This window comes from Blastomonas sp. 34TW (genome assembly GCF_059803595.1).
The window spans coordinates 230150-284425 of sequence record NZ_JAPFGW010000003.1 but is presented as its reverse complement, the minus strand read 5'-3'; the positions used below and the strand labels follow the sequence as shown (position 1 = coordinate 284425).

Annotated in this window: 60 protein-coding genes and 1 tRNA gene (2 of these 61 only partly in view); 30 read left to right on the top strand and 31 right to left on the bottom strand. The window is 65.3% G+C overall.

Going from position 1 to position 54276, the window contains the following annotated elements; translation table 11 throughout:
• The 3 genes in view from bla to aroA are tightly spaced (each overlapping or abutting the next) and all read right to left on the bottom strand, a layout consistent with a single transcriptional unit that may run on beyond the window.
• Positions 1-34 carry the start of a subclass B3 metallo-beta-lactamase gene (gene bla / locus OPU69_RS06530; protein ID WP_498509900.1) on the bottom strand. Its footprint begins 896 nt before the window's first position, so the window shows 34 of its 930 coding nt (coding positions 1-34); it begins with the start codon at positions 32-34; its stop codon lies off the left edge, out of view.
• Positions 31-291: a CBU_0592 family membrane protein gene (locus OPU69_RS06525; protein WP_060979323.1), complete on the bottom strand. Its 261-nt coding sequence runs from the start codon at positions 289-291 to the stop codon at positions 31-33. Before OPU69_RS06525 ends, bla begins: the two co-directional genes overlap by 4 nt.
• On the bottom strand, positions 288-1631 hold the full coding sequence (aroA, locus tag OPU69_RS06520) for a 3-phosphoshikimate 1-carboxyvinyltransferase (RefSeq protein ID WP_498509898.1): 1344 nt from the start codon (positions 1629-1631) through the stop codon (positions 288-290). The genes OPU69_RS06525 and aroA overlap by 4 nt, the downstream gene beginning before the upstream one ends.
• 189 nt (positions 1632-1820) lie before the next feature.
• Between aroA and OPU69_RS06515 the strand changes: the two genes are divergently transcribed.
• From OPU69_RS06515 to OPU69_RS06505, 3 genes are all read left to right on the top strand, one after another.
• On the top strand, positions 1821-2135 hold the full coding sequence (locus OPU69_RS06515; protein ID WP_023839428.1) for a TIGR02300 family protein: 315 nt from the start codon (positions 1821-1823) through the stop codon (positions 2133-2135).
• Positions 2136-2254: 119 nt separating this feature from the next.
• A tRNA-Ala gene (locus OPU69_RS06510) sits at positions 2255-2330 on the top strand.
• A 90-nt stretch (positions 2331-2420) separates the two neighbouring features.
• A complete protein-coding gene (locus tag OPU69_RS06505) occupies positions 2421-3053 on the top strand; it encodes a Rossmann-fold NAD(P)-binding domain-containing protein (protein WP_498509896.1) in 633 nt (210 codons plus the stop codon).
• A gap of 1 nt (position 3054) precedes the next feature.
• Here the strand turns inward: OPU69_RS06505 and OPU69_RS06500 are convergent, their stop codons facing one another.
• Genes OPU69_RS06500 through OPU69_RS06490 form a run of 3 tightly spaced genes read right to left on the bottom strand, consistent with a single transcriptional unit; the run spans position 3055 to position 6348 of the window.
• The gene (locus tag OPU69_RS06500; protein WP_498509894.1) at positions 3055-4719 is read right to left on the bottom strand and encodes a M20/M25/M40 family metallo-hydrolase; all 1665 of its coding nucleotides are present in this window, start codon (positions 4717-4719) and stop codon (positions 3055-3057) included.
• 44 nt (positions 4720-4763) lie between these two features.
• Entirely contained in the window at positions 4764-5144 is a 381-nt protein-coding gene (locus tag OPU69_RS06495; protein ID WP_060979319.1) for an ArsR/SmtB family transcription factor, read from the bottom strand.
• Between the two features lies 1 nt (position 5145).
• A complete protein-coding gene (locus OPU69_RS06490) occupies positions 5146-6348 on the bottom strand; it encodes a hypothetical protein (RefSeq protein ID WP_498509892.1) in 1203 nt (400 codons plus the stop codon).
• Positions 6349-6472: 124 nt separating this feature from the next.
• Here OPU69_RS06490 and OPU69_RS06485 point away from each other — a divergent pair, with 124 nt between their 5' ends.
• From OPU69_RS06485 to OPU69_RS06475, 3 genes are all read left to right on the top strand, one after another.
• On the top strand, positions 6473-7354 hold the full coding sequence (locus OPU69_RS06485) for a LysR family transcriptional regulator (RefSeq protein WP_060979317.1): 882 nt from the start codon (positions 6473-6475) through the stop codon (positions 7352-7354).
• Positions 7355-7469: 115 nt separating this feature from the next.
• Complete coding sequence (locus OPU69_RS06480; RefSeq protein ID WP_498509890.1) at positions 7470-9029, top strand: proton-conducting transporter transmembrane domain-containing protein; 1560 nt, start codon at positions 7470-7472, stop codon at positions 9027-9029.
• A 31-nt stretch (positions 9030-9060) separates the two neighbouring features.
• Positions 9061-11484 carry a YbcC family protein gene (locus OPU69_RS06475; protein ID WP_498509888.1) on the top strand — a complete coding sequence of 808 codons (2424 nt, stop codon included), beginning with the start codon at positions 9061-9063 and terminating at the stop codon, positions 11482-11484.
• 16 nt (positions 11485-11500) lie between these two features.
• Here OPU69_RS06475 and OPU69_RS06470 read toward each other — a convergent pair whose 3' ends face one another.
• The 7 genes from OPU69_RS06470 to hisI all read right to left on the bottom strand — a co-directional run bounded on the left by OPU69_RS06470 (position 11501) and on the right by hisI (position 18530).
• Positions 11501-12721: a GNAT family N-acetyltransferase gene (locus OPU69_RS06470; RefSeq protein ID WP_498509886.1), complete on the bottom strand. Its 1221-nt coding sequence runs from the start codon at positions 12719-12721 to the stop codon at positions 11501-11503.
• A 122-nt stretch (positions 12722-12843) separates the two neighbouring features.
• Positions 12844-14361, bottom strand: a complete 1518-nt coding sequence (locus tag OPU69_RS06465) for a methyl-accepting chemotaxis protein (RefSeq protein WP_498509884.1) — start codon at positions 14359-14361, stop codon at positions 12844-12846.
• 280 nt (positions 14362-14641) lie between these two features.
• Entirely contained in the window at positions 14642-14947 is a 306-nt protein-coding gene (locus OPU69_RS06460) for a hypothetical protein (protein ID WP_498509882.1), read from the bottom strand.
• Between the two features lie 313 nt (positions 14948-15260).
• Complete coding sequence (locus tag OPU69_RS06455) at positions 15261-17063, bottom strand: acyl-CoA dehydrogenase C-terminal domain-containing protein (protein WP_060979312.1); 1803 nt, start codon at positions 17061-17063, stop codon at positions 15261-15263.
• Between the two features lie 102 nt (positions 17064-17165).
• On the bottom strand, positions 17166-17594 hold the full coding sequence (locus OPU69_RS06450) for a MerR family transcriptional regulator (RefSeq protein ID WP_023838307.1): 429 nt from the start codon (positions 17592-17594) through the stop codon (positions 17166-17168).
• 43 nt (positions 17595-17637) lie between these two features.
• Positions 17638-18165 carry a hypothetical protein gene (locus OPU69_RS06445; protein ID WP_498509879.1) on the bottom strand — a complete coding sequence of 176 codons (528 nt, stop codon included), beginning with the start codon at positions 18163-18165 and terminating at the stop codon, positions 17638-17640.
• Positions 18165-18530 carry a phosphoribosyl-AMP cyclohydrolase gene (hisI, locus tag OPU69_RS06440; protein ID WP_060979310.1) on the bottom strand — a complete coding sequence of 122 codons (366 nt, stop codon included), beginning with the start codon at positions 18528-18530 and terminating at the stop codon, positions 18165-18167. The genes OPU69_RS06445 and hisI overlap by 1 nt, the downstream gene beginning before the upstream one ends.
• Positions 18531-18680: 150 nt before the next feature.
• Between hisI and purF the strand changes: the two genes are divergently transcribed.
• The 6 genes from purF to OPU69_RS06410 all read left to right on the top strand — a co-directional run bounded on the left by purF (position 18681) and on the right by OPU69_RS06410 (position 22389).
• Entirely contained in the window at positions 18681-20141 is a 1461-nt protein-coding gene (gene purF, locus OPU69_RS06435) for an amidophosphoribosyltransferase (RefSeq protein WP_498509877.1), read from the top strand.
• Positions 20142-20155: 14 nt separating this feature from the next.
• Entirely contained in the window at positions 20156-20869 is a 714-nt protein-coding gene (locus OPU69_RS06430) for an SDR family NAD(P)-dependent oxidoreductase (protein ID WP_498509875.1), read from the top strand.
• A gap of 66 nt (positions 20870-20935) precedes the next feature.
• Complete coding sequence (locus OPU69_RS06425) at positions 20936-21289, top strand: type II toxin-antitoxin system RelE/ParE family toxin (RefSeq protein ID WP_498509873.1); 354 nt, start codon at positions 20936-20938, stop codon at positions 21287-21289.
• Positions 21290-21293: 4 nt separating this feature from the next.
• Positions 21294-21656, top strand: coding sequence for an XRE family transcriptional regulator (locus OPU69_RS06420; RefSeq protein ID WP_498509871.1), 363 nt, complete (start codon positions 21294-21296; stop codon positions 21654-21656).
• Between the two features lie 35 nt (positions 21657-21691).
• A complete protein-coding gene (locus OPU69_RS06415; RefSeq protein ID WP_498509869.1) occupies positions 21692-21976 on the top strand; it encodes a DNA/RNA non-specific endonuclease in 285 nt (94 codons plus the stop codon).
• The gene (locus tag OPU69_RS06410) at positions 21976-22389 is read left to right on the top strand and encodes a hypothetical protein (protein WP_498509867.1); all 414 of its coding nucleotides are present in this window, start codon (positions 21976-21978) and stop codon (positions 22387-22389) included. The genes OPU69_RS06415 and OPU69_RS06410 overlap by 1 nt, the downstream gene beginning before the upstream one ends.
• A 136-nt stretch (positions 22390-22525) precedes the next feature.
• Here the strand turns inward: OPU69_RS06410 and mmsB are convergent, their stop codons facing one another.
• The 3 genes from mmsB to OPU69_RS06395 are packed head-to-tail and all read right to left on the bottom strand — an operon-like array spanning position 22526 to position 25324.
• The gene (gene mmsB, locus OPU69_RS06405; protein WP_498509865.1) at positions 22526-23401 is read right to left on the bottom strand and encodes a 3-hydroxyisobutyrate dehydrogenase; all 876 of its coding nucleotides are present in this window, start codon (positions 23399-23401) and stop codon (positions 22526-22528) included.
• A 29-nt stretch (positions 23402-23430) separates the two neighbouring features.
• Positions 23431-23808, bottom strand: coding sequence for a VOC family protein (locus OPU69_RS06400; RefSeq protein WP_060979750.1), 378 nt, complete (start codon positions 23806-23808; stop codon positions 23431-23433).
• Positions 23809-23824: 16 nt separating this feature from the next.
• Positions 23825-25324, bottom strand: a complete 1500-nt coding sequence (locus tag OPU69_RS06395; protein WP_498509863.1) for a CoA-acylating methylmalonate-semialdehyde dehydrogenase — start codon at positions 25322-25324, stop codon at positions 23825-23827.
• A 119-nt stretch (positions 25325-25443) separates the two neighbouring features.
• Between OPU69_RS06395 and OPU69_RS06390 the strand changes: the two genes are divergently transcribed.
• Positions 25444-26337: a LysR family transcriptional regulator gene (locus tag OPU69_RS06390; protein WP_498509861.1), complete on the top strand. Its 894-nt coding sequence runs from the start codon at positions 25444-25446 to the stop codon at positions 26335-26337.
• Between the two features lie 22 nt (positions 26338-26359).
• Here the strand turns inward: OPU69_RS06390 and OPU69_RS06385 are convergent, their stop codons facing one another.
• From OPU69_RS06385 to OPU69_RS06370, 4 genes are all read right to left on the bottom strand, one after another.
• Positions 26360-27001, bottom strand: a complete 642-nt coding sequence (locus OPU69_RS06385; RefSeq protein WP_498509859.1) for a hypothetical protein — start codon at positions 26999-27001, stop codon at positions 26360-26362.
• The gene (locus tag OPU69_RS06380; protein ID WP_498509857.1) at positions 26998-27222 is read right to left on the bottom strand and encodes a DUF2188 domain-containing protein; all 225 of its coding nucleotides are present in this window, start codon (positions 27220-27222) and stop codon (positions 26998-27000) included. Before OPU69_RS06380 ends, OPU69_RS06385 begins: the two co-directional genes overlap by 4 nt.
• Positions 27223-27313: 91 nt before the next feature.
• Positions 27314-28435 carry a zinc-binding dehydrogenase gene (locus OPU69_RS06375; RefSeq protein ID WP_498509855.1) on the bottom strand — a complete coding sequence of 374 codons (1122 nt, stop codon included), beginning with the start codon at positions 28433-28435 and terminating at the stop codon, positions 27314-27316.
• Between the two features lie 59 nt (positions 28436-28494).
• Positions 28495-30036, bottom strand: a complete 1542-nt coding sequence (locus tag OPU69_RS06370) for a M20/M25/M40 family metallo-hydrolase (protein ID WP_498509853.1) — start codon at positions 30034-30036, stop codon at positions 28495-28497.
• A gap of 149 nt (positions 30037-30185) precedes the next feature.
• Here OPU69_RS06370 and OPU69_RS06365 point away from each other — a divergent pair, with 149 nt between their 5' ends.
• Complete coding sequence (locus OPU69_RS06365) at positions 30186-30608, top strand: hypothetical protein (protein WP_067512717.1); 423 nt, start codon at positions 30186-30188, stop codon at positions 30606-30608.
• Here OPU69_RS06365 and OPU69_RS06360 read toward each other — a convergent pair whose 3' ends face one another.
• Positions 30609-30887, bottom strand: coding sequence for a hypothetical protein (locus OPU69_RS06360; protein WP_066043802.1), 279 nt, complete (start codon positions 30885-30887; stop codon positions 30609-30611). It abuts the gene before it with no gap.
• A 216-nt stretch (positions 30888-31103) separates the two neighbouring features.
• Here OPU69_RS06360 and OPU69_RS06355 point away from each other — a divergent pair, with 216 nt between their 5' ends.
• The 3 genes from OPU69_RS06355 (at position 31104) to OPU69_RS06345 (ending at position 32653) form a co-directional block, all read left to right on the top strand.
• Positions 31104-32018, top strand: a complete 915-nt coding sequence (locus OPU69_RS06355) for an SPFH domain-containing protein (RefSeq protein ID WP_060977551.1) — start codon at positions 31104-31106, stop codon at positions 32016-32018.
• 8 nt (positions 32019-32026) lie between these two features.
• A complete protein-coding gene (locus OPU69_RS06350; protein ID WP_060977552.1) occupies positions 32027-32227 on the top strand; it encodes a type II toxin-antitoxin system antitoxin in 201 nt (66 codons plus the stop codon).
• Positions 32228-32386: 159 nt separating this feature from the next.
• A complete protein-coding gene (locus tag OPU69_RS06345; protein WP_498509850.1) occupies positions 32387-32653 on the top strand; it encodes a hypothetical protein in 267 nt (88 codons plus the stop codon).
• Between the two features lie 27 nt (positions 32654-32680).
• Here OPU69_RS06345 and OPU69_RS06340 read toward each other — a convergent pair whose 3' ends face one another.
• The gene (locus OPU69_RS06340; protein ID WP_498509848.1) at positions 32681-33274 is read right to left on the bottom strand and encodes a nitroreductase family protein; all 594 of its coding nucleotides are present in this window, start codon (positions 33272-33274) and stop codon (positions 32681-32683) included.
• 155 nt (positions 33275-33429) lie between these two features.
• Between OPU69_RS06340 and OPU69_RS06335 the strand changes: the two genes are divergently transcribed.
• The 6 genes from OPU69_RS06335 to OPU69_RS06310 all read left to right on the top strand — a co-directional run bounded on the left by OPU69_RS06335 (position 33430) and on the right by OPU69_RS06310 (position 42052).
• Positions 33430-35013, top strand: a complete 1584-nt coding sequence (locus tag OPU69_RS06335) for a peptide MFS transporter (RefSeq protein WP_498509846.1) — start codon at positions 33430-33432, stop codon at positions 35011-35013.
• Positions 35014-35056: 43 nt separating this feature from the next.
• Entirely contained in the window at positions 35057-36475 is a 1419-nt protein-coding gene (locus OPU69_RS06330; protein WP_498509844.1) for an amidohydrolase, read from the top strand.
• Positions 36472-37782 carry an amidohydrolase family protein gene (locus OPU69_RS06325; RefSeq protein WP_498509842.1) on the top strand — a complete coding sequence of 437 codons (1311 nt, stop codon included), beginning with the start codon at positions 36472-36474 and terminating at the stop codon, positions 37780-37782. Before OPU69_RS06330 ends, OPU69_RS06325 begins: the two co-directional genes overlap by 4 nt.
• 60 nt (positions 37783-37842) lie before the next feature.
• Positions 37843-38523: an NnrU family protein gene (locus OPU69_RS06320; RefSeq protein ID WP_060977558.1), complete on the top strand. Its 681-nt coding sequence runs from the start codon at positions 37843-37845 to the stop codon at positions 38521-38523.
• A 47-nt stretch (positions 38524-38570) separates the two neighbouring features.
• Positions 38571-40979 (top strand): ligase-associated DNA damage response DEXH box helicase, encoded by a 2409-nt coding sequence (locus tag OPU69_RS06315; protein WP_498509840.1) that lies wholly within the window; start codon positions 38571-38573, stop codon positions 40977-40979.
• A gap of 80 nt (positions 40980-41059) precedes the next feature.
• Positions 41060-42052, top strand: a complete 993-nt coding sequence (locus tag OPU69_RS06310) for an aspartyl protease family protein (protein WP_498509838.1) — start codon at positions 41060-41062, stop codon at positions 42050-42052.
• A gap of 3 nt (positions 42053-42055) precedes the next feature.
• Here OPU69_RS06310 and OPU69_RS06305 read toward each other — a convergent pair whose 3' ends face one another.
• Positions 42056-42712: a thermonuclease family protein gene (locus OPU69_RS06305; protein WP_498509836.1), complete on the bottom strand. Its 657-nt coding sequence runs from the start codon at positions 42710-42712 to the stop codon at positions 42056-42058.
• 55 nt (positions 42713-42767) lie between these two features.
• Complete coding sequence (locus OPU69_RS06300; protein ID WP_066274915.1) at positions 42768-43130, bottom strand: DMT family protein; 363 nt, start codon at positions 43128-43130, stop codon at positions 42768-42770.
• Between the two features lie 157 nt (positions 43131-43287).
• Between OPU69_RS06300 and OPU69_RS06295 the strand changes: the two genes are divergently transcribed.
• The gene (locus OPU69_RS06295; RefSeq protein WP_066117062.1) at positions 43288-43545 is read left to right on the top strand and encodes a hypothetical protein; all 258 of its coding nucleotides are present in this window, start codon (positions 43288-43290) and stop codon (positions 43543-43545) included.
• 6 nt (positions 43546-43551) lie between these two features.
• Here the strand turns inward: OPU69_RS06295 and OPU69_RS06290 are convergent, their stop codons facing one another.
• From OPU69_RS06290 to OPU69_RS06265, 6 genes are all read right to left on the bottom strand, one after another.
• A complete protein-coding gene (locus OPU69_RS06290; protein ID WP_498509833.1) occupies positions 43552-44058 on the bottom strand; it encodes a PAS domain-containing protein in 507 nt (168 codons plus the stop codon).
• A gap of 9 nt (positions 44059-44067) precedes the next feature.
• Positions 44068-44619 carry a gamma carbonic anhydrase family protein gene (locus OPU69_RS06285; protein WP_498509831.1) on the bottom strand — a complete coding sequence of 184 codons (552 nt, stop codon included), beginning with the start codon at positions 44617-44619 and terminating at the stop codon, positions 44068-44070.
• Positions 44620-44623: 4 nt separating this feature from the next.
• Positions 44624-45637, bottom strand: coding sequence for a porphobilinogen synthase (gene hemB, locus OPU69_RS06280; RefSeq protein WP_498509829.1), 1014 nt, complete (start codon positions 45635-45637; stop codon positions 44624-44626).
• Between the two features lie 218 nt (positions 45638-45855).
• Positions 45856-47262, bottom strand: coding sequence for a sensor histidine kinase (locus tag OPU69_RS06275; protein ID WP_498509827.1), 1407 nt, complete (start codon positions 47260-47262; stop codon positions 45856-45858).
• Positions 47259-47993 carry a response regulator gene (locus OPU69_RS06270; protein WP_060978713.1) on the bottom strand — a complete coding sequence of 245 codons (735 nt, stop codon included), beginning with the start codon at positions 47991-47993 and terminating at the stop codon, positions 47259-47261. The genes OPU69_RS06275 and OPU69_RS06270 overlap by 4 nt, the downstream gene beginning before the upstream one ends.
• Positions 47994-48092: 99 nt before the next feature.
• The gene (locus OPU69_RS06265; protein WP_498509825.1) at positions 48093-48707 is read right to left on the bottom strand and encodes an EF-hand domain-containing protein; all 615 of its coding nucleotides are present in this window, start codon (positions 48705-48707) and stop codon (positions 48093-48095) included.
• A gap of 259 nt (positions 48708-48966) precedes the next feature.
• Between OPU69_RS06265 and OPU69_RS06260 the strand changes: the two genes are divergently transcribed.
• Both OPU69_RS06260 and OPU69_RS06255 read left to right on the top strand, forming a co-directional pair.
• Complete coding sequence (locus tag OPU69_RS06260) at positions 48967-50829, top strand: ABC-F family ATP-binding cassette domain-containing protein (protein ID WP_498509823.1); 1863 nt, start codon at positions 48967-48969, stop codon at positions 50827-50829.
• A 63-nt stretch (positions 50830-50892) separates the two neighbouring features.
• Positions 50893-52140: an acetyl-CoA C-acetyltransferase gene (locus OPU69_RS06255; RefSeq protein ID WP_498509821.1), complete on the top strand. Its 1248-nt coding sequence runs from the start codon at positions 50893-50895 to the stop codon at positions 52138-52140.
• Between the two features lie 25 nt (positions 52141-52165).
• Here the strand turns inward: OPU69_RS06255 and OPU69_RS06250 are convergent, their stop codons facing one another.
• On the bottom strand, positions 52166-52528 hold the full coding sequence (locus OPU69_RS06250) for a response regulator (RefSeq protein WP_060978716.1): 363 nt from the start codon (positions 52526-52528) through the stop codon (positions 52166-52168).
• Between the two features lie 74 nt (positions 52529-52602).
• On the opposite strand from OPU69_RS06250, the gene OPU69_RS06245 reads away from it, so the two are divergent.
• The 4 genes in view from OPU69_RS06245 to OPU69_RS06230 are tightly spaced (at most 25 nt apart) and all read left to right on the top strand, a layout consistent with a single transcriptional unit that may run on beyond the window.
• Entirely contained in the window at positions 52603-52893 is a 291-nt protein-coding gene (locus OPU69_RS06245) for a DUF3572 family protein (RefSeq protein ID WP_060978717.1), read from the top strand.
• A 16-nt stretch (positions 52894-52909) separates the two neighbouring features.
• Positions 52910-53581, top strand: coding sequence for a hypothetical protein (locus OPU69_RS06240; RefSeq protein WP_060978718.1), 672 nt, complete (start codon positions 52910-52912; stop codon positions 53579-53581).
• Positions 53582-53606: 25 nt separating this feature from the next.
• The gene (locus tag OPU69_RS06235) at positions 53607-54074 is read left to right on the top strand and encodes a RidA family protein (protein WP_498509819.1); all 468 of its coding nucleotides are present in this window, start codon (positions 53607-53609) and stop codon (positions 54072-54074) included.
• A protein-coding gene (locus OPU69_RS06230; protein ID WP_498509817.1) for a glycerophosphodiester phosphodiesterase family protein crosses the window boundary here: on the top strand, positions 54046-54276 show its start. It continues 567 nt past the right edge of the window; only the first 231 of its 798 coding nucleotides appear in the window; it begins with the start codon at positions 54046-54048; its stop codon lies off the right edge, out of view. Before OPU69_RS06235 ends, OPU69_RS06230 begins: the two co-directional genes overlap by 29 nt.

Genomic DNA, 54276 nt, shown 5'->3' with positions numbered 1-54276 from the left:
TCAGCAGGAGGGTGAAAAGGACGGTTCGTTTCATGATGGTTTCCCCTCGCGCCGCGCACGCAGCGCGCTGATGATCCCCGATAGCGCGATCAGACCCCAGGCAGTCTCGAGAATCACGGCCGCGAGGTTGAAATGCACCGAAAGCGAGATGAGCAGCAGGATCGCCCCTGCCAGGTTGATCGCATTGAACAGCAGCTTGTCGATCTGCCGGGCCCGGTTGGCATAGATGAAGCCGCCCATGAACAGCACGCTGCCGATAATGCCGATGATATTGGCGACAAGCGGGCTCATGCGCGTCCCTGTGCGCTTTCGAGCAGCGTCAGGAAATCTGGGAAGCTGGTCGCGATGGGCCGCGTGTCGTCGACCTCGACGCCCGAATCGCTCACCAGCCCCGCCACCGCAAAGCTCATCGCGATACGGTGGTCGAGCGATGTCGTGATCGGCCCGCCGCCGCGAAGCGCCCTGCCCCCGCTGCCGGTGATGACAAGGCCGTCCTCGCGCTCTTCCACCGCCGCGCCGATCGCCTCGAGCCCACGCGCCATGGTCGCGAGCCGGTCCGATTCCTTGACGCGCAGTTCGTCGAGCCCGGAGGTCACGGTCACGCCCTCGGCCATCGCGGCGGCGATGAAGAAGACCGGAAACTCGTCGACCATGCTTGGCACGATCGCGGGATCGACGGTGATTCCCTTGAGCGCGCTCGCCCGTACGCGCAGGTCCGCCACCGGCTCGCCGCCGACGGTGCGTTCGTTCAATCGCTCGATCTGCCCGCCCATCCCCTCAAGCACGGTGATGATGCCGGTGCGCGTCACGTTCATGCCGACATTCTCGATCACCAGATCCGATCCCGGCACGATCAGCGCGGCGACGATGAAGAATGCGGCGGACGAAGGGTCGCCCGGCACGAAAATGTCCTGCGCCTTGAGATTGCATGGGCCGGTGACCGAGATATGCCGAACCCCGTCCGCATCGACCTCGACCGTCAGCGGCGCGCCGAACCCGGCCAGCATCTTCTCGCTATGGTCGCGCGTCGCCACCGGCTCGATCACGGTGGTGGTGCCCGGCGTGTTGAGCGCGGCGAGCAGGATCGCCGATTTGACCTGCGCCGAGGCGACGGGAAGCCGGTAGGTGATCGGCACCGCCGGCTGCAGCCCGCGCACCATCAGCGGCAGCGTACCGCCAGGGCTGGCGTTGAATTCCGCGCCCATTTCGCCGAGCGGATCGGTAACGCGCGCCATCGGGCGGCGGCTGAGCGATGCGTCACCGGTGAACATCGCGGTGATCGGGTGGCTGGCGACCAGCCCCATCAGCAGCCGGGTCGAGGTACCGCTGTTGCCCATGTCGAGCGCCTGTTCCGGCTGCATCAGCCCGCCCACACCGACGCCGTGCACCGTCCACACGCCATCGTCGCCGCGTGCGATCGTCGCGCCCATCGCCCGCATCGCAGCCGCGGTGGCGAGTACGTCCTCGCCTTCGAGCAAACCTGAAATCCTGCTCTCGCCCACGCACAGCGCCGACAGCATCAGCGCGCGGTGCGAGATCGACTTGTCGCCGGGAACGCGGATCGCGCCGGTCAGCGCAGAGCCTGCGGAAAAGCGGCGCGGGCGCGCCGCCTCGTCAGCGTGATGGGCCATGATGTTCAGTGCATTTCCGTTTGGGCATGGTCTGCCGGGGAGTAAAAGCGACGCAGCTTTTGACAGCGGCACAAAGCTATGGCAAGGCGCACGCCAATTTTCCGGCCGGTGGCGTGCGCGCCGCCTTGCGGAAGCGTGCAACCTTCTCCACATCGATCCATCGATTGAGCTGAAACCGAGGCATTTTTCATGATCAAGCCTGAATGGGGCGCCAAGCACAGCTGCCCGAAATGCGGCACCCGTTTTTACGACCTGGGCAAGGACGACCCCGTATCCTGCATCAACTGCGGCAACAGCTGGACGCCCGAGCCGGTGCTGAAGTCCAAGCAGCCGCTGCCCTTCGAGGAAGAGAAGAAGAAGGTCATCGAGAAGGAGGATGTCGATCTGGCCGATGAGGATCTGGACATCGACGAGGACGGCGATTCGCCCGACAACGATGTCGATCTGGGCGGAGACGACGACCTGGGCGTCGCTGCCGCCGATGATGACGATGAGGAAGGCTGAGCCTTTCCGATCCTAATGCGAAATATTGGCAGGGGGCAAAATTGCCCCTTGCCACCTTCGGATCGCTCGACTAAAGGGCGGTCCTTCCCGACGCCGGGGGGTCAAAAACCGGCGAAGATGGGGCCTTAGCTCAGCTGGGAGAGCGCTACACTGGCAGTGTAGAGGTCAGCGGTTCGATCCCGCTAGGCTCCACCATTTTTCCTCGACATCGCAGGATATCTGGCGTCAGACTTCGCGCTGACGGTGCCCTTTCCCGGGTACCTGCGCGATGTCGGAGGACCATCCTTGAGCACCATCCTGATTGCCGGTGGCACCGGTCTTGTCGGGCGCATCACGCTGGCGAAAGCGCTGGACGATGCGCGTGTTACACAGGTGGTGGCCCCCACCCGGAAAGCGCTGCCCTCGCACCCGAAGCTGGTCAACCCGCTCGTCGACTACGAGGCGCTGCCGCCGGAGGCCGATTGGTGGACGTGCGATGCCGTGATCTGCGCGCTGGGCACGACGCGGGCCAAGGCGGGGTCGGCTGAAGCCTTCCACCGGATCGATCACGATTATCCGCTGATGGTGGCGAGGCACGCACGTGCGCAGGGCGCGCAGGCCCTTGCCCTGGTGTCCGCGATCGGCGCGGATGCCGGCTCGCGGCTGCTCTACAACCGCACCAAGGGCGAGGTCGAGGCGAGCATCGGCGCACTCGCTTATCGCAGCTATACCATCGTCCGCCCCGGGCTGATCGGCGGGCAGCGCGACGAGTTCCGGCCGATGGAGCGCGTGTCCGATGCGGTTCTCGGCGTGCTCGGGACCGTGCTGCCGCGCCAATGGCGGATCAGCCCGGCCGAGAATATCGCCGCCGCGCTGACCGAAGCGGCGCTGGCCGCCAAGCCCGTAAGGCACGTCGTGAGTGCCGCCGAGCTCGCCTGAGCTATTGCTTCGGCGCACCCGACCTGTCGCGGATCGCCTTGAACTCCGATCCCGGCTTCCATTGCGGCCAGCGGGTGGAGTTGGCGAGTTCTGCGCCGATCACCCCGGTGAGCGCAATGTCCTGCACCGCGCCGTCGAGGTTCCAGTCCGGCCCCCAGGCATCGCAGGCCTGGTGATAGCATTGGCCGGTATAGGCATCGATCCACGCCTGGCCCGCCGCGACGCCGCCCGTCTTCAGGTTCGAGGCGCCGGCAATGCCCATCAGCAACATCACCGGCACGCCACGCTTGGCGAAGGAAAAATGGTCGGCGCGGTAGAACAGGCCGCGCTCGGGCAGGCTTTCGGGCGTCACGGTGCGGCCCTGGGTTGCCGCCACGCGCGCCATGTCGTCCTCGAGCGTGTTCTGCCCCTTGCCGACCAGCACCACGTCGTTCGCCGCGCCTGCGGTCTGCAGGATGTCGAGCGCGAGATTGGCGACGGTCTTTTCCATCGGATAGACGGGGTTGGCCGCATAATATTCGGAGCCGAGCAGCCCGCGCTCTTCCGCCGTCCACAGGCCGAACACCACCGAGCGCTCGGGCGCCGGTCCCGCCTTCATCGATCGCGCGATCTCGAACAATCCCGCAATGCCCAGTGCATCGTCATTGGCCCCGGCGCGGTAGATGCGGCCCTGGGCGTCGGGCTTGCCCTGGCCATAGGCATCCCAGTGCGCGCCGAACATCACGACCTCGTCCGGCCGCTTGCTGCCGGTGATCTTGCCGAGCACATTGTGGCTGGTCACGACCTCGGGCTGCACCGGGATATCGGCATTGAGCGTCACGCCCTTCAGTTCCACCGGGCGGAATTGGGGCGACCGCGCCTCGACCTCGAGCTTGGCAAGGTCCAGCCCCGCCGCCGCGAACAGCCGCGCCGCAATGTCCGCCGACAGCCAGCCCTGCAGCCGCACGCTGGTCAGCTTGTCGGGCGCGCGGACGATATCGTAATTCTCGCCGCCGGGGCTGATCACGACATTCCAGCCATAGCCGACGCCCGCCGCATTGTGCACGATCAGCGCGGCGACTGCGCCCTGGCGCGCGGCTTCCTCGAACTTGTAGGTCCAGCGGCCGTAATAGGTCATCGTCCGGTCGCCGAACTTGCCCACCGCCGGTTCGCCCGGCTTGGCGACGAAATCAGGATCGTTGATGAGGAACACCGCGACCTTGCCCTTGAGGTTCGCGCCCTTGAAATCGTCCCAGCCGCGCTCGGGCGCCTTCACGCCATAGCCGACGAACACCAGCGGCGCATTGGCGACGCGCGCGGCGTCTTCGGGGCGGATGGTCGAAAGGTAGATGTCCTCGGCAAGCTTCGGCGCGACCTTCCCCTTGGGCGTCGCGAAATCGAGCGTGCGCGGCGTCTGCAGCCTGGTGTGGAGGAGCGGCACCTTCTGCAGCCACTGGCCGTCAGGCCCCGCCGGCTCCAGCCCCAGTGCCTCGAGACGCGCGATCAGATAGCCGAGCGTCCGCTCCTCGCCGCGCGTGCCGGGCGCACGCCCCTCGAACGTGTCCGACGCGAGCGTGCGGACTGTTTCGACCAGCCGATCGGGATCGACGGTCATCTCGGTCTGGGCATGGACGGGAGCGGCAAGCGCGCCGATGGCGGCGGCGGCGAACAGGATAGGTTTCAGCATAACCCCGTCTTAACGCCGCGCCCTTTTAGCGCAAGCGATCAGGTTCAGGCCGCCTTCGCCGTGTCCACCGGTTCGAGCGAATCTTCTTCCCACAGCTGCTTGGCGCGCTGCACGTCGCTCTCGCTCACCTTGCCGATGCGGTGCGCGATGAAGTCGATGCCATCGATCAGCCACAAGGCAAGCTGCGGCTGAGTCAGGCGATAGACCCGGCTCTGCGCGAAGCTCTCGATCTCGACCAGCCCCAGCGCGCGCAGCACGGCGAGGTGCTGCGACAGACGCGTCGGGGTGATGTCGAGCGCTGCGGCCATCTCGTTCACCGTCTGGTCGCCGATCCGCAGCTTCTGGATCAGCCGGATGCGATCGGGATGCGAAATCTGGCGCAGCACGGTGGCGAGTTCATGGGCAACGATCTTGCGGCTGGGCATCTTATTGTTCTCCAGTGGTGGCAACGAGCCGAAGGGAAGGACGCGGCTGGCGCGGCGACGGGGCCGGTGCTGCCGCAGGAATGGCACGCCATGACAAGCGGGCGCGCGAACGCTGCTCGCCGCCGCGACAGAGCTGGTGAATGAATTCGACGTCGGCCACCTCGGTGACATAGGGCGCGACGGAGCCCCGGCCGGGGGTGATGATGCCGCAATCCCACAGCCGCACGGCGCCCTGCATCAGCCGCTGAGCGGCATGGCCGAGGCCAGCATGGTGCGCTGCGAGCGCGAGCGCCTGCACCAGCAACGGCGCGTTGAGCGGCAGCGTGCCATCCGCCTCGTCGAGCACCTCACCGGTGATCATGCTGACCCCGCGCCGATGCCAGAGCATCGGCCAGGGGGTCCAGATTCCGGTCAGCTCGGCGAGCATCGCAAACACCAGGCTGCGCAGCTCGGGCAGAACGATGATCGCATCCCAGCGTCCGGCATGGCGGACAAGATGGCACAGCGCATCCTCGATCGGCAGAATTTCGATTTCCTGCTGGTCGCGCGTCGCGACGCGTCCCGAGACCAGCAGCTGGCGCACCAGCGCGTTGCGGCGCTGGGCATCGACGACGATGCCGATTCGCTGACGCCCTTCGGCAAGCGCAGCCTGCAGCATCGCCTGCAGGGTTTCCGCGCGCGGCATGGGGGCATCGCAGGCATCGACGGCACAGGCCGCCGGATGGGGCGACATCAGCATCACGTCGAGCGTGCTCGCCTTGAGCGGCTTGCCGGTGCCCTGATCCTGCAGATAGCTTGCGACCCAATCGACCCGCGGCAGCGCTGCATGGCCCCCGGCCTGAAAGGCGACGGGCGAAACATTCTGCCAGGGCTGGAACTGGGGCGCGGCCTTTGCCGCCCGGCGCGGTGCAGCCCATGCGGCAACCTGTCTAAGTGCACCGCCTGGTCGGGCAGGAGCATGCTGCACGTCGATCTCCAGCCAGGCGATGAGCCGCGTCAGCGCATCGCGCCAGTCCTGCGGCACCGGCTCGGCCGGCTCCGCCAGCAGCAGTTGCGATCCGCCGACCAGGCTGAGCGCCGGACGCGGGCCGGTGGAAAGCCCCTGACCGGATTGAACTGCGGGGATCCGGTCAGGGGCAACGCCCGCTTGTGCGACCGCAAGCGAGCGAAGGGGAAGGTCAGGCTGTTCGGGCAATATTTCCATCGAAAGGACCTTTGCGAGCGTCTGGGCTTGGGATGCTGACTAAACGCATTGCGCACATCGCGGAAATTCAATAAAATCGCCCAATCGTTCGATTAAAGCGAACTGCCTGGTGGAACCTTGCCGCATGCACCTCAATTTCAAGCATCTGCGCTATTTCCATGCGGTGGCGCATGACGGCAATCTCACCAACGCCGCGCGGCGGCTCAACGTCTCGCAATCCGCGCTGTCCACCCAGATCAAGCTTCTGGAAGAAAACATTGGCCATCAACTGTTTGAGCGTCGCGGACGGCGGCTCGAACTCACCGAGGCCGGGCGCGTGGCGCTGAACTATGCCGACAGCATGTTCGAGACGGCGAACGAGATGATGGCGACCTTTGCCGGCGGCAGCGGCAGCAGCCGACGGCATCTGCGTGTCGGGGCGCTCTCGACGCTGTCGCGCAATTTCCAGATGCGCTTCCTTGCCCCCATGGTCGGGCGCGACGACGTGCACATGGTGATCCGTTCGGGCTCGCTGCGCGATCTGGTCAAGGCGCTCGAGGCGCACGAGCTCGACGTGCTGCTGACCAACCGCCTGCCCTTTCGCGACAGCGGCACCAACTGGGTCGCGCACCTGGTCGACCAGATTCCGGTGAGCCTGATCGGCCCGCAAAAGGTCGATGTCTCCCGTACCCCGCTACGAGAGTTGCTGATGACCATGCGACTGGTGGTTCCCGCTACGGATTCCGGGGTTCGTGCCGATTTCGACCTGCTGGTCGACCGGCTCGGCATCCTGCCCAATATCATCGCCGAGGCCGATGACATGGCGATGCTGCGCCTGTTGCTGCGCGCCGGAACCGGAGTGGGCGTTGTGCCACCGATCGTGGTGCGCGACGAGCTCAATATCGGCAGCCTGCACGACATCATGGCGATCCCGGGCCTCACCGAATCCTTCTACGCGATGACCCAGTCGCGGCGGTTTCCGCATCCCCTGGTCGATCAGCTGCTCGAAATCGCCAAAATCGCCTAGTTCGGAATTTCAGAACCAAATCTTTATTTCATTGAATTTTCCGTATCGATCGTTCGTCCGTATCCGTTGGCGACACGCGTGCCCCCCGCTGGGGCCAGACGGAGACGGAAAGACGATGGATATCGCCCTTGCCCTGACAATCGGGATCGCCGCATTCACCGGATTGGGTGGTATCGCCCTGCTCGCAGGCGACCGCCACGCCCGCCTGACAGGACGAGCGCTGGAAGCCGCCCTGCTCGCCTGTCTTGGCCTCGCCATCGCGGCGCTGGTGCAACTGATCACCGCAGGACCGGTCACCTCCGAGCTGCTGGTCTGGCAGCATCTGGGGCTTTCCGTCCGGCTCGACGCCGTCAGCCTGCCAGTGACGATCCTGGTCAGTTTTGTCGGCTGGGTCGTGCTGCGCTTCTCGCGCACCTATCTGGGCGACGAACCGCGCCGCGCGCATTTCAAGGCCTGGCTGAGCTTCACGCTGGCCAGCGTGCTGCTGTTCGCGCTGTCGGGCAACCTGCTGCAGCTGGTCCTGTTCTGGATCGCCACCAGCCTGTGCCTGCACAAGCTGCTGCTCTTCTATCCCGATCGTGCCGCTGCACGCCGCGCCGCGCGCAAGAAATATATCACGGCGCGCATCGCCGATGTCGCGCTGGTCGGATCGGCGGCCTTGCTGTTCTGGGTCTATGGCACCGGCGACATCGCCACCATCCTCGATAGCGCGCGCAGCGGCGAGAGCGGCACCGCGATCCGGTTCGCCGTGTTCGGCCTGGCGCTCGCCGCCGTAATCAAGTCGGCGCAGTTCCCGCTGCACGGCTGGCTGACCGAGGTGATGGAAGCGCCGACTCCGGTCTCGGCGCTGCTGCATGCAGGCGTCATCAACGCAGGGGGCTTCCTGCTCATCCGCTTTGCCGATGTCCTGCTGCTGTCGCCCGCGATCATGGCGGGGCTGGTGATGATCGGCGGCTTCACCGCGGTGTTCGGCGGGCTGGTGATGCTCACCCAGCCTGCGGTCAAGACCTCGCTGGCCTGGTCCACCGTTGCGCAGATGGGCTTCATGATCATGCAGTGCGGCCTCGCCCTGTTCCCGCTGGCGATGCTGCACATCATCGCGCACTCGCTCTACAAAGCGCACAGCTTTCTCGCCTCGGGCGGCGCGGTCGAGCGGATCGCCGCGCTGCGGCGGCCTGGTCCGGTCGCCATTCCGGGCGCCAAGGCGGTTACCGGCGCGTTTCTTGCGGCGCTGGCCATCTATGTCGCGATCGGCTTTGCCTTCCGCTTTCAGGATACGTCGCCCCAGTCGATCGCGCTGGGCGCGATCCTGATCTTCGGCATCGCCTATCTGCTGGCCCAGGGCCTCGCCGGAGCCGCCCCCGTCCCGCTGATGCGGCGAATGGTCGTCTATTCGATCGCGGCCTCGCTCGGCTATTTTGCGCTGCATCATGTGGCCGATGCGCTGCTGCTCGGCCCCCTGCCCGCAACGCCTGCGCCCGGACCGCTCGAATGGGTGCTGATGATCCTGGCGGTGGTCAGCTTCGGCTTGGTCGCCATCGCCCAGTCGATGTTCCCGCTCTGGGCCTATCACCCCGCGGCGGCCGGCCTCAGGGTCCACCTTTCCAATGGCCTGTACGCCAACGCGCTGTTCGACCGCATGCTCGGCGGATGGACGCTCAAGCGGTCGCGCTGACACCAAGATCCGATTTTCCAAGGAGTTTGCCATGACGCAGGACAGCCTGACCAAACCCAAACCGACCGCCGCAGACATTGCGCTGATCGCCGACGCTGCCGCGCGCGCCATTCCGCCGGTCTGGCCGCTCGCATCGAGCGTGGCCGTGAACCCCTATCTCGGCCAGGCCGGGCTCGACCTCGCCACCACCGCCGCGCTGCTCGCACGGGTAAGCGATGCCCCCGCCACGATGGCACGCAGCTGGTATCGCGAACGGATCGGCAATGGATCGATCACCGATGGCGATCTCGCCGCCGCACTAGCCGCCTGCACCGCATCGCCCTGCCCGGCGAGCGTGGCCGAGCTCAAGCTCGCTGCGCAGCGCCCGCATGTCCGCAAGGACCCGCTGCCGACGATCGCGGATCTCGCCGCGCGCGTCTCGGGCATCGACTGGCCTGCGATCATCGCCGAACGCATGGGCCACTGGATCGCCGGATGGAGCGATGAGGGCCAGGCCTTGTGGGCCGCACCGCAGGGCAAATCCGCCTTTCGCGCGTGGCAGGATGTCGCCACCCACGATCTGACCCCCGAGATCGCCGGCCTCGAGGGCTTTGCCCGGTTCGTCGCCGATGCGCCCGACAGCGCAGGTGATGCGCTCGCCGCCAGCGCCGCCCGGCTGGGACTGCCCGCTGCGGCCATGCCCACCTATTTTCACGCGCTGCTGATGACGCTGGGCGGCTGGGCGCAGGTCGGCCGCTACCGGCTGTGGCAGGCCGAACTGGCAGGCCAGAGCGACAGCACGCTCACCGATCTGCTGTGCATCCGCCTGATGTGGGAAGATGCGCTGCTCGCGCAGTATCGCAGCCCGATCCTCGAGGCCTGGCAGGATGTGATGGCCGCGCATTCCGCTCCGGTTGCGCCCGATGCCGATCAGATCATCGACGCCATCCTGCAGGAAGCCGCCGAGCGCGCAGGCCAGCGGGCCATCGGCGAGACGCTCGCTGCTGCTGCCGCGACCAGCGCCGCCGTGCCGCCCGCGCTACAGGCCGCGTTCTGCATCGATGTCCGCTCCGAGGTCTTTCGCCGCGCGCTCGAAGCGCTCGATCCGTCGATCCAGACGCTCGGCTTTGCCGGCTTTTTCGGCCTCGGCGCGTCGCACCGTCGCTTTGCCTCGGATGTCCGTGAGCACCGGCTGCCGGTGCTGCTCAACCCGAAGCTGACCACCAGCTCGGGCGGGGCCGAACTGGAAGACGTCGACCGCGCCGCCCGCTATCGTTCGCGCGCCAAGCGTGCCTGGGGCCGGTTCAAGCTGGCAGCGGTATCGAGCTTCGCCTTTGTCGAGGCAGCAGGTCCGGTCTATCTGGGCAAGCTGATGCGCGACAGTTTTGCGCTGAAAAAGACAAGTCTGCCCAACGATCCGATGCCGCGTCCCGACCCGGCGCTGAGCCTGGCGGACAAGATCGACGCGGCCGCTGCGGTGCTGCGCGCAATGTCCCTGACACAGGATTTCGCACCGCTGGTGCTGCTCGTCGGTCATGGCGCGAATGTTGTCAACAATCCGCACGCCAGCGGGCTGCATTGCGGTGCATGCGGCGGCTATTCGGGCGAGGTCAATGCGCGGCTGCTGGCCAGCCTGCTCAATGAACCGGCGGTGCGCGGCGGCCTGGCGAGCAATGGCATCATCGTTCCGTCGACCACATTGTTCCTTGCAGGCTTGCACGACACCACCACCGACAATGTGCTGATCTATGACGGCGATCACCCCTCGCCTGCCCATGCGAACGCGATCGGCCAGGCCAGGGCCTGGCTGGCGAGCGCCGGCCTTGTCGCACGCGGCGAACGGGCGCTGCGCCTGCCGCGCGCCGATGGAGCGGCCGACGTCGCCAAGCGCAGCCGCGACTGGGCGGAGATCCGTCCCGAATGGGCGCTTGCGGGGTGCAAGGCGTTCATCGCCGCACCGCGCAGCCGCACCAGCGGCAAGAGCCTGGAGGGTCGCGCCTTCCTGCATGACTATCAGTGGCAGCAGGACGAAGGCTTTGGCGTGCTGGAACTGATCATGACCGCGCCGGTCGTCGTCGCCAGCTGGATCAGCCTGCAATATTATGGATCATCGGTCGCGCCGCACGTCTTTGGCGGCGGCAACAAGCTGATCCACAATGTCACCGGCGGCATCGGCGTGGTCGAGGGCAATGGCGGCACGCTGCGCGCAGGCCTGCCCTGGCAGTCGGTGCATGACGGCAGCGATCTGGTGCACGAACCGCTGCGGCTTTCGGTCTGTATCGAGGCGCCGGTCGAGGCGATGACCGCGATCCTCGAACGGCATGAAGGCGTGCGCGCGCTGTTTGACAATCGCTGGCTGCACCTGTTTGCGCTCAACGCCGCAGGCGAACTGGCCTGGCGCTATACCGGCAACCTGCAATGGGAGCGGGTCGACGGGCACGGCCAGACGATGATGGAGCGCGATCTGGCAGCCTGATCGAGCGCCGGCCCTGTCACTCCGCCAGCAGCGATGCAGCGGCGGACAGGGCCAGGCCCGACATCAGCAACCGCCGCAGGGTGAGGCTCGTGGGGATGGCGGAAACCCGCACCGCATCGGCCAGCCCGGCTGCCAGTGCCAACGTTCCCGAGCCGACCGATTCTTCCCATCGCGGGCGCAGTGCAGCAGCGATCGATGCGTTGCGCACCACCAGAATGTCCTGGATCCGCGATCCCGGCCTCGCGCCGATTTCCTGCTTGTAACCGCTATCGCCCGCACCCCAGTCCACCTGGCGAACGCCGCGCGCGAGCATGGCGTCGACCGCATGCAGTGTGACGATCTGGCCGGGAGAAGCATCGGCAAAACCCGCGTCATAGCTGCTCGCGATGCCATAGGCGATCGCCCCGCAGACCAGGTCGAGCGAAAAGGCGATCGGGCGATCGGCGACATAGAGCAGGCTGGCGGTCAGCATTTCGGCCAGATCGGGATCGACCACCGCGCGCTGCCAGTGCGCCATCATGTGCGGATTCAGGAACTTGGCGCCGCTGCGGTCGGTGCGCGTGCCCACCCAGCTGTTTTCCTCGATCCGCGCCAGATCCTGGAACACCTGGCGCGACCAGGCGGTCCCGCGAACGATCCGCACGGTGACCGGGCCCTGTTCCTCGAGCCGCGCGGTCAATCGCCGCACCTTCTTGCGCCGCGACTTGCTGGGCCAGGCATCGGGCGATCCCGGCTCGGCAAAATCCTGGATGAAGCTCTGCCCCATGTCGCGGATCAGCACGTGCCACCCGATCGCATCGGCCGCCGCGATCATCAGCTGGGCCAGCCGGTCGTCGTGATAGATGGGGCCGATGCGCAGCAGCGGCCCGATGATCTCCTGCGCAGCGGGATGTTCCAGTACGGCGCGCATGTCGCCCACGCCGGTGCTCGGATCGATGGCGGCGCTGCGAAATGGCCAATAGCTTCCCGCGAGCGAGCGTGCGCGCAGGCCCGGTGGCCCCAGCTGGCGCATCGGCAGAGCGAGGATCGGGCTGCCATCGCCGCGATGGGCGACCAGGGTCGAGATTGCCTCGGGCTCGCCCCGGCAGAACCAGCCTTCGCGCAGGAAGCCATGGCTGGAAGGGCCAATGGCGGCCAGCATGTCGACGACGGGCGAGACGCCAGGAACCACTGCACATTCGATCGCTCCCAGCGCGACTGCCCCGGCGCGCAGGTTGCGATGATCGACATGCAGCATATTTCACTCTCCCGAAGGCCTGGCCCCTGATATGGCAGCGAGAGGATAAGCGACGGTTAACCCGTCGGGCAATGATATAGTGTCACCGCCGGCGCCATCGGCCCCGGCGGTGCATTGCAGGATCAGAATTCCGACCAGTCTTCCTCATCGGCCTTCAGCGCCAGATTGCCGCTGACCATCGGCACGCGTGCCGGCCGTTTGGGCGCCGGACGAAAGGCAGACCGCGCCACCGGCATGGCGTTCTGCTGGCCCAGCTGGAACCGGCCAACCTTCTCGGCGAGATCCTGCGCTTCGCTGGCCAGGCTGCGCGCCGAAGCGGCGGTTTGCTCGACCATGGCAGCGTTCTGCTGGGTCATCTTGTCCATGTCGCCCACGGCAGAATTGACCTGGATCATGCTGGCCGACTGGCTTTCCGCCGATGCGGCGATGCGGGTGATCACCTGGCTGACCTCGCCGACGCGCTCGACGATGCGGGTCAGCATCGTGCCGGTCTCGCCGACCAGCTTCACGCCATTGTCGACATGCTCGGTGCTGTTGCTGATCAGCGTCTTGATCTCCTGCGCGGCGTCGGCGCAGCGCTGCGCCAGCGCCCGAACCTCGTGCGCGACGACGGCAAAGCCCTTGCCGGCATCGCCCGCGCGCGCCGCCTCTACCCCCGCGTTCAGGGCCAGCAGGTTGGTCTGGAAGGCAATGCCGTCGATCACGGTGATGATCTTGCCGATCTCGCTCGACGACTTCTCGATCGAGTCCATCGCGCCGACCGCCTTGCCGACGATGACGCCGCCTTCGGTCGCCTCGGCCTGCATCTTGGCCATCTCGGCATTGACCGCGACCGCACTGCGGGTGGTTTCCTGCACCATGTCGGTCGCGGCGCGCATGGCAGCGGCGGTTTCCTCGAGCGACGCGGCCTGTTCCTCGGTGCGCGAGGCGAGATCATCGGCGCCGGTGCGGATTTCGCCGCTGCCCGAAGAAATGACGCTGACGCTCGAGCTGACCGCGAGCAGCGTTTCGCGCAGAGCGGCAGTGGCGGCATTGAAGTCCTGCTCGACCTGCGCATATTCGGCAGGCAGCCCCGACATCTGCGTGGTCAGATCGCCTTCGGCCATGCGCTTCAATGCGCTGCCCATCTGGCCGAGCACGACACCGCGCACCTTTTCCTCGGTGTCGACGAAATAGGTCGACAGCGCGACATCGATATCGAGCAGCGAAACCTTGACCAGCGCCGCGACATCCTTGGCAAGCTTGCGGCGGCCCGGCACGAAGCGCAGCAGCCCCGGCGAGATCATGCCGTGGATCATCTCTTCCAGGATCAGCGCATAGCCACCAACATACCATTTCGGCTCCAGCCCGATCCGTGCGTGCACCTGGCCCACGCCAACGGCGCGCTTCATGTAATCGTCGGTCAAGCCATCGCCGAAGATCTTCATCCAATGGCTGTGCTGTGCATTCTTGGCGTATTGCAGCCGCGAGCTGTCGCTGAAAAAGCCTTTGAGCTCGGGAATGCCCCCGACCTTGCGGTAGAATTTTTCGAGCGCGCGATTGACGTGCCGGCCCAGCGAACGTTTCACCCTGCGGAAGGTGGAACTGTCTGCGCGGTCCAATTCGTAAAACTCAAGCCTCTCCTGCAAGCTCGACTGCATTTCCCTTTCTCCCAAAAAAGGTAAACAACGCTGAGGCTGGCATTTAGAACGTCGAAGTTAATTAGGTGTTGAAGCCGACGAAAAAAGCTCAAGAATGGTGGTAAGCAGGTTTTAACGAACCAATTGTCAGTCCAGATTGACACTTCCGCCTGGCTATTGCTGTTTACAGGGCCGCCGACAGCTTCAGCTTACCTGCAGAACCTTGCAGATAAGACAAAAGGCCGGGAGATCACTCTCCCGGCCTTCCTGTGCGACCCTTAAGGGCTATATTTATTCTGTATTATTCTGCGGCTTCCATCGGATCAGCCTTGTCCGGCTTGCCGTCGCCGTCCGTATCCCAGGCATCGGCCTTGCCGTCATTGTTGCGGTCCCAAGCGTCCATGGTGCCGTCGCCGTTCGAATCCAGCGTGGCGGGCGGTGCCTGATCGGCGGTTGCCGGGGCGTCAGCGCCGGGGGCCGGAGTTTCCGAAGCAGGCGCTTCGGTGGTCGGGCTGGCGGGGGTTTCCTGCATGGCGTCCTGCGCCAGGGCGGGGGTTGCGGCCAGCGCACCGGCAGCGATCAGGGCTCCGATAATCGAGTTCTTCATAGCTTTTACTCCTCGTTTCGTAATGCTCTCGGCGGGCATTCAGGTGGAGAGATCTTGCTTGCTCCGACCTATCAACGAGGGGAAAGCACTGCTGTTCCGGCGGATATTGCGCCCGTTGCGTGTCTCCCAGCAGGTTCCAGCAAGTTGCCGCACAGATTCTTCGCACTATCGCACGATCACTACTTGGACCGCGTCAAGTTGCTCGGAATCAGCGATGAAAATCGACTTCAACTCGTCGCAATTCGACATGAAAAGGGGCGCCACCCGCAAGGAGTAGCGCCCCGAATAGTGTCACATCGAATGCCGATAGCGATCAGGCTGCGGCAAACAGCTCCGGTTCCAGCGCCATGATGGCATCCGATCCGGCCTCGATCTTGCGGCGCAGCGCGCCGGCATCGGGCATGATCCGCTCGGCGAAATAGCGCGCGGTCTTGAGCTTGGTCTCGTAGAACACCGCATTGCCGCTGCCGGCTTCCAGCGCCGCGATCGAGGCGCGCATCATGCGCAGCCACATCAGGCCCAGCGCGACGATGCCCATGATGTGCATATAGCTGTGCGCGCCCGCGCCGACATGGTTGGGGTTCATCATGCCGTTCTGCATGAACCACATGGTCGCCGCCTTGAGCTCGCCCGCCGCCTTTTCCAGACGCGTGGCAAAATCGACAAGGCGCTCGTCGGCCTTGGCATCGGCGCATTCGCTGTCGATGATGCCGAAGAAGGTCTGCACCGCGCGGCCGCCATTCTGCGCCAGCTTGCGGCCGACCAGGTCCATCGCCTGCACGCCGTTGGTGCCTTCGTAGATCATGGCGATGCGCGCATCGCGCACATACTGCTCCATGCCCCATTCGGCGATATAGCCGTGGCCGCCATAGACCTGCTGCATGTTGGTGGCGATCTCATAGCCCTTGTCGGTGCCATAGCCCTTGATCACCGGGGTGAGCAGGCTGATCAGATCGTCCGCCGCGACGCGCTCTTCCTCGGTCTGCGCCTTGTGGGTCAGGTCGACCTGCAGGCCGCCCCAGAGGATCAGGGCTCGCAGGCCCTCGTTGATCGCCTTGGCCTCCATCAGCATGCGGCGGACATCGGGATGCACGAACAGCGTGTCGGCCTTTTCGTTCGCGTCCTGCGCGCCGGTCAGCGCGCGGCCCTGGCGACGGTCGCCAGCGTACTGCACCGCGTTCTGGTACGAGACCTCGCCCATCGACAGGCCCTGCCCGCCGACGCCGAGACGCGCGGCGTTCATCATGATGAACATCGCGGCAAGACCCTTGTTCTCCTCGCCCACCAGATAGCCGGTTGCGCCGTCATAGTTCATCACGCAGGTCGAATTGCCGTGAATGCCCATCTTGTGCTCGATCGAGCCGCACGACACGGCGTTGCGCTCGCCCAGCGAGCCGTCGTCGTTGACGAGGAACTTCGGCACGATGAACAGCGAGATGCCCTTGACGCTGTCGGGGGCGTCGGGGGTCTTTGCCAGCACCAGATGGATGATGTTCTCGGTCAGGTCATGCTCGCCCGACGAGATGAAGATCTTGGTGCCGGTGATCGCATAGGTGCCACCGGGCTGCGGGACCGCCTTGGTGCGGATAAGACCCAGGTCCGTGCCGCAATGCGGTTCGGTCAGGTTCATCGTGCCGCCCCACTTGCCGCTGATCATGTTGGGGCAGTATTTTTCCTTCTGCTCCTGGCTGCCCTTGGCAAGGATCGCCGAGACCGCGCCGTGCGTCAGGCCGGGATACATGGCAAAGGCCATGTTGCTCGACGACATGAATTCCTCGAACGCGATGCCGACGACATGCGGCATGCCCTGCCCGCCGAACTCTTCCGGCGCGGCCAGCGTGCCCCAGCCCGCCTCGCAATATTGCTGATAGGCTTCCTTGAAGCCGTCGGGCGTGGTGACGGTGCCATCGGGATGGCGGGTGCAGCCCTGCTGGTCACCGATCTGGTTGAGCGGGAACAGCACCTCCTCGACGAACTTGCCGGCTTCCTCGAGCACGGCGGACAGCACGTCGGGCGCGGCATTGTCAAAGCCCGGCAGGTTGGAATATTTCTCGATTCCCAGCACCTCGTTCAGGATGAACTGGGTATCGCGCACCGGTGCGGTATATTTGGGCATCTTGCGGGTCCTCTCAAAACATATGGGTCAGATCAGGCCGGGGAGAGCCTGAGAAAGGGGCGTGGTCCGTGACCGGCAACCGCCCGGATCGAAACGCGGGCATCAGCCCTGGTCGGCACGATCCACTTGCTCGACCATTTTCACGAACTGCGAAAGCTCCTGGATGGCGCTTTCGAGGTCCTTCTTCTGCTTGCGCATCAGGGCTATACGCTCCTTGCAGCGCTGAAGTGTCACGCGGCGCTGTTCGCGCCGTCCGTCGCCAATATCGTAAAGGTCGATCATCTCGCGGATTTCGCCCAGGCTGAAACCCACATTCTTGGCGCGCATGATCCAGGCGAGCCGCGCGCGGTCGCGCTTCGAATAGACGCGGGTCAGGCCACGCCGCTCGGGCGCGATCAGGCCTTCGTCTTCATAGAAACGCAGCGCCCGCGCGGTGACGCCGAATTCGTCCGACAGATCGGAGATGGTATAGCTATCCCGGTTCTGCAGATCGGGAGTGTCGATGCGGCCAAGGGTCGAACGGTCGTGCATGGAAGTGGCGCTACATTACCTTGACGTAAACGTCAAGTAAATTTCAGCCCGCGCAGAGCCGCTTCACCGATCGCCCGGTCGCGCCGCCTGCCGCTGCATTGCCCGGCTCGACCAGCGCGAAAGAGGCTCCGGCCAGACTCGCCCGGTCGCTGCACAAAGCCGCGCAGGCGGCGGGCACGCTGCCGGGCACCACCAGCGCATTGCCGTCGAACTGTGCCGAAAAGCGGCAGCCCGCGATGGCATCGCCCTTGCCGTTTCGCGACAGGCTGAGTTCGGCCGCCTCTCCTGCCAGCTGCGCGCTGCCGGTGCCCTCGCACTGGCTCGACGCGCCGAACGTGACCAGCACCCCGACCTTGTAACCCCTGATCCGATCGCCGCGCGCGCAGAAGCTGTCCGCACCGGTCGCGCCGGGATCTGCGAAAGCACCAGCCAGGTCGATGGCCTGCGGATCGACAATCACGCCCGCATTGATCGCGGCGGCGTCCAGCGGGGTCAGCGCGTCATCGTCGCCGCCTGCCTGCGAAACGCTGCACCCGGCCAGCAGCAGGCAGGCGAGCAGCGCCCTGCGCATCAGGCGATCCGCTCCAGCGAACCGTCGCTTGCCACCCGGCGATAGAAGCACGACGGCGCGCCGGTATGGCAGGTCGGTCCCGCAGGCGACGCGATCACCCAGACCGCGTCCTGATCGCAGTCGATCCGCAGCTCGATGAGCTTGAGCACATTGCCCGAGCTTTCACCCTTCTTCCACAGGCTCGCGCGCGAGCGCGACCAGAAATGCACCTCGCCGGTCTCGGCCGTCAGCCGCAGCGCCTCTTCGTTCATGTGCGCAACCATCAGCAGCGCTCCGCTCGCCGCGTCGGTGACGCATGCGGTGATCAGCCCTGCGGCATCGAATTTGGGGTCCAGGTCCAGCCCGGTCTCGCGGATATCGGCCATATCGCCCGGTTAATCGCACCCAGCGCCCCGTGCAACACGGTTAACGAAAAATGACCTGCGAATTCTCCTGTGACAAATGCAAGACAAACCCCATATGCGCGCCTATAGGGGTGCCAAACCACCCGGCTGCAACCGAATCGGGCGCGCAACATGATCACCACACATCCTTTTGACGACGACAAGCTGCGCGAAGAGTGCGGCGTTTTTGGCGTGGCCGGCGCGGTCGATGCCGCGGCGATGGTCGCTTTGGGGCTGCACGCGCTGCAGCACCGCGGCCAGGAAGCCGCAGGCATCAGCAGCTTCGACGGGCGCCATTTCCACAACCACAAGGCGCTGGGCCATGTGGCGGGCAATTTCGACAGCGAAGAGACTATGCGCGCGCTGAAAGGCGACTGGGCGATCGGCCATGTCCGTTATGCGACGACCGGCGAGACCGCGCTGCGCAACGTCCAGCCGCTCTATGCAGAGCTCTCCTCGGGCGGCTTTGCCATCGCGCACAATGGCAATATCTCGAACGCGATGAAGCTGCGGCACGATCTGGTGCGCACCGGATCGATCTTCCAGTCAACGAGCGACACCGAGACGATCATCCATCTTGTCGCCACCTCACGCTACCGGACACTGCTCGACAAGTTCATCGATGCACTGAAACAGGTCGAGGGCGCCTATTCGCTGATCTGCCTGACCGACAGCGGCATGATCGCCTGCCGCGATCCGCTGGGCATCCGCCCGCTGGTCATGGGCCGTATCGGCGACACCGTCATCTTCGCATCGGAAACCGTGGCGCTCGACATTGTCGGTGCGGAATTCGTCCGTTCGGTGGAGCCGGGCGAACTGATCGTGGTCATCGGCGGCGAGATCCGCTCGCACCGCCCCTTTGCCGACAAGGCGCAGCGCCCCTGCATCTTCGAGCATGTCTATTTCTCGCGCCCCGATTCGATCGTCGACGGATCGTCGGTCTATTCGGTGCGCAAGGCGATCGGCGCGCAGCTGGCGATGGAAAACCCGGTCGAGGCGGATCTGGTCGTTCCCGTGCCCGACAGCGGCACCCCGGCGGCGATCGGCTATGCCCAGCAATCGGGCCTGCCGTTCGAGCTCGGCATCATCCGCTCGCATTATGTCGGCCGCACCTTCATCCAGCCGGGCGACGGCGTGCGCCATCTCGGCGTCAAGCTGAAGCATAATGCCAACAAGCCGCTGATCGCGGGCAAGCGCCTGGTGCTGATCGACGATTCGATCGTGCGCGGCACCACCTCGCTCAAGATCGTGCAGATGATGCGCGATGCCGGCGCGGCGGAAGTCCATATGCGCATCGCCAGCCCGCCGACGATGCACAGCTGCTATTATGGTGTCGACACGCCCGAGCGTTCGAAGCTGCTCGCCGCGCAGAAATCGATCGAGGAAATGCGCCAGTTCATCCAGGCGGATTCGCTGTCCTTCCTCTCGATCGACGGCTTGTATCGCGCGCTGGGCGAAGCCAGCCGCAACGATGATCGCCCGCGTTATTGCGATGCGTGCTTCACCGGCGACTATCCCACGACGCTCACCGATCTGGCCGAGCGCGACCAGCCGAACCAGCTGACCCTGCTGGCCGAACGGGTCGCCGGCTGAGGGATTTCACGACCATGACCGACAAGAACCTGCAAGGCCAGCTCGCCCTGGTCACCGGCGCGAGCCGTGGCATCGGTGCTGCGACTGCCAAGGCGCTCGCGGCCCGCGGCGCGCATGTCATCCTGACCGCCCGCACGGCAAAGGACCTGGAAGCCGTCGAGGATGCGATCTTCGAGGCGGGCGGCAGCGCCACCATCGCCCCGCTCGACCTGGCCGATGGCGACAGCATCGCCCGGCTCGCCGCGGCGATCGGCGGACGCTGGGAAGCGCTCGACATTCTGGTCCTGAACGCCGCGATGCTGGGCAGCCTGGGCCCCGTTCCGACGATCGACGGCGGTGAACTCAACCGGCTGATGACGCTCAATGTTCTGAGCGCACAGGCCATGATCGCCTATTTCGACCCGATGCTGCGCAAGAGCGCGCATGCCCGCGTGATCGGCCTCACCAGCTCGGTCGCCGCAAAACCGCGCGCCTTCTGGGGCGCCTATGGCGCGTCCAAGGCCGCGCTCGAGGTGCTGATCTCTGCCTATGGCGAGGAAATGCGCAATATCGGCAAGATCCGCACCGCGATCGTCGATCCCGCGCGCACCCGCACCGCCATGCGCGCCAAGGCCTATCCCGGCGAAGACCCCGCGACGGTGAAGCTGCCCGAGGTAGTGGGTGAGGCGATTGCAGAGCTGGTCTCGCGTGAGTTCGAGACGGGTCATCGTCTGGCCCTGCAAGGCTAACCGGTTCGCGCAGCAGCGCGCTCAGGGGCATCTGGACAATTAATAACCCATGGGTTATATGAAGCCATGGCGTGGACTGTCGTCTTCCATCAGGCGTTCGAGGCCGAGTTCGCTTCGCTTTCGCTGGAAGTTCGCGAAGCTCTCGCGGCGAGTGCTGGCCTGCTGCAGCTGCAAGGCCCTTTGCTGGGGCGACCCCATGCCGATACGCTGGCTGGCTCTGCCTATGCCAACATGAAGGAACTGCGCTTCGATGCCGATGATGGCGTATGGCGCGTCGCGTTCGCCTTCGATCCGCAGCGCAAGGCAATCCTGCTGGTCGCGGGCGACAAGGCAGGCGTGGCGCAGAAGCGGTTCTACAAGGCGCTGATTGCAAGGGCGGACAGCCGTTACGCCGAGCATCTGGAAACTTTGAAAGGATAGGAACATGGCGAGCGAAAGAAAGCCCAGCGTCCTCGGACGCACGCTCGACGAGGTCATTGCGGACATGCCGCCCGAAAGCCAGGCGCGCATCGCCGAGCGTACGGCGCAGCTCAATGCCGAGGTCGAGGGCCTCAAGGCACTGCGCAAGCTCGCCCAGCGCAGCCAGGAACAGATCGCGCAGAGCCTTGGCGTCAAGCAACCCGCCATCGTCAAGATGGAGCGCCAGACCGATCTCTACCTGTCCACCCTGCGCCGCTTCGTGGAGGCTGCTGGAGGAACGCTGGAACTGCGCGTGGATTTGCCGGGAACCGGCGCGTTCACGCTGACGGGTGTTGGGGAGATTGAGGTAGCAAAGGATGAGAACTGAGGGCGCTTCCAAATCTGATATTGTGTCCCCGGATCATGCAGCTTCCAACGGATGATGGCGGACACTTTATCGCGAGGCGATTCAAGGGACCGATGGAAGCCTTCAACCACTTCGCGCAGGACGCCGAATTCAACCGGAACACCTATGCCAGGATGGAAAACCAATGGGCAAGCGCGCGACGAAAGGGTGAGAAGGTGACCGTCAAGATCGTCCCTGTTTACAAGGGTCAATCGCGCCGACCCGCCAGCTTGAACATTTGGTTCACGATCGGATCGAAGCAGCACAGTTTGAATATGCCCAATCAACGAGGAACAAAGTGATGCTCGATCTCGCCCGAAAATCGGAGATTCTCAGCGAGATCGCTGAGACCCTTGCCTCCGAGACCGAGTTCAGCTCAAACGGCCTTCTTTTGGTCGCTGCTGTCGATCGAGGCTTTTTGAGTCTTTCGCTGTTCTCGGATCGTGGACGGGATGTGGAATACCGGCACGTCGACTACGACCGCTATGCCACCTTGCTGAACGACTTTTGGGCAATGGAGCCGCTGAGCAAAAGGTGGGAGGAGGTCGAAATCTACCTAAAAGCAGGGCAATTCAAGGTGAAGTTTGTCTACCAGGAGGATTTTGATCCCGATGAACTCGACACGGAACGGCGACATGCCACGGCGACCGACTATTTCGGTGGCAAGCCGATAAAATATCCCGGCCTGGATGGGCGGGATGGCTGGGTAATGTGATCATCTAGCAGCGCACTCATAAGTGCCCAGCTCCGCTGCTTTGACCTTTCACTCTGCAGCCAGAGCATCGCCATGAAGTCGAGGGCTCGCCTGACCAACTGCCAGCTATAGACGACGCTGAAGCAAGACGGGGTTGCTATTCCAGCGCCGTGATGATCGCGCTGAAGTCCAGCCCCTGCGCATCCGCCTCCACGAACGCCGCATAGATCGCCTCAGCCCGTTCGCCCATAGGCACGCGCGCGCCGCTGGCCTTCGCGGCATCGAGCGCCAGGCGCATGTCCTTGAGCATCAGTGAGGCGGCGAAGCCTCCGGCATAGCCATTGTCGGCGGGGCTCGCGGGGCCGACGCCGGGGACGGGGCAATAGCTCGTCATTGACCAGCTCTGGCCCGAGGCCTTGGACGAGATGTCGTAGAAGGTCTGGAGGTCGAGCCCGAGCTTCTTCGCCAGCATGAAAGTCTCGCAGGTCGCGGCCATGGTCGCGCCCAGCAGCATGTTGTTGCAGATCTTCGCCGCCTGGCCTGCGCCATTGTCGCCGGCATGGATCACCGCCTTGCCCATATCGGCGAGGATGGACTCGGCGCGGGCAAAGGCGTCCGCGCTGCCGCCGACCATGAAGGTGAGCGTGCCGCCATTGGCCGCTGCAATGCCGCCCGAGACCGGCGCATCGACCGCCTCGAGCCCGCGCGTCTTGGCCGCGCTCGCGACCTCGCGCGCGGTATCGACATCGATGGTCGAACAATCGATCAGCAGCGTGCCGGGCTTCGCCGCGCCGAACACGGTCTCATTATAGACCGATGCGACATGCTTGCCCGCGGGCAGCATGGTGACGATGACATCCGCCTCGCCCACCGCCTGCGCGGCATCTGACACCGGATGGCAGCCCGCCGCGCCTGCCCGCGCCAGCGCCTCGCCCGAAAGATCGAACGCGATGACCTTGTGCCCCGCCCTGGCAAGGTTCGCCGCCATGCCGCCGCCCATATTGCCCAGGCCGATAAATCCGATTGTGCTCATGCTGTTGCTCCGCTCTCCGTCTGCGCGTCTCAGCGCGCTTCGATCAAATCCCACCGGTTGCCGTACAGATCGGCAAACACCGCGACCTTGCCATAGGCTTCCTGGCGCGGCGCTTCGGCAAAGGCCACGCCCGCCGCGACCATGCGCGCATGATCGGCGTCGAAATCCCCCGTGTGGACGAAATAGGCCACGCGCCCGCCCGCTGCCTTGCCGACCGCCGCCAGTTGTGCCTCCGACGTCGCGCGGGCGAGCAACAACTGCCCGCCCCCATCGCCGGCGACGCGCACCCAGCGCTTGCCGCCGCCCAGATCGCTGTCCTCGATCACCCGCCAGCCGAGCGCCTGGCCGAACCAGGCAATCGCCTCGTCATAATCGCGGACGAGATAGGCGCTGTATGCGAGGTGCATGCGACCGCCCCCGAGCTCAGCCCATGGTCGGGATGACGAAGGCGTTGCCGCCATCGACCGCGCCGTCGGGCCAGCGCGCGGTCACCGTCTTGATCTTGGTCCAGAACTTGACGCCTTCCATGCCGTGCTGGTTGGTGTCGCCGAACGCGCTGCGCTTCCAGCCGCCAAAGGTGTGATAGGCGACCGGCACCGGGATCGGCACGTTGATGCCGACCATGCCGACATTGACCCGCGCGGCAAATTCGCGCGCGGCATGGCCGTTGCGGGTGAAGATGGCGACGCCGTTGCCGTACTGGTGCTTGCTGGGCAGCGACACGGCTTCCTCGAAATCCTTGGCGCGGACGATCTGCAGCACGGGGCCGAAAATCTCTTCCTTGTAGCTTTCCATGTCGGTGGTAACGCGGTCGAAAAGCGTCGGGCCGACGAAAAAGCCGTTCTCATGCCCCTGCAGCGTGAAGCCGCGGCCATCGACGACCAGCTCGCCGCCCTCGTCGATACAGGTCTGAATCCAGCCTTCGACCTTGGCCTTGTGCGCAGCGGTGACGACGGGGCCGTAATCGGCCTCGGGATCGGACGACACGCCGAGGCGCAGCTGCTCGATCGCGGGGATCAGCTTGGCACGCAGCCGGTCGGCGGTCTCGTCGCCCACGGGGACGACCACGGGCAGCGCCATGCAGCGCTCGCCCGCCGAACCGAAGGCGGCGCCCGCGAGATCCTTGACCACCTGGTCGAGATCGGCATCGGGCATGACGATGCCATGGTTCTTCGCGCCGCCCATCGCCTGGACGCGCTTTCCAGCAGCGACACCGCGCTGGTACAGGTAATGCGCGACATCGGACGATCCGACGAACGATACGCCGGCGATGGCCGGGTGATCGAGGATCGCGTCGACCATTTCCTTGTCGCCATGCACCACCTGCAGGATGCCATCGGGCAGGCCCGCCTCGCTCATCAGCTCGGCCAGGCGCACCGGCACCGAGGGGTCGCGCTCGCTGGGCTTCAGGATGAAGGCATTGCCGGTGGCGATCGCGGGGCCGAACATCCACATCGGGATCATCGCGGGGAAGTTGAACGGGGTGATGCCTGCGCCGATGCCGATCGGCAGCCGCATCGAATAGACGTCGATGCCCGGACCCGCGCCGTGGGTATATTCGCCCTTCACCGCATGCGGGATGCCGCAGCAGAATTCGATGACCTCAAGCCCGCGCTGGATATCGCCCTTCGCATCAGCATGCACCTTGCCATGCTCGCTGGAGAGCAGCGCGGCGAGTTCGTCGATATTGGCCTCGACCAGTTCCTTGAACTTGAACATCACGCGGGCGCGGCGCTGCGGGTTGGTTGCGGCCCAGGCAGGTTGCGCAGCGAGCGCGGCATCGACCGCGGCGTCGAGCACGGCGGCGCTACCCAGATCGACCTTCGCCTGCACGGTGCCGCTATTGGGATCGAAAATGTCGGACTGGCGGGTGCTGGCAGGCGCGGTGACGCCGCTGGCCAGGCGATGGGTGACGGTGCGCATCGATGCTCTCCTATGGGTGCTTGTCGCTTGGGGGCGGCAATAGCCTCTGGCATATCTGCACGCAATTGCGTAAAAACGTCACACAAGGCTGCATAAATGCCATGATTTGGAGCGGGTGAATGAACTGGGACGATCTGCGCATCTTCCTGATGCTGGCGCGCGCCGGATCGGTGGCAGAGGCCGCGCGGCGGCTGGAGATCGACCCGACCACCGTGGCGCGCAGGCTGCAACGGCTCTCGGGCGACCTGCAATCCACATTGTTCGAGGCGAGCGGCAAGGGCATCGCGCTGACCGAACATGGGGCCAAGCTGCTGCATTATGCCGAAGGCGCGGAACAGGCGCTGGTCGATGCGCGCACTGAGCTGACCGGCGAGCAGACAGTGTTCGCCGGCACCATAAGGGTCAGCGTGGCAGAGGGGTTCGCCGCATGGATCATCAGCCGCAACCTCGCCAGCTTCCACCGCCAGCATCCCGCGATCCGCATCGAGCTCGTTGCGACCAACGGCTTTCTCAACCCCAGCAAGCGCGAGGCGGACCTGGCGATCATGCTCTCGCGCCCGACCGCCGGACCCTTGAAGGTGCGCAAGCTGGTCGACTATCAGCTCGGCGTCTATGCCGACCGCGACTATCTCGCCGCCGCCGGACCGATTACATCCATCGAGGACCTGCGCCGCCACCCGCTGATCGGCTATATCCCCGATTTCATCTATGCCGACGAGCTGCGCTATCTCGATGAGATCGGCCCCGGGCTGGAACCGGTGCTGACCAGCTCGAGCATCAACGTCCAGCACAGCCTGATCGCCTCGGGCGCGGGCGTGGGCATTCTCCCGTGCTTCATCGGCGAACAAAATGCGCGGCTGGAGCGGGTGCTGGCAGACAGCGTCGCGATCCATCGCAGTTTCTGGCTGGTGGTCCACCGCGACATGCGCAAGCTCGCGCGGGTGGATGCGTTCATCCGCTGGCTCGACGCGCTGGCAGAGCGGATCGCGCCGGTGATGGGGGAGGATGGGTAAAGGCAGCCCAGACGTAAGAGTTTCATTGCCATTGGTCAGGCTTGCCTGCTGAAACCCACTCATGCATGGCTGAGATCATATCGACCGTGGGATAATCTAATATGTCTTCTTCCGAGGCTCCGCGAGATAGCTCACGCTCCCAATACCATTCTTGAAAAGTTACGTAGTCGCCTTGAATCTTGGCTGGGCCGATGGGATCCGCTCCTGCTTGGCGAACAAGCCAGTTCCTTACGATCCGAACAGCTTTAATGTGATCGCCGGAGTGAGAACAAATGTCCCATCCCGCAATATCGGATAATACTTTCAAATAGTCATACTTCGTTTCTTCGAGGACCAAAATCGCTTTCTTCGCAGATTCTCCTGCGCCAAATAGAGCGCATCCATGGTCAATACCAAGTTCGAACGGCATATTGAGCCTTGCATATTCCCCAGCCACCTCGGCCTTACAGCGACTCAAATCATGAATACCAAACTTCGAGTTGGTTATCAAATCAACTATTCGCCGAAGCCTCGTTGCAGAATTATCGGCGTTTTCTGGCGCAAGCCGGGGGTAAAATCCAAGATCGACGATGCAAAAGGCAATGGCTTGCAGGAGCGGTGCAAACTGAGGGTCAAAAGGGCAGTTGACGAAGACAGAACGCTCAAACGGGGGCTGCACATTCATCCTTTTGGTGGATAAGGATCATTACCATAAGAGTTTCTTTCACGAATTCGTCCGTCTCTCCCGTGAATATATAGCTCTGTCTTTTGATTGCGCGCAATTCGCGTCGCTGCTGCAATCGCTTCCTTTTGAGTGGCGTGAGTGCTGGACGCTTTTGGCGATCCGGCCTTTCTGACCTTCCAGCCATCCGCCGATGGAACTACATGCTGGCCCTTTTTTGACATCGCTACCACCTTTCCTGTGCAAGAGCTTACCGCATCCACACATGATTTTCCAATGATTCCATCTCGAACTCCGCTCCAGTTATTATCACCCTCAAGGCACCACCACCTGCCGGATCGCCGTCCCGCCCGCCAATTCATCGAACAGCGCGTTGATCTCGCTCAGCGGGCTCACCGAGGTCAGCAGCTTCTCCACCGGCATGCGGCCTGCGCGCCACAGGGCGATGTAGCGGGGGATGTCGCGTGAGGGGATGGCGTTGCCCATATAGCTGCCCATCAGCGTCTTGCCGTCGCCGACCAGCGAGACGGCGGGGATCGAGAGCATGTCCGCCGGGTTGGGCAGGCCGACGGTAACGATCCGCCCGCCGCGCCGCGCCAAGCCATAGGCCTTGGCAAGCACCGGGGCCTTGCCGACGGTCTCAATTACCAGATCGGGCTTCTTGCCCAGCGCCGCGACCACCGCTTCCTCGCCATCCTCGGGCGGGACGGCGGCGAGCGCGCCGAGTTCGAGCGCCAGCGCGCGCTTTTCCGGGACGGGATCGATCGCCACCACCGGGTTCGCGCCTCCCGCGATCGCGGCCATGAGCGCGGCAAGGCCGACGCCCCCCAGGCCATAGACGACCACGCTCTCGCCAGCGCGCAACGCGCCGCCGTTGAGCACCGCGCCCGCGCCGGTCAGCACCGCGCAGCCGAACAGGGCGGCGATCTCGACCGGAATGTCGCTGTCGATCTTCACGGCCGAGCGCCGGTCGACCACCGCATGCGTCGCAAAGGCCGAGGAGCCGAGATGATGCTGAACCTCATGCCCGTTCTCGGACAGCCGCCGCTCGCCACCCAGCAGCGTGCCCGCGCCGTTCGCCGCCGCGCCGTTGCCGCAAAGGTAGCCCTCGCCCGAATGGCAACTGGGGCAATAGCCGCACAAGGGCAGGAAGCTCAACACCACCCGGTCGCCAGGGGCGAAATGCTTGGCCGCAATGCTGCCAGGCTCCAGCACTGTCGCCACCGCCTCATGCCCCAAAGCCATCGGCATCGGGCGCGGGCGGTCGCCGTTGATGACGCTGAGGTCGCTATGACACAAGCCGGCGGCCTCGATCTTGACCAGCATCTCGTCCGGCCCCGGCGGCGCGAGGTCGATTTCTGCGAGGCGCAGCGGACGGGTGGTGGCATAGGGGCCCTTGTGGCCGATGCGGTCGAGAATGGTCGCGGTGATCTTCATGTATCCGTCATGCCGCCTCGCCCGCGCGCCCGCAAGCGCCGCGCCGCGCGCCCGCCCGCCTAGCGGACAGACGCGAGCTGATACATGATCTCCGCATAGCCAACCGTGGCTTCGGTAATCCCGGCGACCTTGGGATTGGTCGATTCCACCACATAATATTCGTCCGGGGCGTGCGCGCCGCTGCCATGGCCGATACCGAAATGCCCGGCGGGGATGCTCACCGGCGGTGCGGTGAACACCGCACCCGGCCAGGAGCCTGCGAGCCTGGGGTTGAGGTTCGCCTTGACGCCCAGTTTCGCATAGGCGGCCAGCTCCGCCTTGATCAGCCGGCTGTCCTCGGCCACCTCGGTGGGGTCATAGCCGCCCGAGACATTGGCCTCGATATCCGTAAACCCGTTCTTGTCGAGATGCGCGCGCAGCTTCTGCTCCGCCTCGGCGCGGGTCTGGTTGGGCACGAGCCGGAAGTCCATCTTGGCGACCGCGCGGCCGGGCAGCACGGTCTTGCCACCGGGGCCGGTATAGCCCGCGACCAGCCCCTCGATATTCGCGGTCGGCTCCTGCGCCAGCCGCACCAGCGCCTGGTCGAAGGGCAGGTTGTCGATCCAGTGGGTGACTCCGAACGCCTGCTTCATCTGCGCCTCGTCCATGCCCTTCGCCGCCTCGGCGATCAGCGCCTTTTCGCGGGTCGTCAGCGGCCTGACATTGTCGCTCCACCCGCCGATCGCGACATTGTTGCCATCGGGCGTCACCAGGGTCTGCAGCGCCTGGACCAGCCGCCAGGTCGGCGAATCGACCATCGCCTTGTAGCTCGAATGGATGTCGCCCTTGGGGCCCCTGCCCCATTTCGCGCCGCTCGCGACCAGCTCGAGCTCGATCACGCCCTTGGAGCCCAGATTGACCTGCACCTCGCCATTCGCGCCCTGCCAGCTTGCCGGGATGAAGATGCCCTCGCACCGCTTCAGTGCGGCGAGCACATCGGGCCGCGTCGCGATCTGCTTGAAGTTCGGCGATCCGATCTCCTCCTCGCCCTCGCACAGCAGCACGAGGTTGACCGGCGGTTTGACGCCCGCCTTTTTCATCGCGTGCAGCGTGGCGAGGAAGGTCGCTTCCGGCCCCTTCTGGTTGACCGCGCCGCGCCCCATGATCGCCTTGCCCCAGCCGGGCTTGTCGACGATCCGCGCTTCGAGCGGCGGCGAGGACCATTCCGCCGGATCGAACTGCTTGACGTCGTACATGAAATAGATGCCGAGCGTGCGCTTCGCCCCATTGTCCATCACCCCGAACACGCCGGGATAGCCGTCGGACGGCACGGTGGTGACGCCTGTAAAGCCCGCGGATTTGGCGAGGTCAGCCATATAGGCCGCACCCTCGGCCATGTTGAGATCCTCCGCCGCGATCGAGGGCAGCCGAATCCAGTCCTGGATGCGTTTGATGTCGGCGTCGCGGTTGCTTTCCGCCGCCTTGCGGATGCGCGCCATCTCGCTCTCTGCCGCTGCCAGCGCCGCGCCGCCCCCGCCGGTCAATGCCATGCCGGAGCCAAGCAGCGCAGCGGAGCGCAACATCGCGCGACGGTCGGGATGGCGGACAGGCGTATCGGACATGGCATGGCCCCTATGACAGGATGATATCGCCCGACACGCTGGACCAGACGCTCGCGCCTGGCAAGCCGTAACATGATGTAAAGGACTTGTGGTCAAAGCCTTGATTCAGCAGCGCCTTTTTGGTGCTGCTCTTTGGGGGCGATTCGGTCATGGCCAGCCAGAACTTTGTGCATCAGCATGGCGAATTGCTGGCTCAGGCCGACGCGATCCTGTCGGCTGTGTCTGCCGGGACGGAAGCCGCGCTGCGCGACCTGCCGACGCTGCGGCTGGGCTTTTCGCGGCTGGTGAACAGCCATTGCAGCGTGGAAATCCGCATGGTCAACACCCGCGCAGCGCAGATGGACAAGGATGCCGAAAAGACGCAGCTCATCCGCCGTTTTCATGATGAGCTGCTGATGTGGCGTGGCGATCTGATGGATTGCAACGCCAATTGGCCGCAGCGCAAGGTGGCCGAGGACCGCGCCGGCTTTATCGCTGCGTTTCGGGGCCTCGCCGAACGGCTGAAGGCGCGCGTACGCTGGGAGGAGCAGGTCTTCTATCCGGCGATCTTCGCCACGCCCGGCAAGCGCTGATCACTCCACCCAGGCGGTGCGGCTGCGGGTGACGTGAAACAGCGGCTGCATCGGCTGCGCGGCGACATCGGCAAGCGGGATCGCCGTCGCACAGCTTGCACATTCTGCGCTCATCCGTCCGACATGCCAGTGCTTGCCACCGCAACCCGGGCAGTGGTTGACATCGCCCGCGTGATAGAGCGGCATGAAGCCGCGTTCGGCAATGCGGCGCGCAAAGCTGTGTCCCGCTGCCAGCATATGGGCGGGGTCGAAAGCGGGGCGGGCATAGTGCATCGTCATGGCTTTGATCCTTTGTCGGTCCCATGCCTTACGCATGGACGGCAGAACGGTTTCCTGTTGCGGCGGACCGTTCGTCGCTTTGATACCCCTCCCCTTCGCCACACGCTGTGACGGACGGCATGATCCAGCTGAACGGTGCACAACGAATCCGGCTTGCGCCCGATAACATTTGATATAATTATGATATCATGATTATCGAATCGGAGGGCGTTTCAGATGCAGCAGAATTCTTCTTTTGACGGCTCGTCGGGCGGCGGTGCCATGGTCGCCAGCACCGAAAGCGCGGCCAGCACGTTCAACGGCTATGTGTTCCTTCTGCTCATGCTGGTTTCCATGCTGCTACCGGTACTGGGTGTCGGAATGGCAAAGAGTGGCAACATGCTGGGACTGGTGCTGGCGGGGGTGAGCGCGTTCGCCTTTCTGTTCATCATTGCGGGCTTCTACATGCTCAACCCCAACGAGGCGGCGGCGATCCAGCTGTTCGGCAGCTACAAGGGCACCGATCGCAACACCGGGCTGCGCTGGCGCTGGCCGTGGCTCAGCCGCAAGAAGATCTCGGTGCGCGTGCACAACGTCACCTCGGAAAAGGTCAAGGTGAACGACCTGCGCGGCAACCCGGTCGAGATCGCGACCAATGTCGTCTGGCGCGTGTCGGACACCGCGAAAGCCCTGTTCGATGTCGAGAACTATCAGGAATTCGTCGACATCCAGATCGAGAGCGCGGTCCGCGTCATCGGCGCGCGCTATCCCTATGACGATTTCAATGCCGATGAGGTGACGCTGCGCGGCGATGCCGAGGAGGTCAGCCACGAACTGGAAAAGCAACTGCAGGAGCGTGTCGGCACGGCGGGCGTGCAGATCGATGAATGCCGCCTGACGCACCTCGCCTATGCGCCCGAGATCGCCCAGTCGATGCTGCGGCGCCAGCAGGCCGAGGCGGTGATCGCGGCACGATCGCGGCTGGTCGAGGGCGCGGTGACGATGGTCGAGCATGCACTCGCGATGCTGAGCGAGAAGAACGTCGTGCACCTCGACGACGAGCGCAAGGCGGCGATGGTATCGAACCTGATGGTGGTGCTGTGCGGCGAGCGCGACACTCAGCCGGTGGTCAATGCCGGGTCGCTCTATTGACCTGAGACATGCCGAACCCGCCGCCCAAGAAATCCTTCGCGCTGCGCCTCGATCCGTCGCTCCACGCGGCGATCGAGCGCGCAGCCGCACAGGAATTGCGCAGCGTGAATGCCGAGATCGAGATCCTGCTGCGCGAGGCGCTGGCCCGGCGCGGCATCAAGCTCGCTCCGCCCGAACAGCGGCCACGGGGCAGGCCGCCGAAGGAATAGGCGAATCTGGTCGCACGCTGGCTGTGCAGGAACCATCGTTCGCTATTGTGGCTTGGCCGTGCTAGGCTCGCTGCATCCGATAACCTGGATCGCCGATAACGCGCGCAACCGCGCGCGCTGCTGCCTGATCGTCTGGAAGTCCGACGAGGAGAGCAAGCCATGCGCATGACCGAAAAATTCTGCCGCGAGCAGGAAAGCCTGCAGATCGCCAAGGCCGCTGCCGAGCCGCTCAAGAACCGTCAGGGCATCGCGCTCGATGCGGCCAAGGCCTGGAACGCCGCCGCCAAGATCGCGCACAAGCATGAAGCCGGGCAGCAACCGCTCGACAAGCTCGACGCTGCGATCGTCCGCGAATTTGCCGAGGAAGATGCGGCTGGCTGGGTGATCGAGGACGCGGAGGCGATTGCGGTTCCTGCGCTGCACTGATCATGCGCTGGGCCCGGCGTCGGAAAATCAGCCTGCGCCAGGCACCCACGCGCTCAGCACCGCGTCCAGCTCGGGCCGGGGCCGCTCTTCCAGCGCCTGCCCTGCGGTGCCGATGAACACGAAGCCCGCGATCTGCTCGGGCGCACTGCCGAACAGGTCGCGTACGGCGTCGCTATAGCTCGGCCAGCCGGTGATCCAGCCGCCGACAAAGCCGTGGGCGTGGATGGCGTGGAGCAGGTTCATCACGAACGCCCCTGCCGAAAGCTGCTGTTCCCAAAGCGGAATCTTGCTCGATTCGCGCGGGCAATAGAGCACCACCAGCAGCTCCGGGGCCTGGCGCGCGAACGTCTCCATCGCCTCGATCTCCAGCCGCCCAGCCTCGGGCTTTTCCGCACGATAGGCGGCTGTCAGGCGCGCGGCGAACGCATCGCGCTGATCCGCGCCCACATGCACCACGCGCCAGGGGTTCAGCTTGCCGTGGTCGGGCGTGCGCAGCGCAGTGGCGACGATCTCGCGCATCTGCGCGGCATCGGGGCCGGGCGCGATCATGTCGCGCGGGCGGCCAGAGCGGCGGCTGGCGAGATAGCGGTGCAGCGAGCTGAGGTCGTTGAATTCGGTCACATGGAGGCTCCGGCGGCAGGGGGGGCAAGCGGCAGTCTGGTATCAACTGCAACAAGGCGCTTCACAGCCGCGCATTTTTGTCTAGGTTGCAGCCCACGGTATGGACGGCCAGGGGGCGGGCCGCCAACAGAAAAATCGACGGGAGACATGCGATAATGGCCAGCGGTTATGCCGTGAGCGGCGATTCCAAGGGCACATTCCTGGGCCATCCCAAGGGCCTGTATGTGCTGTTCTTTGCCGAAATGTGGGAGCGCTTTTCCTATTACGGCATGCGCGCGCTGCTGATCTTCTACCTCACCAAGCACTGGCTATTCTCGGACTCGCAGTCGGGCGTCATCTATGGGGCCTATACCGCACTGGTGTACATCACCCCCGTGCTGGGCGGCTATCTGGCCGACCGCTATCTCGGCCAGCGCAAGGCGGTAACCTATGGCGCGATCCTGCTGACCTTCGGCCATCTGCTGATGGGCTTCGAGGGCACGGGCGGACAGGACCCCGCCGCCCTCAACGTGTTCTGGCTGGCACTCGCCTTCATCATCGTGGGCTCCGGCTTCCTCAAGGCCAATATCTCGGTGATCGTCGGTCAGCTCTATCCGCGCACCGACGTGCGCCGCGACAGTGCCTATACCATCTTCTACATGGGCATTAATCTGGGCGCGGCGCTGGGTTCGCTGGCCTGCGGCTATCTCGGCGAAACCTATGGCTGGTCCTATGGCTTCGGCGCGGCAGGCGTCGGCATGGCGCTGGGCCTGGTCGTGTTCATCCTGGGCAAGCCTCTGCTGTGCGGCCGGGGCGAAGCGCCAGATGCGGTGGCGCTGACCAAGCCGGTCCTCGGCATCAAGCTCGAATGGCTGCTTTATCTCATCGGCATCGCCGCCGTGCTCGGCATCTGGGTGCTGATCCAGTATCAGGAACTGGTCGGCTGGCTGCTGCTCGCATCAGGTGCAATTCTGGTCGGCTATGTGCTGCTGACCGCCGTCACCAAGCTTCCGCGCGAAGACCGCGACCGCATCTTCGCGGCGATGTTCCTGATCCTCGGCTCGGTGCTGTTCTGGGCGCTGTTCGAACAGGCCGGGTCCTCGCTCAACCTCTATACCGACCGCTATGTCGATCGCGGCGGGGTAGCGGCATCGATCTTCCAGTCGATCAATGCGATCTACATCGTGCTGCTCGCCCCGATTTTCGCGGCCCTTTGGACCTGGCTGGGTCGGAAGGGTCTAGAGCCCAGCGCCCCCGCCAAGTTCGGCCTGGCGATGATCCAGCTCGGCGCGGGTTTCCTCGTGCTCGTCGCCGGTGCCGCTGCGGCGGGAGCAGGCGTGCCGACCCCGGTGCTGTTCATCTTCCTCATCTACCTGCTCCACACCATGGGTGAGCTTTGCCTGTCGCCGGTGGGGCTCAGCGCGATGAACCGGCTGGCACCGGCGCATATGGCCTCGCTCATCATGGGCACCTGGTTCTTCGCTTCGGCCTCGGGCAATTTCGCCGCCGGCCTGATCGCGGCTGCGACGGGCTCGGAAAAGGCGAGCGGCGAAGGGGCGGGCCAGCAGACGGTGCTCGACGTCTATTCGCAGATCGGCTGGATCGCGATTGCCGTCGGTATCGGCGTGCTCGTCATCGCGCCGCTGATCAAGAAGCTGATGCACCTCGACACGCTCAAGGATGCCGAACCGCTGGCGGGCGAGGACGAACTCGCCGAGAACCAGGCGGCAGGCGTGCATCCGGCGACGCGCGGTGCCTGATCACAACGACAAAACCACTTCCGAACTGCGACAGGGAAAACACATGCGATACGGGTATCTCGCGCCTCTGGCGGCCATGGCGGTCGTCGGCTGCGCCAACACGACAGGTTCCGAAGGCCCCTCCTCCGCCAGCGCGAGCGCACCCAAGGCCGAGAAGGTGAGCATCAACGAAAACCCCTATCCCAGCACCTACAAGCCCTATCCGGGCGTGGCCACCGCGATCCGCAACGTCACCATCTTCGATGGCGAGGGCGGACAGATCGACAATGGCGTCGTGTTCTTCACCGACGGCAAGATCACCGCGGTCGGCGATGCCAATACCCCGATCCCAGCGGACATCGTGGCGATCGACGGGCGCGGCAAGTTCGTGACGCCGGGCATTATCGACATTCACAGCCATCTGGGCGACTATCCCTCGCCGGGCGTTTCGGCGCATTCGGACGGCAACGAGGCGACCAGCCCGGTCACCGCCGATGTCTGGGCCGAACACAGCGTCTGGCCGCAGGACCCCGGCTTCAGCCGCGCGCTCGCCAATGGCGGTGTGACCAGCTTGCAGATCCTGCCCGGCTCGGCCAATCTGTTCGGCGGGCGTTCGGTGACGCTCAAGAATGTCCCTGCGCGCACCATGCAGGCGATGAAATTCCCCGATGCGCCCTATGGCCTGAAAATGGCGTGCGGCGAAAATCCCAAGCGCGTCTATGGCAGCCGCAACCAGAAGCCCGCCAGCCGCATGGGCAACCTTGCGGTCAATCGCCAGACCTGGGCGCGCGCGGCCGAGTACAAGGCGCGCTGGGACGAGTATGAGAAAAAGGGCGGCACGCCCCCTGCCCGCGACATCGGCATGGATACGCTGAAAGCGGCGCTGGAAGGCAAGATCCAGATCCACAACCACTGCTATCGCGCGGATGAGATGGCCATCGTCATCGATATGGCCAAGGAGTTCGGCTACAAGGTGTCGACCTTCCACCACGCTGTCGAGAGCTACAAGATCGCCGACCTGCTGCGCGAGAACAATATCTGTTCCGCCGTCTGGGCCGACTGGTGGGGCTTCAAGATGGAATCCTATGACGGCATTCCCGAAAATGCCGCGATCATCCAGAATGCCGGTGCCTGCACCATCATCCATTCGGACGATCAGGATCAGATCCAGCGCCTGAACCAGGAGGCCGCCAAGGCCTTGGGCGATGGCCGCCGCATGGGCTTCAACATTTCCGATGCTACCGCGATCCGCTGGCTGACCTACAACCCCGCCATGGCGATGGGGATTGCCGACAGGACGGGCAGCCTCAAGCCCGGCAAGATGGCCGATGTCGTGCTGTGGAACGCCAATCCGCTGTCGGTCTATGCCCGGCCCGAAAAGGTCTGGGTCGATGGCGCGCTGCTTTATGATGCCAATGATCCCAAGCGCCGTCCGGTGAGCGATTTCGAGCTGGGCCAGCCGGGTGAGGGAGACACGAAATGATCAAGGCTCTCTTTGCAACGAGCGTAGCCGCAGCCGCACTGCTCGCCTCTCCGCTCGCCGCGCAGACCGTCGCCATTACCGGCGGCAAGGTCGTGATCGGGGACGGCAGCGCGCCGATCGAGGGCGGCACCGTGGTGCTGCGCGATGGCAAGGTCGTCGCCGCCGGTTCCGGCGTCGCCGTGCCTGCCGGAGCGCAGGTCGTCGATGCCTCAGGCCGCTGGGTGACGCCCGGCCTGTTCGCGGGCTTCAGCCGTCTGGGCCTGGTCGAGGTCGAGGCGGTCAACGAGACCAATGATTCGAGTGCAAGCCGGGGCGAATTCTCCGCTGCGATCGATGTCACCCCCGCGATCAACCCCAAGGTCAGCGCGGTTGCTGTCAACCGCGCCGCCGGCATCACCCGCGCGGTGGTCGCCCCTATCGCCCCGGCCGCGATCTTCGCCGGTATGGGCGCGGTGATCGATCTGGGCGATGACTACAACGCCGTGACCAAGGGACGCGCCTTCCAGTTCGTCGAACTCGGCGAGACGGGTTCGGCCAAGGCGGGCGGCAGCCGCGCCTCGGCGTTTCTCGAATTCCGCAATGCGCTGATCGAGGCACGCGCGCTTGCCAACGGCCAGCGCGGGGTGCCTGCGCATCCGCACGATGCGCTGCTCAACCGCCAGGATGCCGCCGCGCTCGTGCCGGTGGTCAATGGCGAGATGCGGCTGCTGGTGCATGTCGAGCGCGCCGCCGATATCCTCAACGTGCTGAAACTGCGCGAGGAATTCCCGGCGCTCAAGCTGGTGCTCGCAGGCGTGTCGGAAGGCTGGCTGGTCGCGAACCAGATCGCGGCTGCGGGCGTTCCCGTCATCGCCTCGGCACTCAACGACCTGCCGTCCGAGTTCGAGAAGACCGCCGCCACCCAATCGAATATCGGCCGGATGAAGCGTGCGGGCGTCACCGTTTCGATCGGCATGATCAACGACAATGACGCGCACCGGCTGCATTATTCGCCGCAATATGCGGGCAATCTCGTCGCCCTCCAGCGCATTCCGGGCGCGAGCGGCCTCACCTGGGACCAGGCGTTCGCCGCGATCTCGTCGGGCCCTGCCCAGGCGCTGGGGATCGACGCGATGCTCGGCAGCCTCAAGCCCGGTCGCCAGGGCGATGTCGTGATCTGGGACGGCGACCCGCTCGAGCTTTCGAGCGCGCCCGTTTCGGTGATGATCGATGGCGTTCAGCAGCCGCTCGACAACCGCCAGGCGCGGCTGCGCGATCGCTATCGCACCCCGCAGGAAGGGGCTTTGCCCAAGGCATACGATCGCTAAGATGCGGTGAACGGAGGATTCGCTGCGGCGATCCTCCTGTCACGCAGGGGACGGGCGGCGATGCAGGATTACGCGATGCTTTTGGCAGGGGCGGTCGGCTTTGTCGGCAGCCATTTCGCGATGTCACACCCCTTGCGCGCCGGGCTGGTCCGGAGGCTGGGGGACAAGGGCTTCCAGATAGCCTATACTTTGGTGTCGTTCGCCACTTTGTTCCTGATGGTTGAAGGCTTCCAGCGCGCGCCAGTCGCCGCGCCGTTCTGGCCAGCGAACGACCTGCTCTGGGCGGTCGCGACGCTGCTGATGCTGATCTCCGCGATCTTGTTTGTGGGATCGCTGATCGGCAATCCGGCGCTGCCTGTGCCCGAGGCGGCGGCCAAGCGCATCGCGGTCAAGGATCCGCACGGCGTGTTCCGTATCACCCGCCACCCGATGATGTGGGGCTTCGCGCTCTGGGGCGTGGCGCATATCCTGATCGCGCCCAGGATCGATACCTTGATCCTGTGCGGCGCGATCATCACGCTCGCGCTGGTCGGCGCGAAGCTGCAGGACGGCAAGAAATTCGTGCTGATGGGCGATGCCTGGCTGCACTGGCAATCGCGCACCAGTTTCGTCCCCTTCGGGCGCGGGTTCGCCTTTCCCGGATGGGCGGCGCTGATCGGCGGGATCGTGCTGTGGCTCGCCGCGCAATGGGCGCATATGCCGCTTGGCGTCGGTGCGGCGGGAATCTTCCGCTGGCTGTGACGCCCCTGCCCCTTTAGCGCGGCGCTGCCACCCCCTATATCGCCGCCATGGCGCTGCCCGAGATCATCACCGACTGGTTTGCCGAGCGCGGCTGGTCGCCCCGGCGGCACCAGCTCGAAATGCTCGATCAGGCCGATGCCGGTCGCCACGCGCTGCTCGTCGCCTCGACCGGCGCAGGCAAGACGCTCGCCGGGTTCCTGCCCACCCTGCGCGACTTTGCCGACGGTGGCGCACATGACGGGCTGCACACGCTCTATATCTCGCCGCTGAAAGCCCTTGCTCACGACGTACAGCGCAACCTGCTGACGCCGGTGCAGGACATGGGGCTCAACGTCCGTATCGAGACGCGCAGCGGCGACACGCCGTCGGACCGAAAGGCCCGCCAGCGCGCCCGCCCGCCGCACATCCTGCTCACCACGCCGGAATCGCTGAGCCTGCTGCTCTCCTATCCGGAAAGCGCGGAGATGTTCGGGAGCCTCAAGACCGTGATCATCGACGAGGTGCACGCCTTTGCCGCGTCGAAGCGCGGCGACCTTCTCAGCCTCTCGCTCTCCCGGCTTCAGGCGCTCGCCCCCGAGATGCGGCGCGTGGCGCTGTCGGCGACAGTCGCCGATGCCGACAGCTACCGCGCCTGGCTTGCCCCGCATGGCGATATCGATGCGGTGGCTTTGGTCGAGGGCGAGCCGGGCGCAGACCCCGACCTGTCGATCCTGATCACCGACGATCGCGTCCCCTGGGCGGGGCATAGCGCCCATTATGCGGTGCCGCAGGTGCTCGAGGAGATCGAGCGCAACCAGACAACATTGGTCTTCTGCAACACGCGCTTTCTCGCCGAATTCATCTTCCAGAAGCTATGGGAGCTGAACGAGAAGCACCTGCCGATCGGCATCCATCACGGCTCGCTCTCGGTCGAGGCGCGGCGCAAGGTCGAAGGCGCGATGGCGCACGGCGAGCTGCGCGCGCTGGTCGCCACCGCCAGCCTCGATCTCGGCGTGGATTGGGGCAATGTCGATTGCGTGATCCAGATGGGCGCGCCCAAGGGCTCGTCGCGCCTGCTGCAGCGCATCGGCCGCGCCAACCACCGGCTCGACTGCCCCTCCAAGGCGATCCTGGTCCCCGGCAACCGCTTCGAATATCTGGAAGCGCAGGCGGCGTTCGATGCGGTCAACGAGGGCCAGCGCGACGGCGAGAGCTTCCGCCCGGGCGGGCTCGACGTGCTCGCGCAGCATATATTGGGCCTGGCCTGTGCCGGGCCGTTCCACGAGGACGAACTATGCGCCGAGGTGCAGTCCGCGCTGCCCTATAGCGCGCTCACCCGCGAGGCGTTCCTGCGCGTGTTGGGGTTCGTCGAGAATGGCGGCTATTCGCTGCGCGCCTATGACAAGTTCAAGCGGCTGGTGCGCGAGAAGGACGGGACCTGGCGACTGGCGCACCCGAAGTTCGCGCAGGCCTATCGGCTCAACGCGGGCATTATCGTCGATACCCCGATGCTCGACGTCCGCTTCAAGAATGGACGATCGCTGGGCCGGGTGGAGGAGGATTTCGCCGCGCAGCTCGCGCCCGGCGACACATTCGTCTTCGCGGGCATGGGGCTGGAGGTCGAGCGGATCAAGGATCTCGACCTGATCGTCAAGGCATCGGCCAAGGCGACGCAGATCCCAAGTTACAATGGCGCGCGCATGCCGCTGACCACGCATCTGTCGTCGCGGGTGCGCGAATTCCTCACCGACCGCGCGGGCTGGGCGCGCTTTCCCGATGACGTGCGCGAATGGCTGGAAATGCAGGACTGGCGCTCGGCCATGCCCGAGCCCGACCAGCTGCTGGTCGAGACCTTTCCGCACCATGGCCGCGAATACATGGTCTGCTATCCGTTCGAGGGCTGGAACGCGCACCAGTCGCTGGGCATGCTGCTCACCCGGCGGATGGAGGATCGCGGGCTGCAGCCGATGGGCTTCGTCGCCAACGACTATGCGCTCGCCGTCTGGGGCCTCAAGCGCGTTACCGACCCCGCCGACCTGTTTTCCGCCGATATTCTCGCCGACGAGTTCACCGAATGGGTCGAAAGCTCGTACCTGCTCAAGCGCGCCTTTCGCGAGGTCGCGATCATCAGCGGGCTGGTCGAGCGCCAGCATCCCGGCAAGAAGAAGACCGGGCGGCAGGTCACCTTCTCGACCGACCTGATCTACGACGTGCTGCGCAAATATGAGCCCGACCATGTCCTGCTTGAAGCCGCCTGGGCCGATGCACGCGCGCGGATGACCGATATCGGACGGCTGGGCGATCTGCTCGACCGCGCGGCGGGCACGATGCTGCATGTCGAGCTGGAGCGCGTCAGCCCGCTGGCGGTGCCGGTGCTGGTGATGATCGGCCGCGAGAGCGTCGCGCAGGGCTCTGCCGACGACGCGCTGCTCACCGAGGCGGAATCGCTCGCCGCCACCGCGATGCGCGCGGACTGATTGCCAGCCGGCGCGTCGGCGTGTTACATCTGCAAGACAACCAGAGGCTGCGGTCATCGCGGCACGAGAGGATCGAACCGATGCTGTATCGCGCGCTGGCCGGTGCGTTGACCCTGTACGCGGCGCTTTGCGCCGCACCCGGCGCGATCGCGCAGGATGCACTGCCCGAGAGCGGCTTTGCCAATACCACGGTCGGGGCGCTGACCGATGCCGACCGCCTGACCCAGGAAGCCGAACGGATCGCGCTTGCCCGCGACCGCGCCAGCCGCATGACCGTGCCGGTGAGCATCGACGGGCGCGGGCCGTTCAAGTTCATGATCGACACAGGGTCGGAGCGCACCGTGGTGTCGAGCGACATCGCCTCGGTGCTGTCGCTGGAAATGGCCGAGATCGCGCGGCTGGTCAGCATCGCGGGCAGCAAGATGGTGCAGACCGTCTACCTGCCCGAAGTGACGCTCGGCCGCCGCAATTATGGCGAGCTGGTGGCACCGATGCTCGAATCCCACCATATCGGCGCGGACGGCATCCTCGGCCTCGACGGGCTGCAGGACCAGCGCATCCTATTCGATTTCCTGGAAAATGCGATCACGATCGAGGACATTACCGAACGCCCCCGCGTCAGCGATTTCGAGATCGTGGTGAGCGCGCGGCGCAAGTCGGGCCAGCTGATCTTCACCGACGCGACGTTGGGCGGCAAGCGGATCAGCGTGGTCATCGATACGGGCGCGCAATCGAATATCGGCAATCTGGCGCTGCTCAAGCGGCTGGGCGCATCGCATAAGCTGAGCGCGCAGCAGGCGAGCCTCACCTCGGTCACCGGGCAGACGATCATGGCCGATGCAGGCCTTGCGCAGGATTTCCGCATCGGTCGTGCGCAGTTCGATTATGTGCCGATCGTCTTTGCCGATGCCGACGCGTTTCGCGAGCTGGGGCTCGACAAGACGCCGGCGCTGCTCTTGGGCATGAGCACCTTGCGCCAGTTCAGCCGGATGATGATCGATTTCAAGCAGCGCCGCGTGCTGTTCGACATGCCCGAAGCCGCGCGGGTCAGGCCCGAACGCGCACGGATCTGACGATCAGCACCAGTTGGGCTTGCCGCCGCCATACCAGACGGCCAGCCCTTCGCCGACCAGCGTTTCGCCCAGGCTTGCGCCGCCACGCGTGACCCGGAACAGCGCCCGGCCATAGCGGTCGGTCGCGCGGTCCGCCGGTTCCAGCGCGATCGGCCCGGCGTTCAGCAGCTGCTGCATCCGCTGCTTGGCGCGCTGGCCGAGCTGAAATTCGGCATCGCAGCGTGGCGACGAGATTTCGGGCGTGTCGATATCGGCGACGCGGATCTTCTGTCCCTCCAGCCAGAAGGTGTCGCCATCGACGACGCAGGTATACCGCGCACCGCCGGCACAGGATGCAAAGCGGAAGGAGCCCCCGCGACCCGGGGCCGAGGCAGCAGAGCCGGTCGCTGCGATCGGTGCGGGCGGACCTTCCTGCGCCTCTAACAGCTGACGTTGCTGGCGCGAGACGGCCCAGGGGTCCGACCACGCCGTCGGCGCGGCAGCGGACGGGACCATCGTCGTCTCGGGCCAGAGCCACGCGTTGAGGTTCCATCCCGCCAGAAGCGCCAGAAGGATGGCGAGCGTCGATATGCGGGCTTCGGTCGCGCGGCTGACGACCCGGTTATGGCGGGTTCGCCGAGAGCCGGGCTGAGAGCGAAAGGCATGGGATCGACGCGCCATCGCCCGAATGTGGAGGCGCGCGGTAAATCAAAGCTTACCTGTGCGACGAAGCGCATCATTTTCCGACGAACAGAAAGCCCACCCCCGCCATGATGCAGGCAAAGGCCGCGAAATGCCGCCAATTGAGTGCCTCGCCGAGCACCGTGACCATGAAGACACCGAAAACCGTCAGCGCCAGCGCCTCCTGCACCACCTTCAATTGCCCCGGCGTCCAGCCATGCGCGAAGCCGATGCGGTTGGCGGGCACGGCGAAGCAATATTCGACCAGCGCGATGCCCCAGCTGGTCAGGATCACCCAGAACAAGGGCCGCGACGCGGCGGCAGCGGGGCCTCCTTTCAGGTGCCAGTACCAGGCCGTGGTCATGAAGATGTTCGAGATGGTGAGCAGCACCAGGGTGGGGGCAATCTGGCTGGGCATGGACGGCTTTCAGCAGGTGGAGGGAGGGCCTGACGGGGTCGCGGGAGGTAAAGATAAGATAAATCTGTCGTCAACGCCTGCTTAACCTTTGACGGCAGGACGCGCTTAACCAGCGGACTCCCAAATCATGATCAACACCAGATAAATGGGGGTCAGTATGTCACCGGACAGTCTGTTCATTTCGTTCCTGTCGATCTCGCTCGCATCGGTCTTCATGGCTCTGGTCATCGGGACACGCGGCGACGAAATCCGCCGGATCGCCGCCGCGATCGGCGAGGAAGGCGGCGGATTCACCCGGCGCAAGGCGACGCGCATCGCCGCTGTCGAGCGCAAGACCGCGATTGCCGACGAGGCCATGATGGCGCGCGCACGCGGCGAGCGCTTCGTCCCGCCGCGCGACTATCGCGGTCGCTGAGACCGGTCAGCCCACCGGCGGCTCGGCAGGGCCCTGATCGATGATGAAGCCCAGCACGCCGGTAATGGCACCGTCCTTGTCATGACGGCAGGCGCCGCGCACCAGAATGGTGCGCATCTCGCCGGCCTCATTGCGCAGCCGGGCGCGAAAATCGATATTTTCGCCATGGTCGAGCGCGCGCTGCACCGCCCGCCGCACCTTGGCCCGGTCATCGGGGTGATAGGCCAGAATCGCTTCGGACATCGGTGGCTCGCCCTGGCTGCGATCGCGCGCGTAGATGGCGAACACCTCGTCCGACCAAGCCAGCGACGTGTCTGACCATTCATAATGCCAGTTGCCGATCCGGCCGACCGATAATGCATGATCGAGCGCCTGAGCGACGCTGCCTGGAGCCTCGCGACCGGCCTCCAGCTGCCATTGCGCCCGGCGCAACCGCCGCAGCAGCTCGAGCGCGGCCAGCGTTGCCACCAGCGCGCACAGCCAGGGCAGATGCTCGATCAGGGTGACGCTCATCGAAACGCGCTATTGCTCGCTGCAGGCTGCCTTGTGCGCCCTGGCATTCTCGACATAATGCGCGACGCCCATGCGCATGCCCATGATCGCGGGCTCAGGCAGATCGCGCATGTATTGCGCGGGCCGCCCGCCCCAGAGCTGGCCCGAGGGCATGGACTTGCCCGGTGTCAGCATCGCGCCGGCCGCCAGCATCGCATCGCCGCCGATGCGGCAGCCGTCCATCACGATCGCGCCAAGGCCGACGAACGCCCGGTCCTCCAGAATGCAGCCGTGCACCATCGCCATGTGACCGATCAGCACGTCCTCGCCGATGATCGTCGGGAAGCCCTCCGGAGCGCCGGGGCGCGGGCTGTCGCAATGGATGACGGTGCCGTCCTGCACATTGGTGCGCGCGCCGATGACGATGCGGTTCACGTCCGCCCGGATCACGCAATTGTACCAGATGCTCGCATCGGGTCCGATCTCGACATCGCCGATGATGCGGCAGCCCGGCGCGATGAACGCGCTGTCATGGATGCGCGGGGTCTTGCCATGCAGGCTGATGATCGAAACATCGTTCATGATTTCAGACCTTTGCCAGCAGGCGCGCGGCATGTGCGGCGTGATAGGTCAGCACCCCGCTGCACCCCGCGCGGCGGAAGGCGAGCAGGCTTTCCAGCACCACCGCGTCGCGATCGCCAGCGCCTGCTGCGGCCAGTGCCTCGATCATCGCATATTCGCCCGAGACCATATAGGCATAGACCGGCACGCCGAACGCCTGTTTCACCCGCGAGACGATGTCCAGATAGGGCATGCCGGGCTTGACCATCACGCTGTCTGCACCCTCGGCAATGTCCATCGCGACCTCGCGCAGCGCCTCGTCGCTGTTCGCTGGGTCCATCTGATAGCCCTTCTTGTTGCCCTTCAGCAGCCCGGAGGAGCCGACGGCATCGCGGAACGGGCCGTAAAAGGCGCTCGCATATTTGGCGGCATAGCTCATGATCTGGACATTGTGATGCCCGTCCGATTCCAGCGCATCACGAATCGCGCCGATGCGCCCGTCCATCATGTCCGACGGTGCGATGATATCGGCACCGGCCCGCGCCTGGTTGAGCGACTGGCCGACCAGTATCTCTACCGTCGCATCGTTGAGCACATAGCCTTGCGCATCGATCAGCCCGTCCTGACCATGCGCGGTATAGGGGTCGAGCGCGACATCGGTGAGCACGCCGATCGAATCGCCCAGCGCATCCTTGATCGCGCGGATCGCGCGGCACATCAGATTGTCGGGGTTGAGCGCTTCTGCGCCATCGTCGCTGCGCCGGTCTCGCTGGGTGTTGGGAAACAGCGCCAGGCAGGGTATGCCGAGGTCCACCGCCTCGCGCGCGCGCTCGACAATGCCGTCGACCGACCAGCGCGACACGCCGGGCAGCGAGGCGATCGGCTCTTCCGTTCCCTGCCCCTCGGTCACGAACAGCGGCCAGATCAGGTTGGCAGGCGACAGGCTGTTCTCGCGCACCATATCGCGGCTCCACGCGGTGGCACGCGCGCGGCGCAGGCGGGTGGCGGGATAGGCGGAGGCGACAGGTGTAGAGCTCATGGAACGGTCTTAGCGAGTGGGTGCGCCAAGGGGAAGCGGTGTTGGATGCGGCGCCTGGGACACCACTCTCGCCTTTCTCGCGCTCCCCTCCCTGGTTAGGGAGGGGATAGGGGTGGGTCGTTTGCGCCAACGACAGTTCTGTAATGGCTTTTACCCACCCCCTGCCCCTCCCTTTCAGGGAGGGGAGTCCTGGTGGATTCCTCCAGACTCCCTGGGGCTCACCCCATCGGCAGCGTCATCGTCGCGCGCAAGCCTTCCACCAGACCGCCCGCCCCGCGACGGTTCTCCAGCCGCAACGATCCGCCGTGCTGGTGCAGGATCGCGCGCGCGAGGGTGAGGCCGAGGCCCGTGCCGCCGGTGGCCATGTTGCGCGAGGCTTCCAGCCGGGTAAAGGGTTCGAACATCCGTTCGATCTGGTCGTCGGGAATGCCGGGGCCGTCATCATCGATGGTAATGCTCACCCTGCCCGGCCCCTGGGCGATACTGACCCGCGCGCGCTGACCATAGCGCACCGCGTTGCCGATGATGTTGCGCAAGGCGCGGCGGATCCAGGTGAGCTGCAGCGGCACAACGATGCGCGGCGTGTCGGCGAGCGCGACGTCCTGCCCGAGATCGCGATATTCGTCGGCAATCATCTCGACCAGCGCGCCAAGGTTCACCGGCTCGGGCGCATCGCCCGTCCGCCCGATCCGCGCAAGCGTAAGAATGTCGTCGAGCGTGCGGGTGATGTCGTCGATGCTGGCGACCATCCGCTCGCGCTGGCGGTCGTCGGGCACCGATTCGACGCGCACCCGAAGCGCGGCAAGCGGCGTCTTGAGATCATGCCCGATCGCGCCGAGCATCACGTCCTTCTCGTTCAGCATCGCGGCGATCCGCGCGCTCATAGCGTTGAATGAGCGGGTGAGGTCGGCCAGATCGCTGGGTCCGGTCGGCTCGATCGGCTGCGCCTCCTGCGTCCGCTCGAAATGCGCCACGCCTTCGCGCAACGTTCCCATCGATCGGGCGATCCGGCGTGTCAGCCACACGAGCGGGACCAGCATGACCAGGTACAGGATCACCGTCTGTCCGATAATGGTCGCCAGAATGCGCACCGAGGCTTCGGGCACGGGCACCCGAACACTGAGCCATTGTCCGTCGGGCCGCTGGATGGCGATGACGGCGAGCTGGCTGATCGGGCGTTCATTGCGCCCGCCGATTTCGGCCGCCAGCCGGTCGATCCTGCGGGCGCGCGGCGGGGCCGGCATCAGCGCCGCATCGATCCGCGCAGGCGAAACCCCATAGCTCGGCAGGATGGCGGCCAGGCGCGAGACCAGTCCGGGAGCGGGCCGCATGTCCGCCCGGACCGGATTGTTTGGCGTCAGGTCGGTGCGGCGAAGCCGGAAGCCGGGCGCTCGCTCGATGCGGCTGCCGAAACGCTCGCGCAACGGTCGCCCCTGTTGCAGGCGGTCGGTTGCGGCAATCAGCCGGACCGAGGCCTCTGCCGCGATCCGGTCCAGCGCCTGTTCGCGCTGCGCGCGGACCAGCAGCGCGGCATTGACCAACTGCCCCGCCAACAGCGCGAGCGCGATGGTCAGCAGCAATCGTCCAGCTAGGCTCGACGGCCAGAGCCGCTGGAAAACGCTCATGGCGTGTCCGGACCGGCAAGACGCCGGACGCGCGCGGCGAGCGTGTAGCCGCCACCCCAGACGGTCTTGATCAGGCGCGGCGAGCGATTGTCCGCCTCCACCTTCTTGCGCAACCGGCTGATCTGGTTGTCGATCGCGCGGTCGAACAGATGCGCCTCGCGTCCATGCGCGAGATCGAGCAGCTGGTCACGGTTGAGCACGTGTCCTGCATGCTCGCAGAATACCTGGAGCAGCTTGAATTCGGCGGTGGAGATGGGAACCAGCGCGCCATCGGGATCGGTCAGGCGGCGCTTGACCGTATCGAGCGTCCAGCCATCGAACTCGAAGCCTTGCGGCTCGTCCTCGGCGGGCTGGGGCACGCGGGCGGCGCGGCGCAGCACGGTCTTGATCCGCGCCACCAGCTCGCGCGGGTCGAAGGGCTTGACGACATAATCGTCCGCGCCGATTTCCAGCCCGATGATGCGGTCCATTGCTTCGCCCTTGGCGGTGAGCAGGATGACCGGTGTTTCGGATTGCGCCGCGACATGACGGCAGAGGCTCAAGCCGTCCTCGCCGGGCATCATGATGTCGAGCAGCAGAATCGAGAAGCGCTGGTCGCGCATCAGCGTCCGCGCCTTCGCGGCATCGCCCGCCTCGGTCACGGCAAAGCCCTGGCCGGTCAGATATTCGGCCAGCGGCTCGCGCAGGGTCGGCTCGTCATCGATCAGCAGGATATGGACAGGATCGGTCATCGGGCTTCAGCATGTGCCGGGAGCGGCGGAGAAAGGCAACCGGCCCCGGGCGCATCAGGGGAGTCTGCGCCCGGAGCCGGAAGTGGGTCAGGCTGACGATCAGCCCTGCGGCGCGGCGCGGCGCTGCTGCCAGCGCTGCTTCATTGCCTCGCGGGCTGCGGCCCGCTCTTCCTGGGTGATCTTGCCGTCCTTGTTGGCATCCTGACGGTTGAAGCGCTCGAGCGCGCCCGCCTCGAATTCGGCGAGCGTGATCGCCCCATCCTTGTTGGCATCGAGCCGCATCATGCCGCCGCGCATGCCACCATGACCGCGCATGCCCATCCTGGGGCCGCCGCGCTTGCCGCCCATGCGCGCACCGGGCTCGCCCGGACCGCGATCGGCGCGCATCGCCATGCGCTCGGCACGCTTCTCCTGCCGCGCCTCGCGCGCGGCGGTCATCTCGGCGAGGCTGAGCTCGCCGCTGCCGTCGGTGTCCATCTTCTTGAAACGTTCGGCCATCCGGGCATCGCGATCGGCCTTGTCGACCTTGCCGTCCTTGTTGAAATCGATGCGTTCGAACATTTTGGCGGCCTGTGCGCGCGCCTCTTCCTGCGTGACGACACCGTCCTGATTGGCATCGGGTCCGCGCTTCTGGCCAGGGGCGGGCTGCGCCAGCGCCATGCTGCCGGAGAGCATTGCAGCCAGCGCAGCGCCGGCAATGAGGGTCTTCTTCATGGGGGGCATTCCTTCAATTCCATCTCGGGGGCGGAAGCCGCTCCGGACCAGGCTAGCAGGGGGCAGGCCACAGTCCGAAGGGGCTCCCATGACCGCTGTTTTAGCCCGGCATTGTCGCACAGCTATGCCGTGCAGCCCATAAAAGTGTCGTAAAATGTATCGGATCGCTCACTCCGTTCATCCCGGCGCAAGTCTTTTCGCTGCGCCGCAGCATCGGACAGCTTGGCGAATGGCGCGTGTGCTGATAGGCGCTCATTCCATGCTTTCGATGAACAACATCACCGTGCGCCTGGGCGGCCGCACCATATTGGACGGCGCAACGGCGGCGATCCCGCCGGGCAGCCGCGTCGGCCTGATCGGGCGCAACGGCGCGGGCAAGTCGACGCTGATGAAGGTGATGATCGGCGAGCTCGAGCCCGATGATGGCGAGATCGAGATGCCCCGGCTCGCGCGGCTGGGCTATGTCGCGCAGGAAGCGCCGCATGGCGATGCGACCCCGCTCGATACCGTGCTCGCCGCCGATGCCGAGCGTACCGCGTTGCTGGAAGAGGCCGAGACCTGCACCGATCCCGACCGGCTGGGCGATGTCCACGAACGGCTGCTCGCCATAGACGCCTATAGCGCACCGTCACGTGCGGCGATCATCCTCACCGGCCTCGGCTTCGACGAGGAGATGCAGAACCGCCCGCTCGACAGCTTTTCGGGCGGCTGGAAGATGCGCGTCGCGCTGGGCGCGCTGCTGTTCTCGCAGCCCGATGTGCTCCTGCTCGACGAACCGTCGAACCATCTCGACCTCGAAGCGACGGTCTGGCTAGAGAACTTCCTCAAGGCCTATCCCGCGACGCTGATCGTCATCAGCCACGAACGCGACCTGCTCAACAATGTCGTCGACCATATCCTGCACCTGCAGGGCGGCAAGGTGACGCTCTATCCCGGCGGCTATGACAGTTTCGAGCGCCAGCGCGCCGAACGCGCGGCGCAGCTCGCCGCCGCCAAGCAGGCGCAGGATGCCCAGCGCGCCAAGCTGCAGGACTATATCGCGCGCAACTCGGCGCGCGCCTCCACCGCCAAGCAGGCCCAGTCGCGCGCGAAAATGCTCGCCAAGATGCAGCCGATCACCGCGCTGATCGAGGACCCGTCGCTCAGCTTCGATTTCCCCAGCCCGTCAGAACTGAAACCGCCGCTGATCACGCTCGATCTCGCCGCGGTGGGCTATTCAGAGGAAAAGCCGATCCTGCAGCGGCTGAACCTGCGCATCGATCCCGATGATCGCGTCGCGCTGCTCGGGCGCAACGGCAACGGCAAGACCACGCTCGCCCGGCTGCTCGCCGCGCAGCTGCCGCCGATGGACGGCGCGATGAACACCGCGGGCAAGATGCAGGTCGGCTATTTCACGCAATATCAGGTCGAGGAGCTGGAGGCGGACAGCACCCCGCTCGAACAGATGACCCGCGCGATGCAGGGCAAGACCCCGGCGGCGGTGCGCGCGCAACTCGGCCGGTTCGGCTTTTCGGGCAACCGCGCGACATCGCAGGTCGGCACATTGTCGGGCGGCGAACGCGCGCGGCTGGCGCTCGCGCTCATCACCCGCGACGCGCCGCATCTGCTGATCCTCGACGAGCCGACCAACCATCTCGACGTCGATGCGCGCGAGGCTTTGGTCCAGGCGCTCAACGAATATACCGGCGCGGTGCTGCTGATCAGCCATGACCGGCACATGGTCGAGCTGACCGCCGACCGGCTGGTGCTGGTCGACAATGGCACCGCCAGCGAGTTCGCCGGCAGCATGGACGATTATATCGACTTCATCCTGGGCGTGAACCAGCCCAAGGGCGAGGCCAGGCCTAGGCAAAAGAAGGACAAGAAAGCCGAGGCAGAGAAGCGCGAACAGGCCCGGCAAATCCGCAACAAGGTGAGCGCGGCAGAGAAACAGATCGCGACGCTGCAGGCCAGGATGAGCGAGATCGACCGGGCGATGTTCGATCCGGCCTCCGCCAGCGGCGAACTGGCCAGGCTGACCATGAGCGAACTGTCGCGCCGTCGTTCGAAGATCGCCGATGAGCTCGCACAAGCCGAAGCATCCTGGCTCGAGAGCAACGAAATGCTCGAGACGCTGGAATAGGCTTGCCGGGCGCTGTCGACTGGTTTAACCGAGCGATTAAACCAGTTGGAGAGGAGCCTGAACATGGCCGAAGCCTATATCATCGATGCCGTCCGCACCCCGCGCGGGGTCGGCAAGCCCGGCAAGGGCGCGCTGTCGCATCTGCACCCGCAGGACCTGGCCGCGACCGTGCTCAAGGCGATCAAGGAGCGCAACGGCCTCGACACCGCAACCGTCGATGACGTGATCTGGTCGACCTCGACCCAGAAGGGCAAGCAGGGCGGCGACCTTGGTCGCATGGCCGCGCTCGCGGCGGGCTATGACATCAAGGCCAGCGGCATGACGCTCGACCGCTTCTGCGGCGGCGGCATCACCTCGGTGAACCTTGCCACCGCCGCGATCATGTCGGGCATGGAGGATTGCGTGATCGCAGGCGGCACCGAGATGATGAGCTATACCCAGGTCGTCGCTGCTGCCGAGGCCAATGCCGGCATGCCACCGCCGCTGATGGGATCGCATAACCCCGCGCTCGACGAACTGCACCCGCAGTCGCACCAGGGCGTCTGCGGCGATGCCATCGCCTCGATGGAAGGCATTTCGCGCGAGGACCTCGATGCGCTCGCGCTCGTCAGCCAGCAGCGCGCCGCGCGCGCCATTGCCGAAGGCCGGTTCGACAAATCGGTGGTCCCGGTTTACAATCCCGATGGCACGGTCGCGCTCGACAAGGAAGAATTCCCCCGGCCCGACACCACCGCCGAGAGCCTGGCCGCACTGAAGCCCGCCTTTGCCGGGATGGCCGATTTCGAGATTGGCGGCACGACCTTCCGCAAGCAGATCAACCGCCGCTATCCCGATCTCAAGATCGAGCATGTCCATCACGCGGGCAACAGCTCGGGCGTGGTCGATGGCGCCGCCGCCGTGCTGCTCGCCTCGAAGGATTATGCCGACAAGCATGGCCTCAAGCCCCGCGCGCGCGTCGTCACCTATGTCAACATGGGTGATGACCCGACGCTGATGCTCAACGCGCCCGTCCCCGCGGCCAAGAAGGCGCTCGAGCGCGCTGGCCTTACCAAGGACGATATCGACGTCTGGGAAATCAACGAGGCCTTTGCCGTCGTCGCCGAAAAGTTCATCCGCGACCTCGATCTCGATCGCGAGAAGGTGAACATCAACGGCGGCGCGATGGCGCTGGGTCACCCGATCGGCGCGACCGGATCGATGCTGATCGGCACCGCGCTCGACGAGCTCGAGCGTTCGGGCGGCCGCTACGGCCTGATCACGATGTGCGCGGCGGGCGGCATGGCCCCCGCGATCATCATCGAACGTATCTGACGAAAAGCCAGGCGGTGGGCGCGGCTCAGACGAGCGCGTTCACCGCCGCCATGAACGGGCCGATCGAGACGGGCTTCGACACATAGCCCTCGGCCCCGGCGGCGCGGATACGGTCCTCGTCGCCCTTGCCGGCATAGGCGGTCACCGCCATGATCGGAATCAGCCTGAGGTCGCGATCGGCCTTGATCGCCTCGATCAGTTCCAGCCCGCTGACATGCGGCAGCTGAATGTCCATGATGATCAGCCCCGGCACGAACTGGCGCGCGCGCTCGATGACATCGCGACCATCGGCCAGCCCCTCGACCGCGAAGCCATGTGCGCTGAGCAGATCACAGAAAAGTTTGCGATTAAGGTCGTTGTCCTCGACAACCAGCACTCTTTTTGCCACTGAACCGCTTATCCAATTCTGCCGGGTCGAACTATCCGGGGCGTTGATAACAACTGGGGATGTAGGCGAAAGCCGTGGGCGACACAATCGGTGCAGGCGAGCACGGAAAGGATGATGCAGCCACTCTCGCGCTGATGGCACTGGGATGGCTGCTCGGTGATCAGGACCGCGCTTCGCGGCTGCTGGCGCTGACCGGAATGACGGCGGAAGACCTGCGCCAAGGGGCCAACAGCCCGCGCATCCTGTCCGAAATCATCCGCTATCTGGAAGGCTATGAAGCCGATCTGGTGGCGGCGGCGGATGCGATCGGCACGACGCCGGTGCGGCTGGTCAATGCGCGGATCGAGCTGGAACGCCAGCATTGAACGAGATGGAGTATTGATGAGCGCGACGACTGCCCCTTCCCGCCCCCTGCTGGTCACCGATTGTGACGAGGTGCTGCTCTACATGGTGGCCCCCTTCAAGGCCTGGCTGGACGAGGAACACGATATCGAGTTCGACTTTTCCGGCGGCGATTTCGCCAAAGCCTTGATCGACCGCAAGACGCGCGAGGCGGTGAAGCCTGGCGATATCTGGCCGCTGCTGGGCGCATTTTTCGATACCGAGATGCACCGCCAGACGCCTATCACGGGCGCGGTCGAGGCATTGAAGGCGATCGGCGAGCATGCCGATATCGTCGTGCTGACCAATCTGATGGACGACCGCCAGCAGGCGCGCAGCGAACAGCTCGCCCGGTTCGGCCTCCACCACCGCGTGGTATGCAACCAAGGACCGAAGGGCGAGCCGCTGCGGCGGATCGTCGAGGAGCACAATCCCAGCGTCGCGATCTTCGTCGACGACCTGCCGCAGCATCACGAATCCGCCGCCGAGCATGTCCCGCATGTCTGGCGGCTGCACATGGTGGGCGAAGAAGGCCTTGCGCCGCATATCGCCTGTGCCGCCAATGCCGGGCACGCCCATGCGCGCATCGACCGCTGGGAAGAGGCGCTCGCCTGGATCCTCGACCGTTTTGCTGCAGGCGTGCACGCGCCGGGCGTCCAGGCTGCGGCCTGATTCACAGCTCTTACAGGATAGAAGCATGACCGACACGATCGAACAGAAACTCGCCGAACTGGGCCTGGAACTGCCGCAGCCCGCCGCGCCCGTCGCCTCCTATGTCCCCGCGGTGGAAGTGGGCGGCCTGCTCTACATCTCGGGCCAGCTGCCCTTTATCGACGGCAAGGTCGTCACCGGCAGGCTGGGCGAGAATGTCTCGCTCGAACAGGGCGAAGCCGCTGCACGCGCCTGCGGCATCATGCTGATCGCGCAGATGAAGGCGGCGCTCGGCTCGCTCGACCGGGTCGAGCGGATCGTCAAGCTGGGCGCGTTCATCTCGAGCACGCCCGAATTCAATGCCCAGCCCAAGGTCGCCAATGGCGCGTCGGACCTGATGGTCCAGGTATTCGGCCCCGCCGGTCAGCATGCCCGCAGCGCGGTCGGCGTACCCGTGCTGCCGCTGGGCGCTCCGGTGGAGATCGATGCCATTGTCGCCGTTCGGCCTGCTTGACCGCTGGCTGGCCCCGGCGCCAGCACAGCGACGCATCGCCTGGCTGAGCGAGCAGCCTTATGCGCATCGCGGCCTGCATGACGGCATGTGGGACGGGCCAGTGCTGGAAAACGCGCTGCCCGCTTTTACCGCGGCGATCGCGGCGGGCCATGGCATCGAATGCGACGTCCAGCGCGGCGTCGACAACCGCGCGGTGGTGTTT

What these genes read in the sequence shown, in the direction of transcription:
- OPU69_RS06235 (WP_498509819.1), top strand. Translation starts at nt 53,607, where the DNA reads ATGACCGACACGATCGAACAGAAACTCGCCGAACTGGGCCTGGAACTG.
- OPU69_RS06425 (WP_498509873.1), top strand. Translation starts at nt 20,936, where the DNA reads ATGGCGTGGACTGTCGTCTTCCATCAGGCGTTCGAGGCCGAGTTCGCT.
- OPU69_RS06310 (WP_498509838.1), top strand. Translation starts at nt 41,060, where the DNA reads ATGCTGTATCGCGCGCTGGCCGGTGCGTTGACCCTGTACGCGGCGCTT.
- hisI (WP_060979310.1), bottom strand. Translation starts at nt 18,530, where the DNA reads ATGGCCGATATCCGCGAGACCGGGCTGGACCTGGACCCCAAATTCGAT.
- OPU69_RS06370 (WP_498509853.1), bottom strand. Translation starts at nt 30,036, where the DNA reads ATGTCCGATACGCCTGTCCGCCATCCCGACCGTCGCGCGATGTTGCGC.
- OPU69_RS06390 (WP_498509861.1), top strand. Translation starts at nt 25,444, where the DNA reads ATGAACTGGGACGATCTGCGCATCTTCCTGATGCTGGCGCGCGCCGGA.
- OPU69_RS06325 (WP_498509842.1), top strand. Translation starts at nt 36,472, where the DNA reads ATGATCAAGGCTCTCTTTGCAACGAGCGTAGCCGCAGCCGCACTGCTC.
- mmsB (WP_498509865.1), bottom strand. Translation starts at nt 23,401, where the DNA reads ATGAGCACAATCGGATTTATCGGCCTGGGCAATATGGGCGGCGGCATG.
- OPU69_RS06455 (WP_060979312.1), bottom strand. Translation starts at nt 17,063, where the DNA reads ATGCCCAAATATACCGCACCGGTGCGCGATACCCAGTTCATCCTGAAC.
- OPU69_RS06260 (WP_498509823.1), top strand. Translation starts at nt 48,967, where the DNA reads ATGCTTTCGATGAACAACATCACCGTGCGCCTGGGCGGCCGCACCATA.
- hemB (WP_498509829.1), bottom strand. Translation starts at nt 45,637, where the DNA reads ATGAGCTCTACACCTGTCGCCTCCGCCTATCCCGCCACCCGCCTGCGC.
- OPU69_RS06365 (WP_067512717.1), top strand. Translation starts at nt 30,186, where the DNA reads ATGGCCAGCCAGAACTTTGTGCATCAGCATGGCGAATTGCTGGCTCAG.
- OPU69_RS06360 (WP_066043802.1), bottom strand. Translation starts at nt 30,887, where the DNA reads ATGACGATGCACTATGCCCGCCCCGCTTTCGACCCCGCCCATATGCTG.
- OPU69_RS06295 (WP_066117062.1), top strand. Translation starts at nt 43,288, where the DNA reads ATGTCACCGGACAGTCTGTTCATTTCGTTCCTGTCGATCTCGCTCGCA.
- OPU69_RS06445 (WP_498509879.1), bottom strand. Translation starts at nt 18,165, where the DNA reads ATGCGCAGGGCGCTGCTCGCCTGCCTGCTGCTGGCCGGGTGCAGCGTT.
- purF (WP_498509877.1), top strand. Translation starts at nt 18,681, where the DNA reads ATGATCACCACACATCCTTTTGACGACGACAAGCTGCGCGAAGAGTGC.
- OPU69_RS06315 (WP_498509840.1), top strand. Translation starts at nt 38,571, where the DNA reads ATGGCGCTGCCCGAGATCATCACCGACTGGTTTGCCGAGCGCGGCTGG.
- OPU69_RS06270 (WP_060978713.1), bottom strand. Translation starts at nt 47,993, where the DNA reads ATGACCGATCCTGTCCATATCCTGCTGATCGATGACGAGCCGACCCTG.
- OPU69_RS06375 (WP_498509855.1), bottom strand. Translation starts at nt 28,435, where the DNA reads ATGAAGATCACCGCGACCATTCTCGACCGCATCGGCCACAAGGGCCCC.
- OPU69_RS06430 (WP_498509875.1), top strand. Translation starts at nt 20,156, where the DNA reads ATGACCGACAAGAACCTGCAAGGCCAGCTCGCCCTGGTCACCGGCGCG.
- OPU69_RS06305 (WP_498509836.1), bottom strand. Translation starts at nt 42,712, where the DNA reads ATGGCGCGTCGATCCCATGCCTTTCGCTCTCAGCCCGGCTCTCGGCGA.
- OPU69_RS06495 (WP_060979319.1), bottom strand. Translation starts at nt 5,144, where the DNA reads ATGCCCAGCCGCAAGATCGTTGCCCATGAACTCGCCACCGTGCTGCGC.
- OPU69_RS06415 (WP_498509869.1), top strand. Translation starts at nt 21,692, where the DNA reads ATGCAGCTTCCAACGGATGATGGCGGACACTTTATCGCGAGGCGATTC.
- OPU69_RS06330 (WP_498509844.1), top strand. Translation starts at nt 35,057, where the DNA reads ATGCGATACGGGTATCTCGCGCCTCTGGCGGCCATGGCGGTCGTCGGC.
- OPU69_RS06355 (WP_060977551.1), top strand. Translation starts at nt 31,104, where the DNA reads ATGCAGCAGAATTCTTCTTTTGACGGCTCGTCGGGCGGCGGTGCCATG.
- aroA (WP_498509898.1), bottom strand. Translation starts at nt 1,631, where the DNA reads ATGGCCCATCACGCTGACGAGGCGGCGCGCCCGCGCCGCTTTTCCGCA.
- OPU69_RS06525 (WP_060979323.1), bottom strand. Translation starts at nt 291, where the DNA reads ATGAGCCCGCTTGTCGCCAATATCATCGGCATTATCGGCAGCGTGCTG.
- OPU69_RS06485 (WP_060979317.1), top strand. Translation starts at nt 6,473, where the DNA reads ATGCACCTCAATTTCAAGCATCTGCGCTATTTCCATGCGGTGGCGCAT.
- OPU69_RS06380 (WP_498509857.1), bottom strand. Translation starts at nt 27,222, where the DNA reads ATGTCAAAAAAGGGCCAGCATGTAGTTCCATCGGCGGATGGCTGGAAG.
- OPU69_RS06290 (WP_498509833.1), bottom strand. Translation starts at nt 44,058, where the DNA reads ATGAGCGTCACCCTGATCGAGCATCTGCCCTGGCTGTGCGCGCTGGTG.
- OPU69_RS06420 (WP_498509871.1), top strand. Translation starts at nt 21,294, where the DNA reads ATGGCGAGCGAAAGAAAGCCCAGCGTCCTCGGACGCACGCTCGACGAG.
- OPU69_RS06490 (WP_498509892.1), bottom strand. Translation starts at nt 6,348, where the DNA reads ATGGAAATATTGCCCGAACAGCCTGACCTTCCCCTTCGCTCGCTTGCG.
- OPU69_RS06275 (WP_498509827.1), bottom strand. Translation starts at nt 47,262, where the DNA reads ATGAGCGTTTTCCAGCGGCTCTGGCCGTCGAGCCTAGCTGGACGATTG.
- OPU69_RS06265 (WP_498509825.1), bottom strand. Translation starts at nt 48,707, where the DNA reads ATGAAGAAGACCCTCATTGCCGGCGCTGCGCTGGCTGCAATGCTCTCC.
- OPU69_RS06350 (WP_060977552.1), top strand. Translation starts at nt 32,027, where the DNA reads ATGCCGAACCCGCCGCCCAAGAAATCCTTCGCGCTGCGCCTCGATCCG.
- OPU69_RS06285 (WP_498509831.1), bottom strand. Translation starts at nt 44,619, where the DNA reads ATGAACGATGTTTCGATCATCAGCCTGCATGGCAAGACCCCGCGCATC.
- OPU69_RS06240 (WP_060978718.1), top strand. Translation starts at nt 52,910, where the DNA reads ATGAGCGCGACGACTGCCCCTTCCCGCCCCCTGCTGGTCACCGATTGT.
- OPU69_RS06345 (WP_498509850.1), top strand. Translation starts at nt 32,387, where the DNA reads ATGCGCATGACCGAAAAATTCTGCCGCGAGCAGGAAAGCCTGCAGATC.
- OPU69_RS06255 (WP_498509821.1), top strand. Translation starts at nt 50,893, where the DNA reads ATGGCCGAAGCCTATATCATCGATGCCGTCCGCACCCCGCGCGGGGTC.
- OPU69_RS06515 (WP_023839428.1), top strand. Translation starts at nt 1,821, where the DNA reads ATGATCAAGCCTGAATGGGGCGCCAAGCACAGCTGCCCGAAATGCGGC.
- OPU69_RS06465 (WP_498509884.1), bottom strand. Translation starts at nt 14,361, where the DNA reads ATGCAGTCGAGCTTGCAGGAGAGGCTTGAGTTTTACGAATTGGACCGC.
- OPU69_RS06460 (WP_498509882.1), bottom strand. Translation starts at nt 14,947, where the DNA reads ATGAAGAACTCGATTATCGGAGCCCTGATCGCTGCCGGTGCGCTGGCC.
- OPU69_RS06410 (WP_498509867.1), top strand. Translation starts at nt 21,976, where the DNA reads ATGCTCGATCTCGCCCGAAAATCGGAGATTCTCAGCGAGATCGCTGAG.
- OPU69_RS06470 (WP_498509886.1), bottom strand. Translation starts at nt 12,721, where the DNA reads ATGCTGCATGTCGATCATCGCAACCTGCGCGCCGGGGCAGTCGCGCTG.
- OPU69_RS06450 (WP_023838307.1), bottom strand. Translation starts at nt 17,594, where the DNA reads ATGCACGACCGTTCGACCCTTGGCCGCATCGACACTCCCGATCTGCAG.
- OPU69_RS06480 (WP_498509890.1), top strand. Translation starts at nt 7,470, where the DNA reads ATGGATATCGCCCTTGCCCTGACAATCGGGATCGCCGCATTCACCGGA.
- OPU69_RS06385 (WP_498509859.1), bottom strand. Translation starts at nt 27,001, where the DNA reads ATGAATGTGCAGCCCCCGTTTGAGCGTTCTGTCTTCGTCAACTGCCCT.
- OPU69_RS06475 (WP_498509888.1), top strand. Translation starts at nt 9,061, where the DNA reads ATGACGCAGGACAGCCTGACCAAACCCAAACCGACCGCCGCAGACATT.
- OPU69_RS06335 (WP_498509846.1), top strand. Translation starts at nt 33,430, where the DNA reads ATGGCCAGCGGTTATGCCGTGAGCGGCGATTCCAAGGGCACATTCCTG.
- OPU69_RS06400 (WP_060979750.1), bottom strand. Translation starts at nt 23,808, where the DNA reads ATGCACCTCGCATACAGCGCCTATCTCGTCCGCGATTATGACGAGGCG.
- OPU69_RS06500 (WP_498509894.1), bottom strand. Translation starts at nt 4,719, where the DNA reads ATGCTGAAACCTATCCTGTTCGCCGCCGCCGCCATCGGCGCGCTTGCC.
- OPU69_RS06320 (WP_060977558.1), top strand. Translation starts at nt 37,843, where the DNA reads ATGCAGGATTACGCGATGCTTTTGGCAGGGGCGGTCGGCTTTGTCGGC.
- OPU69_RS06395 (WP_498509863.1), bottom strand. Translation starts at nt 25,324, where the DNA reads ATGCGCACCGTCACCCATCGCCTGGCCAGCGGCGTCACCGCGCCTGCC.
- OPU69_RS06300 (WP_066274915.1), bottom strand. Translation starts at nt 43,130, where the DNA reads ATGCCCAGCCAGATTGCCCCCACCCTGGTGCTGCTCACCATCTCGAAC.